The 56,589-nt window shown below is 35.1% G+C and carries 63 protein-coding genes and 1 pseudogene (1 of these 64 only partly in view); 28 read left to right on the top strand and 36 right to left on the bottom strand.

The window, feature by feature from the left end; translation table 11 throughout:
* On the bottom strand, positions 1–68 hold the beginning of the coding sequence (locus ABX784_RS01210; protein ID WP_372651615.1) for a hypothetical protein. 139 nt of this gene lie to the left of the window's left edge; the window shows 68 of its 207 coding nt (coding positions 1–68); its start codon is at positions 66–68; the stop codon falls past the left edge of the window.
* 238 nt (positions 69–306) lie between these two features.
* On the opposite strand from ABX784_RS01210, the gene ABX784_RS01205 reads away from it, so the two are divergent.
* Both ABX784_RS01205 and ABX784_RS01200 read left to right on the top strand, forming a co-directional pair.
* Entirely contained in the window at positions 307–618 is a 312-nt protein-coding gene (locus ABX784_RS01205; protein ID WP_372651613.1) for a hypothetical protein, read from the top strand.
* Positions 619–1,005, top strand: a complete 387-nt coding sequence (locus ABX784_RS01200) for a YkgJ family cysteine cluster protein (RefSeq protein WP_372651611.1) — start codon at positions 619–621, stop codon at positions 1,003–1,005.
* Here the strand turns inward: ABX784_RS01200 and ABX784_RS01195 are convergent.
* The 3 genes from ABX784_RS01195 to ABX784_RS01185 are packed head-to-tail and all read right to left on the bottom strand — an operon-like array spanning position 1,002 to position 4,362.
* Entirely contained in the window at positions 1,002–2,723 is a 1,722-nt protein-coding gene (locus ABX784_RS01195; RefSeq protein WP_372651609.1) for a DEAD/DEAH box helicase, read from the bottom strand. The genes ABX784_RS01200 and ABX784_RS01195 overlap by 4 nt on opposite strands.
* A 39-nt stretch (positions 2,724–2,762) precedes the next feature.
* Positions 2,763–3,050: a peptidylprolyl isomerase gene (locus ABX784_RS01190; protein ID WP_372651607.1), complete on the bottom strand. Its 288-nt coding sequence runs from the start codon at positions 3,048–3,050 to the stop codon at positions 2,763–2,765.
* Positions 3,043–4,362: a sensor histidine kinase gene (locus ABX784_RS01185; protein WP_372651605.1), complete on the bottom strand. Its 1,320-nt coding sequence runs from the start codon at positions 4,360–4,362 to the stop codon at positions 3,043–3,045. The genes ABX784_RS01190 and ABX784_RS01185 overlap by 8 nt, the downstream gene beginning before the upstream one ends.
* Positions 4,363–4,692: 330 nt before the next feature.
* Here ABX784_RS01185 and ABX784_RS01180 point away from each other — a divergent pair, with 330 nt between their 5' ends.
* Positions 4,693–6,672, top strand: a complete 1,980-nt coding sequence (locus ABX784_RS01180; protein ID WP_372651603.1) for a DEAD/DEAH box helicase — start codon at positions 4,693–4,695, stop codon at positions 6,670–6,672.
* 48 nt (positions 6,673–6,720) lie between these two features.
* Here the strand turns inward: ABX784_RS01180 and ABX784_RS01175 are convergent, their stop codons facing one another.
* A complete protein-coding gene (locus ABX784_RS01175) occupies positions 6,721–7,062 on the bottom strand; it encodes a translation initiation factor (RefSeq protein WP_372651601.1) in 342 nt (113 codons plus the stop codon).
* Between the two features lie 96 nt (positions 7,063–7,158).
* Here ABX784_RS01175 and ABX784_RS01170 point away from each other — a divergent pair, with 96 nt between their 5' ends.
* Together ABX784_RS01170 and ABX784_RS01165 are read left to right on the top strand one after the other, a co-directional pair.
* On the top strand, positions 7,159–7,671 hold the full coding sequence (locus tag ABX784_RS01170) for an FxsA family protein (protein ID WP_372651599.1): 513 nt from the start codon (positions 7,159–7,161) through the stop codon (positions 7,669–7,671).
* 208 nt (positions 7,672–7,879) lie between these two features.
* A complete protein-coding gene (locus ABX784_RS01165) occupies positions 7,880–8,719 on the top strand; it encodes a hypothetical protein (RefSeq protein WP_372651597.1) in 840 nt (279 codons plus the stop codon).
* A 46-nt stretch (positions 8,720–8,765) separates the two neighbouring features.
* Here the strand turns inward: ABX784_RS01165 and ABX784_RS01160 are convergent, their stop codons facing one another.
* On the bottom strand, positions 8,766–9,614 hold the full coding sequence (locus ABX784_RS01160; protein ID WP_372651595.1) for a proline iminopeptidase-family hydrolase: 849 nt from the start codon (positions 9,612–9,614) through the stop codon (positions 8,766–8,768).
* Between the two features lie 91 nt (positions 9,615–9,705).
* Between ABX784_RS01160 and ilvA the strand changes: the two genes are divergently transcribed.
* Positions 9,706–10,914 (top strand): threonine ammonia-lyase, encoded by a 1,209-nt coding sequence (gene ilvA / locus ABX784_RS01155; protein WP_372651593.1) that lies wholly within the window; start codon positions 9,706–9,708, stop codon positions 10,912–10,914.
* A 139-nt stretch (positions 10,915–11,053) separates the two neighbouring features.
* Positions 11,054–12,574 (top strand): phospholipase D family protein, encoded by a 1,521-nt coding sequence (locus ABX784_RS01150; RefSeq protein ID WP_372651591.1) that lies wholly within the window; start codon positions 11,054–11,056, stop codon positions 12,572–12,574.
* Here ABX784_RS01150 and ABX784_RS01145 read toward each other — a convergent pair.
* A complete protein-coding gene (locus tag ABX784_RS01145) occupies positions 12,571–13,557 on the bottom strand; it encodes a YihY/virulence factor BrkB family protein (RefSeq protein WP_372651589.1) in 987 nt (328 codons plus the stop codon). The two genes, ABX784_RS01150 and ABX784_RS01145, sit on opposite strands and share 4 nt — an antisense overlap.
* A gap of 164 nt (positions 13,558–13,721) precedes the next feature.
* Between ABX784_RS01145 and ABX784_RS01140 the strand changes: the two genes are divergently transcribed.
* Positions 13,722–14,495 carry an exodeoxyribonuclease III gene (locus tag ABX784_RS01140; protein ID WP_372651587.1) on the top strand — a complete coding sequence of 258 codons (774 nt, stop codon included), beginning with the start codon at positions 13,722–13,724 and terminating at the stop codon, positions 14,493–14,495.
* Positions 14,496–14,547: 52 nt separating this feature from the next.
* Here the strand turns inward: ABX784_RS01140 and ABX784_RS01135 are convergent, their stop codons facing one another.
* The 3 genes from ABX784_RS01135 to ABX784_RS01125 form a co-directional block, all read right to left on the bottom strand.
* Entirely contained in the window at positions 14,548–15,225 is a 678-nt protein-coding gene (locus tag ABX784_RS01135; RefSeq protein ID WP_372651585.1) for a hypothetical protein, read from the bottom strand.
* Positions 15,226–15,251: 26 nt separating this feature from the next.
* Positions 15,252–15,947: a hypothetical protein gene (locus tag ABX784_RS01130; RefSeq protein ID WP_372651583.1), complete on the bottom strand. Its 696-nt coding sequence runs from the start codon at positions 15,945–15,947 to the stop codon at positions 15,252–15,254.
* A 111-nt stretch (positions 15,948–16,058) separates the two neighbouring features.
* The gene (locus tag ABX784_RS01125) at positions 16,059–16,751 is read right to left on the bottom strand and encodes a hypothetical protein (RefSeq protein ID WP_372651581.1); all 693 of its coding nucleotides are present in this window, start codon (positions 16,749–16,751) and stop codon (positions 16,059–16,061) included.
* 114 nt (positions 16,752–16,865) lie between these two features.
* Between ABX784_RS01125 and ABX784_RS01120 the strand changes: the two genes are divergently transcribed.
* Both ABX784_RS01120 and ABX784_RS01115 read left to right on the top strand, forming a co-directional pair.
* The gene (locus ABX784_RS01120) at positions 16,866–18,446 is read left to right on the top strand and encodes an ABC-F family ATP-binding cassette domain-containing protein (protein WP_372651579.1); all 1,581 of its coding nucleotides are present in this window, start codon (positions 16,866–16,868) and stop codon (positions 18,444–18,446) included.
* 91 nt (positions 18,447–18,537) lie between these two features.
* On the top strand, positions 18,538–19,542 hold the full coding sequence (locus ABX784_RS01115) for a M14 family zinc carboxypeptidase (RefSeq protein WP_372651577.1): 1,005 nt from the start codon (positions 18,538–18,540) through the stop codon (positions 19,540–19,542).
* On the opposite strand, the gene ABX784_RS01110 is transcribed toward ABX784_RS01115, so the two are convergent.
* Positions 19,526–19,918 (bottom strand): HIT family protein, encoded by a 393-nt coding sequence (locus tag ABX784_RS01110; protein ID WP_372651575.1) that lies wholly within the window; start codon positions 19,916–19,918, stop codon positions 19,526–19,528. The genes ABX784_RS01115 and ABX784_RS01110 overlap by 17 nt on opposite strands.
* A 66-nt stretch (positions 19,919–19,984) precedes the next feature.
* Between ABX784_RS01110 and ABX784_RS01105 the strand changes: the two genes are divergently transcribed.
* Positions 19,985–20,407 (top strand): MAPEG family protein, encoded by a 423-nt coding sequence (locus ABX784_RS01105; protein WP_372651570.1) that lies wholly within the window; start codon positions 19,985–19,987, stop codon positions 20,405–20,407.
* Here the strand turns inward: ABX784_RS01105 and ABX784_RS01100 are convergent.
* The 4 genes from ABX784_RS01100 to ABX784_RS01085 are packed head-to-tail and all read right to left on the bottom strand — an operon-like array spanning position 20,400 to position 23,897.
* A complete protein-coding gene (locus ABX784_RS01100) occupies positions 20,400–21,224 on the bottom strand; it encodes a DUF5718 family protein (RefSeq protein ID WP_372651568.1) in 825 nt (274 codons plus the stop codon). The genes ABX784_RS01105 and ABX784_RS01100 overlap by 8 nt on opposite strands.
* A 9-nt stretch (positions 21,225–21,233) precedes the next feature.
* Positions 21,234–21,518: a metal-sensitive transcriptional regulator gene (locus ABX784_RS01095; RefSeq protein ID WP_372651562.1), complete on the bottom strand. Its 285-nt coding sequence runs from the start codon at positions 21,516–21,518 to the stop codon at positions 21,234–21,236.
* Positions 21,515–23,677, bottom strand: a complete 2,163-nt coding sequence (locus ABX784_RS01090; RefSeq protein WP_372651560.1) for a heavy metal translocating P-type ATPase — start codon at positions 23,675–23,677, stop codon at positions 21,515–21,517. Before ABX784_RS01090 ends, ABX784_RS01095 begins: the two co-directional genes overlap by 4 nt.
* A gap of 1 nt (position 23,678) precedes the next feature.
* Positions 23,679–23,897 carry a heavy-metal-associated domain-containing protein gene (locus ABX784_RS01085; protein ID WP_372651558.1) on the bottom strand — a complete coding sequence of 73 codons (219 nt, stop codon included), beginning with the start codon at positions 23,895–23,897 and terminating at the stop codon, positions 23,679–23,681.
* A 133-nt stretch (positions 23,898–24,030) separates the two neighbouring features.
* On the opposite strand from ABX784_RS01085, the gene ABX784_RS01080 reads away from it, so the two are divergent.
* Both ABX784_RS01080 and ABX784_RS01075 read left to right on the top strand, forming a co-directional pair.
* Entirely contained in the window at positions 24,031–24,996 is a 966-nt protein-coding gene (locus ABX784_RS01080) for a fatty acid desaturase (RefSeq protein ID WP_372651556.1), read from the top strand.
* A gap of 90 nt (positions 24,997–25,086) precedes the next feature.
* Positions 25,087–26,070: an HD-GYP domain-containing protein gene (locus ABX784_RS01075; RefSeq protein WP_372651554.1), complete on the top strand. Its 984-nt coding sequence runs from the start codon at positions 25,087–25,089 to the stop codon at positions 26,068–26,070.
* A gap of 34 nt (positions 26,071–26,104) precedes the next feature.
* On the opposite strand, the gene ABX784_RS01070 is transcribed toward ABX784_RS01075, so the two are convergent.
* The 3 genes from ABX784_RS01070 to ABX784_RS01060 form a co-directional block, all read right to left on the bottom strand.
* Positions 26,105–27,415, bottom strand: coding sequence for a DEAD/DEAH box helicase (locus tag ABX784_RS01070; RefSeq protein ID WP_372651552.1), 1,311 nt, complete (start codon positions 27,413–27,415; stop codon positions 26,105–26,107).
* 78 nt (positions 27,416–27,493) lie between these two features.
* Positions 27,494–27,688, bottom strand: a complete 195-nt coding sequence (locus ABX784_RS01065) for a cold-shock protein (RefSeq protein ID WP_290736709.1) — start codon at positions 27,686–27,688, stop codon at positions 27,494–27,496.
* 185 nt (positions 27,689–27,873) lie between these two features.
* The gene (locus tag ABX784_RS01060; RefSeq protein WP_372651550.1) at positions 27,874–28,467 is read right to left on the bottom strand and encodes a hypothetical protein; all 594 of its coding nucleotides are present in this window, start codon (positions 28,465–28,467) and stop codon (positions 27,874–27,876) included.
* A gap of 58 nt (positions 28,468–28,525) precedes the next feature.
* On the opposite strand from ABX784_RS01060, the gene ABX784_RS01055 reads away from it, so the two are divergent.
* On the top strand, positions 28,526–29,107 hold the full coding sequence (locus ABX784_RS01055) for a 3'-5' exonuclease (protein WP_372651548.1): 582 nt from the start codon (positions 28,526–28,528) through the stop codon (positions 29,105–29,107).
* Here the strand turns inward: ABX784_RS01055 and ABX784_RS01050 are convergent.
* Complete coding sequence (locus ABX784_RS01050; RefSeq protein WP_372651546.1) at positions 29,104–29,565, bottom strand: hypothetical protein; 462 nt, start codon at positions 29,563–29,565, stop codon at positions 29,104–29,106. The genes ABX784_RS01055 and ABX784_RS01050 overlap by 4 nt on opposite strands.
* Positions 29,566–29,589: 24 nt before the next feature.
* On the bottom strand, positions 29,590–30,507 hold the full coding sequence (gene ylqF / locus ABX784_RS01045) for a ribosome biogenesis GTPase YlqF (protein ID WP_372651544.1): 918 nt from the start codon (positions 30,505–30,507) through the stop codon (positions 29,590–29,592).
* 137 nt (positions 30,508–30,644) lie between these two features.
* Between ylqF and ABX784_RS01040 the strand changes: the two genes are divergently transcribed.
* Positions 30,645–31,724, top strand: a complete 1,080-nt coding sequence (locus ABX784_RS01040; protein WP_372651542.1) for a methyltransferase — start codon at positions 30,645–30,647, stop codon at positions 31,722–31,724.
* Here the strand turns inward: ABX784_RS01040 and ABX784_RS01035 are convergent.
* Positions 31,710–32,243 carry a GNAT family N-acetyltransferase gene (locus ABX784_RS01035; RefSeq protein ID WP_372651540.1) on the bottom strand — a complete coding sequence of 178 codons (534 nt, stop codon included), beginning with the start codon at positions 32,241–32,243 and terminating at the stop codon, positions 31,710–31,712. The two genes, ABX784_RS01040 and ABX784_RS01035, sit on opposite strands and share 15 nt — an antisense overlap.
* A gap of 87 nt (positions 32,244–32,330) precedes the next feature.
* Between ABX784_RS01035 and ABX784_RS01030 the strand changes: the two genes are divergently transcribed.
* Positions 32,331–32,726, top strand: a complete 396-nt coding sequence (locus ABX784_RS01030; RefSeq protein ID WP_372651538.1) for a thiol-disulfide oxidoreductase DCC family protein — start codon at positions 32,331–32,333, stop codon at positions 32,724–32,726.
* Between the two features lies 1 nt (position 32,727).
* On the opposite strand, the gene ABX784_RS01025 is transcribed toward ABX784_RS01030, so the two are convergent.
* On the bottom strand, positions 32,728–33,177 hold the full coding sequence (locus ABX784_RS01025; RefSeq protein ID WP_372651536.1) for a hypothetical protein: 450 nt from the start codon (positions 33,175–33,177) through the stop codon (positions 32,728–32,730).
* A gap of 54 nt (positions 33,178–33,231) precedes the next feature.
* Entirely contained in the window at positions 33,232–34,800 is a 1,569-nt protein-coding gene (locus ABX784_RS01020; protein ID WP_372651534.1) for a YdiU family protein, read from the bottom strand.
* A gap of 159 nt (positions 34,801–34,959) precedes the next feature.
* On the opposite strand from ABX784_RS01020, the gene ABX784_RS01015 reads away from it, so the two are divergent.
* Complete coding sequence (locus tag ABX784_RS01015) at positions 34,960–36,408, top strand: M17 family metallopeptidase (RefSeq protein WP_372651532.1); 1,449 nt, start codon at positions 34,960–34,962, stop codon at positions 36,406–36,408.
* Between the two features lie 57 nt (positions 36,409–36,465).
* On the opposite strand, the gene ABX784_RS01010 is transcribed toward ABX784_RS01015, so the two are convergent.
* Entirely contained in the window at positions 36,466–36,987 is a 522-nt protein-coding gene (locus ABX784_RS01010) for a hypothetical protein (protein WP_372651530.1), read from the bottom strand.
* 1 nt (position 36,988) lies between these two features.
* Complete coding sequence (gene metG, locus ABX784_RS01005) at positions 36,989–38,698, bottom strand: methionine--tRNA ligase (protein ID WP_372651528.1); 1,710 nt, start codon at positions 38,696–38,698, stop codon at positions 36,989–36,991.
* Positions 38,699–38,790: 92 nt separating this feature from the next.
* Between metG and ABX784_RS01000 the strand changes: the two genes are divergently transcribed.
* Both ABX784_RS01000 and ABX784_RS00995 read left to right on the top strand, forming a co-directional pair.
* Positions 38,791–39,591 carry an RNA methyltransferase gene (locus tag ABX784_RS01000; protein ID WP_372651526.1) on the top strand — a complete coding sequence of 267 codons (801 nt, stop codon included), beginning with the start codon at positions 38,791–38,793 and terminating at the stop codon, positions 39,589–39,591.
* A 2-nt stretch (positions 39,592–39,593) separates the two neighbouring features.
* Positions 39,594–40,172 carry a YiiX/YebB-like N1pC/P60 family cysteine hydrolase gene (locus tag ABX784_RS00995; protein WP_372651524.1) on the top strand — a complete coding sequence of 193 codons (579 nt, stop codon included), beginning with the start codon at positions 39,594–39,596 and terminating at the stop codon, positions 40,170–40,172.
* Here ABX784_RS00995 and ABX784_RS00990 read toward each other — a convergent pair whose 3' ends face one another.
* The 5 genes from ABX784_RS00990 to ABX784_RS00970 all read right to left on the bottom strand — a co-directional run bounded on the left by ABX784_RS00990 (position 40,173) and on the right by ABX784_RS00970 (position 45,727).
* Complete coding sequence (locus tag ABX784_RS00990; protein ID WP_372651522.1) at positions 40,173–40,595, bottom strand: GatB/YqeY domain-containing protein; 423 nt, start codon at positions 40,593–40,595, stop codon at positions 40,173–40,175. It lies immediately after the preceding gene.
* A gap of 59 nt (positions 40,596–40,654) precedes the next feature.
* Positions 40,655–41,575: a hypothetical protein gene (locus tag ABX784_RS00985; protein ID WP_372651520.1), complete on the bottom strand. Its 921-nt coding sequence runs from the start codon at positions 41,573–41,575 to the stop codon at positions 40,655–40,657.
* 115 nt (positions 41,576–41,690) lie between these two features.
* A complete protein-coding gene (locus tag ABX784_RS00980) occupies positions 41,691–42,809 on the bottom strand; it encodes a M14-type cytosolic carboxypeptidase (protein ID WP_372651628.1) in 1,119 nt (372 codons plus the stop codon).
* Between the two features lie 72 nt (positions 42,810–42,881).
* Complete coding sequence (locus ABX784_RS00975) at positions 42,882–45,110, bottom strand: NADP-dependent isocitrate dehydrogenase (RefSeq protein WP_372651517.1); 2,229 nt, start codon at positions 45,108–45,110, stop codon at positions 42,882–42,884.
* A 146-nt stretch (positions 45,111–45,256) separates the two neighbouring features.
* A complete protein-coding gene (locus ABX784_RS00970; RefSeq protein WP_372651515.1) occupies positions 45,257–45,727 on the bottom strand; it encodes a hypothetical protein in 471 nt (156 codons plus the stop codon).
* A gap of 183 nt (positions 45,728–45,910) precedes the next feature.
* Between ABX784_RS00970 and ABX784_RS00965 the strand changes: the two genes are divergently transcribed.
* From ABX784_RS00965 to ABX784_RS00955, 3 genes are read left to right on the top strand one after another with little or no spacing between them, the layout of a single operon-like run.
* Positions 45,911–46,444, top strand: a complete 534-nt coding sequence (locus tag ABX784_RS00965; protein WP_372651513.1) for an RNA polymerase sigma factor — start codon at positions 45,911–45,913, stop codon at positions 46,442–46,444.
* Positions 46,437–46,970, top strand: a complete 534-nt coding sequence (locus ABX784_RS00960; protein ID WP_372651511.1) for a hypothetical protein — start codon at positions 46,437–46,439, stop codon at positions 46,968–46,970. Before ABX784_RS00965 ends, ABX784_RS00960 begins: the two co-directional genes overlap by 8 nt.
* Before the next feature lie 16 nt (positions 46,971–46,986).
* Positions 46,987–47,766 (top strand): dienelactone hydrolase family protein, encoded by a 780-nt coding sequence (locus ABX784_RS00955; protein ID WP_372651509.1) that lies wholly within the window; start codon positions 46,987–46,989, stop codon positions 47,764–47,766.
* Here the strand turns inward: ABX784_RS00955 and ABX784_RS00950 are convergent.
* Complete coding sequence (locus ABX784_RS00950; RefSeq protein ID WP_372651507.1) at positions 47,756–48,424, bottom strand: hypothetical protein; 669 nt, start codon at positions 48,422–48,424, stop codon at positions 47,756–47,758. The genes ABX784_RS00955 and ABX784_RS00950 overlap by 11 nt on opposite strands.
* A gap of 182 nt (positions 48,425–48,606) precedes the next feature.
* On the opposite strand from ABX784_RS00950, the gene ABX784_RS00945 reads away from it, so the two are divergent.
* From ABX784_RS00945 to ABX784_RS00925, 5 genes are all read left to right on the top strand, one after another.
* A complete protein-coding gene (locus ABX784_RS00945) occupies positions 48,607–49,233 on the top strand; it encodes a carbonic anhydrase (RefSeq protein ID WP_372651503.1) in 627 nt (208 codons plus the stop codon).
* Positions 49,234–49,339: 106 nt separating this feature from the next.
* Entirely contained in the window at positions 49,340–50,398 is a 1,059-nt protein-coding gene (locus ABX784_RS00940; RefSeq protein ID WP_372651501.1) for a hypothetical protein, read from the top strand.
* The gene (locus tag ABX784_RS00935; protein ID WP_372651499.1) at positions 50,388–51,284 is read left to right on the top strand and encodes a metal ABC transporter substrate-binding protein; all 897 of its coding nucleotides are present in this window, start codon (positions 50,388–50,390) and stop codon (positions 51,282–51,284) included. Before ABX784_RS00940 ends, ABX784_RS00935 begins: the two co-directional genes overlap by 11 nt.
* Positions 51,281–51,841, top strand: coding sequence for an ATP-binding cassette domain-containing protein (locus ABX784_RS00930; protein ID WP_372651497.1), 561 nt, complete (start codon positions 51,281–51,283; stop codon positions 51,839–51,841). The genes ABX784_RS00935 and ABX784_RS00930 overlap by 4 nt, the downstream gene beginning before the upstream one ends.
* A complete protein-coding gene (locus ABX784_RS00925) occupies positions 51,835–52,638 on the top strand; it encodes a metal ABC transporter permease (RefSeq protein WP_372651495.1) in 804 nt (267 codons plus the stop codon). Before ABX784_RS00930 ends, ABX784_RS00925 begins: the two co-directional genes overlap by 7 nt.
* Here ABX784_RS00925 and ABX784_RS00920 read toward each other — a convergent pair.
* The 3 genes from ABX784_RS00920 to ABX784_RS00910 all read right to left on the bottom strand — a co-directional run bounded on the left by ABX784_RS00920 (position 52,627) and on the right by ABX784_RS00910 (position 54,835).
* Entirely contained in the window at positions 52,627–53,127 is a 501-nt protein-coding gene (locus ABX784_RS00920) for a DUF2391 family protein (protein WP_372651493.1), read from the bottom strand. The two genes, ABX784_RS00925 and ABX784_RS00920, sit on opposite strands and share 12 nt — an antisense overlap.
* Before the next feature lie 95 nt (positions 53,128–53,222).
* Complete coding sequence (locus tag ABX784_RS00915) at positions 53,223–53,507, bottom strand: RNA recognition motif domain-containing protein (RefSeq protein ID WP_372651490.1); 285 nt, start codon at positions 53,505–53,507, stop codon at positions 53,223–53,225.
* A gap of 173 nt (positions 53,508–53,680) precedes the next feature.
* Positions 53,681–54,835: a cation:proton antiporter gene (locus ABX784_RS00910; RefSeq protein ID WP_372651488.1), complete on the bottom strand. Its 1,155-nt coding sequence runs from the start codon at positions 54,833–54,835 to the stop codon at positions 53,681–53,683.
* 210 nt (positions 54,836–55,045) lie between these two features.
* Between ABX784_RS00910 and ABX784_RS00905 the strand changes: the two genes are divergently transcribed.
* The gene (locus ABX784_RS00905; RefSeq protein WP_372651486.1) at positions 55,046–55,333 is read left to right on the top strand and encodes a PqqD family protein; all 288 of its coding nucleotides are present in this window, start codon (positions 55,046–55,048) and stop codon (positions 55,331–55,333) included.
* Between the two features lie 5 nt (positions 55,334–55,338).
* Here the strand turns inward: ABX784_RS00905 and ABX784_RS00900 are convergent, their stop codons facing one another.
* Both ABX784_RS00900 and ABX784_RS00895 read right to left on the bottom strand, forming a co-directional pair.
* Entirely contained in the window at positions 55,339–56,298 is a 960-nt protein-coding gene (locus ABX784_RS00900) for a LysR family transcriptional regulator (RefSeq protein WP_372651484.1), read from the bottom strand.
* Positions 56,299–56,400: 102 nt separating this feature from the next.
* Positions 56,401–56,589: pseudogene (locus tag ABX784_RS00895) on the bottom strand (mechanosensitive ion channel family protein); the annotation flags it as partial.

The raw sequence follows: 56,589 nt of genomic DNA, 5'->3' as shown, positions 1-56,589 counted from the left end.
AAAGCATCCCTAACGCCTGGAGTTATTTTCTTTTTATATGGGCCTTCTTTATAGAAAATTATCTTCAAAGCGACGATGAAAGTAATAAACAGCCAATATAAATTCTTCCATTCATATGGTGAATAGAGATAAACCAGTAATAATGGGACCGTTGTTAAACAAATTAAAATGAAAAACAACTTATATTGTAATTTAAAATAAAGGAGTATTTTATTCATGGTTCTCGTATCTCTTCTTCAGTTCTTTGACCTCTATAGATGGATATACTATATTACGCGAAAATCCATCTAACTTCTAGGAGTAACTATGAAAATGCTTGCATCTCTATTCATCCTTGTCTCACTTAACGCTCAAGCTAGCTGCTTTGACGCTGCAGCAGACTACCTAATTGAGTACGGAAACAGAAGTGACAGAAGACTCGATATGAGTAGTCCTAGAGTATTAACTGCCGGAGCAGCTCTAACGACTGAACGTGGTGAGTTCTTAAACGCTTACCCAATTGAAACTGTACTTTATTACAATACAGGAAGTTACCACTCAGGTTGGTTTTCTGAAGTAGTAGTATTAGATCCTTCAAACTGTAAGGTTCTTAATGCATATACACTTGCTGACGAATAAGTGAGATTTGTCGATATAAATTCACCTTCAACTTGGACAAATTTTCGAGAAGATCTTTGCAGTCAGTGCACAGCTAAGTGCTGTCAAATGTCTTGTGATGTGACTCTCGAAGACTTGGTTAGACTTGAACTTGTGGACTCATTTGAAGCCGAAGTAGAAAAACCAAAAAATATTGCTAAGAGATTGAAGAAAGAAGGCTATATCGAACACTTCAATATTAGAAATACAATCTTTACTCTGCAAAGAATGGCAAACAGAGATTGTATTTTCTTAGATTCAAAGACTAGAAAATGTACTGTTTATGATAAGCGACCTTCGAGTTGTAAGACATACCCAGAACAATACAGTCAGAGAAAAAACTTTTGTCCTTACGAGAGAAAGCGTTAAAAAACTTTCTCTCGAATTTTCCAAAAATGCTTTACCTTTCTTGCAATTACAAACTTTGGCATTCTAAATAATGGTGAAATCATAACAACTTGTTCAGGAGAAATAATTTCAAATTTCTGTCCTGAATTTTTAAGGTGAGGCCTAACAAAGTTATGAAAGAATGCCCCTCTTTGATCTTCCCTGGCCAGATAAAAGTATTCATTCAATGACTCTCCATCATAGTCGTAATACTTAACAGTAAGTCTCTCTCTTCCTTTTTTATCTTGATCCACTTCAAAGTTCATACTATCGCATCTTAAGACATGAGCATCTTTAAGCTGCATGGCCTCTCTGAGTTTAGCGTCCGGATCAATTAAAACCTCTCGACAACCGCTGCACTCTCTTGCAGAGATATCATTTTCTAGTCCACAGCTTTCACATATTTTAAATCTAAAGAGAAAGCCACAAGGGGAAAGTTCAAATGTTTCAGGATCTTCATAAGCTCCCTGACACTTTCTACCAAAGTGTTCCAGCACGTGCCCCTCTTCAGTAGTTTTTCCCCAAAAGGTGTTTTGATGTCCACAATCAGGACAAGGTATTAATACAGCTTCACTATCAGATTCACTCTTCTCATTACCGACTTCTGGAGAGAATAAGTCATGTCCTTGCCCAGTATAATCTAATATTAAACAATCTTCTTTCCCTTCAAATAAACGTAATCCTCTTCCTATAATTTGTTGGTATAGACTTATTGATTCTGTTGGCCTTAAAAGAGCGATTAGATCTACGTGTGGGGCATCAAAGCCAGTTGTGAGCACAGAGACATTTACTAGAAACTTAATTTTTTCTTTTTTAAAGTCTGATATTATTTGATCTCTTTCAAAGTCAACAGTTTCGCCTGTTACAATTTCTGAAATATCTCTTGGAAGATGACCTAGAATCTCTCTAGCGTGGCGGACAGAAGAAGTGAAAATCATAACTCCTCTTCTCTCATTTGCCTGTTCAATAATATGTCCAATAATTCCTGGAGTTACTCTTTTTTGATCACTTAGTAGATCTTCAATTGCGCCAATTGAAAATACTCCTCCTCTACTGGCGACAAGACTAGAGAAATCATAGCAAGCAACAGGAGAATCTATCACAATTGGAGGTGTTAAATACTTATTCTTAATCATAAAGCTAAGTGGTAGTTCAAAAATACACTTTTTGAAAAACCTATCTTCATCAGCCTTTATAGAGCCTTTGTAGTGAAAGTTATAAATCCAACCTAGACCCAACCGATAGGGAGTTGCTGTTAATCCTAAGATACAAATTTCGGGATTATTTTCTTTGAGTAAATTAATAACATGGTGGTATTGAGTCTCTCCTTCTAGAGAGACACGATGACATTCGTCAATAACGAGTAATGAAAAGTCTTTAAAGAAGCTCTTATCAGCTCTAGCGACAGACTGAATTGACCCAAAGATAACTTTTTCAGAACTATCTTTCCTATTGAGTCCCGCAGAGAATATCCCTGCTTTCAAATCATAGCTTTCAAACTTATCATGATTTTGTTCAACTAGTTCTTTAACATGAGCAAGGCAGAGTACTCTCCCCTTTGCAATCCTTGCGAGTTCAGCAATGACAAGACTTTTCCCAGCACCTGTTGGAAGTACAATAACAGCAGGGTCTTTTCTTTTCTTAAAATGATCAACTGTCGCATTAACAGCTTCTTCCTGGTAGGGCCTTAACTTATACATTTAGCCATTCTACTAATAAACGTCGTAATTTGAAAAGGATTAGAGTGGAAGCCTCTGAATTATATGAAAACCATATTCAGATTGAATTGGTTCACTTATTTGATTAATTTCTAAATGATAGATTGCTCTTTCAACTTCTGGTGTAACTTGTCCTGAGACAAATAGTCCTAAGTCGCCACCCTTTGCTGAGGTATTACACTCAGATAAATCTTTGGCAAGCTCAGCGAAGTCTTCCCCCGTAGCAAGTTTCTCTAATACATACTCTGCATCATCGATGTCTTCTAATAAAATATGTCTCGCTCTATATCTAGCAAGTGATTTATGCAAAATAATCTCCGTTTGTAATAGGAAGAATGAGAGTAAAAATAGTTCCCCCCTCTTCACAAGATACAATATCTATTTCACCTTTATGCCTTTCTATAACATTTTTTACAAGCTTCAAACCTAGCCCGGTCCCTCTTTCCCCTTCAGAACCAACCAAAGAAGAACTATTGATCCCCCTCTTTATGTTCTCTACAAGCTCATCGCTCATCCCAGGGCCTTCGTCATGAAATTCTATGCGGTAGCTATTCTCTTCAACTTTTCCTTTAACAATAATTTTTGAATTAAAAGGATTGTACTTAATTGCGTTTGAAATAATATTTCTAAAACAAGTTGTAAGCATTCTTGATTCGTGAAAATAAGGAATGGCTTCAATATCTTTAACAATATCTACTTTCTTTTCTTTCGCCTGCTCTTGAACAAAGTCTATTGCATTCTCCACAGTATTTTTAATACAGCAAACTTCTCTAGTATCTTTACCTTCTTTTAAATCAGAAAGTGCCCACTCAACAATGTCACTCAGCATACGATCTAATTTTGAAATTGATTTGATAATTATATTTTGAGAATTGATGGCCTCATCAATATTATCTTCTTCAATACACATTATACTAATTTCTGCTCTTGAGAGAATTATTGCCAGAGGGCTACGTATATCATGTCCAATCGTCGCCATTAACTTGTCTTTAGTTTTGTTTAAAACATCTAACTCTTTCTTAGAGAGGTACTCTGTCCTCTCCCATTTATCATGCTTAGCTTTAAATGTGCATAAGAGAACTTCAATAGCAAAGAGCATAAAAATCATATAGCGATGAACTTGAACTCCGTAAGTCAAAGAAGCATCCTGAAGAAAAGTAAAAGTTAACAAGAGAGCAATGGCACAGATATTAGTAGAGAGAACTCGACCTGGTAAAACCATATAAAATCCAATAACCATCATCATAATACCTGGAAGTAATGTTAAACTACTTCCTTTTGTCCAGTAAGTTAGGAGCACTATAATGGCCGTGGAGAGGTACTTCATAGCATCTAACCAATATTCAATATATCGCGGCCTACTTTCTGCTTTTCTAAATAAGAAATAAAAAACGACAGAGATAGTAGCTAAAAGTACTCTTAAAACCATTAGCTTTTGATAACTACCTATATGAAAAACTCTCTGTAAGTCGCCAAAGAGACCTGCTAGTAAGAAAAAGAAACAACAAAGAAAATAGGTTAAAAAAGTATATTTTTTATTTTCGTTCCATCTACTTTCTAAGAACTCACTTTCAACTTGCTCAGATTGTAGAAAACCCCATAAATTAAAATCATTTCTCATATACTCTCGAATTTAGGAAAAGGTTAATATTTAATGATATCAAACTTTGGAAGTATTTAAGAATTTGGTAGAGATAAGTTTAGTTTCTTAAACAATTCTTAAATAATTATAGCTAACAAGTAATTATTTAGTAAGGTATGCCCCGCAACATTTTTGAAAAATCGTAGAAATTCTTTCAAAAAATCATTTTAAGCGTTACGCAAAGAGACATAAAACAAAAAGAATCAATAACTTAGGTATGTTCTTCTCTCCCTACAGATATGAATTAAATTGGTAAGTTCGTGTTTTTTTTAGTAGAACACTATAGTAATTACAAGGAAAGTCTAATACATGAAAACAACTAGAGAATTTGTTGAATACAATCTTCAACCAGAACTAATCACGGCCCTTAACGCTCACGGCTTTAAACAAGCGAGCGAAATCCAAGACCTTACAATCAAATCAATTTTAGAGAAAAAAGATATCTTTGCTTTAGCAGAGACAGGTAGTGGTAAAACAGGTGCATTCGCAATACCTATTTTAGAGATCTTACTTGAGGAAAAAGCACTAGATAACCCTAGTCAACAGATAGTTATACTAAGTCCTACAAGAGAGCTCGCTCAGCAAACGAATAAGTTCTTCCAGCAGGTTGGTAAGGAATTAGGAGTTAAATCTGCCTGTATTATTGGTGGAGAAAAGATAGAAAAGCAAATTGAGGAACTTAAAGATGGAGTTCACGTACTAGTTGCGACTCCGGGAAGACTTAAAGACTTAACACAACAAAAACAAATCGACCTAGGAAACTGCCTGGCTGTAGTATTCGACGAAGCCGATAGACTTTTTGATATGGGATTTAAAAAAGATATAGAATTTGTTCTTAATGGAATTCCAAAATCAAGACAATTAATTATGGTTTCTGCGACTACAAATATGGACGTTTTAAATACTGCGTTTAAATTTGGTTCTCAACCAGAAGAAATTAAACTAAACGAAGAGTCCATGCTCGTTGACAATATTGATCATAAAATAGCAATGATTGATAAGAATGAAAAAATGCCTTTATTAGTAAGGCAATTACGTACAGTGGAAGATGCTTATGTAATCGTATTCTGTAACACTCAATTTCAAACACACCTTGTTGCAGAATGGTTAATGAAAATGAAATTTAAGGCCAAGCCTATTTCAGGACGTATGCCTCAGAATAAAAGAACAAAGCTAATGGAAGACTTTAGGTCTAAAGAAACTACAATTCTTGTTTGTACAGACGTTGCAGCAAGAGGACTAGATATCAAAGATGTAAATTTAGTTATTAACTTTGACCTTCCTAACGAAGCAGCAAGCTACGTTCATAGAATTGGACGTACAGGTAGAGCTGGAAAGAAGGGATTAGCAATAAGTTTTTGCTCATTTGAAGACTGTGAAAACTTAGACCCAATTTCTGAATTTATTGGAGACAGTATTCCAAAAATGGATCTTACAGATGAAGACTTCGCAACAGACATCTGCAGCAAACCTTACTTAGATGGAAAAACTCTTCAAGTTGTTGAGAAGCCATCAAGAGATAGGGACAAGAAGAAGCCTGCTAGAAACGCAAAAGAAAATACTAAGACGACAAACGCAAAAGAAGTTAAGCCAAGAACAAGTACTGTTCCATTTATCGGAAAAATCTTTAAGAACGATAGAAGGTTCTTTATACACAGTGCTACATCTAAGAAAGAGTCAGTTAAAGCTGCTCTTAAATACTTTGATGTTAGAGATGACCATTTACTAAACACAGAAGTTAAAGAACAGGGAAGAAAGATGTTCTTCTTCTTTGGTCCAAGAAAAGTAACTTACAAACACTCTCTAAAGCCAATCTTTAAGAAAGTTTTAACTCCATTCTTAATTGGAATATTGAGAAAAGCTCAACTTGATCTTTACGTTAAAGCATCATTCAAAGATAACCATCTAAAAGTAACTTTTACTGGGAATGACTTAGGGCTTCTACTTAGAAATAAAGCAGAGCTATTAATTTCATTTGAAACAATCATTAAGCAATTCTTACTAAGAAAAGTTCATATGAAAAATGAAATTAAACTTACTCTAAGGTGCTTCAATGAAGACAACTACAAAGATAGTAAGTCTAAAGTTCAAAATAATGAGAAAGCAATCATCTCTCATGTTGATGAAATGAAAAAGAAAGTTCTAGAGTCAAAGAAGGCACTTCTTTTAAAATCTATGAACCCTGCTGAAAGAAGAATTGTTCACCAATATATTAGTGAAGATCCTAAATTTAAGTCGAATTCAAAAGGTGAAGGAAGATTTAAAAAAGTAGAACTAAGTTTAAATTAATTTTTTAAATTTTATATAAGAAAGGCCACCCGTGAGGTGGCTTTTTTTTTACCCTTTAACTTGGAATCCTTTCTTTTCAAGGTAGCTTCTAAGCTTCTCTCTATGGTCCCCTTGAATTTCAAAAGTCTCGTCTTTATAACTTCCACCAGTGGCACAGTAATTCTTAAGTTCCTTCATAAGCCTCTTAAAATATGGAGGATTATTTGGATACTCATAGAATACTGTTACAGACTTTCCACCTCTCCCCTTTTTTTCTATTCTCATCTTTAGAACTGTTGTCGCAGGGTCAATCTCTGGAAGCTTCTCTTTCTTCTTACCTTTAACTTTATCTAATTGATTCTTGCCTGAACCATCACTTACATAGACTAATTCATAATCATCTTTATTCATTTAGATCCTCAAAATTAGGTTAATTTACAGTAATTTTACAATAGAATGATAGGGTTCTTCACTATTTTTTGCTATAAATTATAGTAAGGAGTAAATATGTTTCCAATTCTAGTTCTCTTATTCACTGTTATTCCAGCGATAGAGATTTACTTACTATTTTCTATAGGTGCACAAATCGGTGGTTTAAACACTCTCGCAGTTGTTATTCTAACTGGTGTGGTTGGAGCAAGCCTTGCCAAGTCCCAAGGCCTGGCGATCCTAGGAAGCATACAGAATGACCTAAATAGAGGGGCACTTCCAACAACTCAACTCATGCATGGACTTCTCGTTTTTGGAGGAGGACTCCTATTGCTAACACCTGGTTTTCTAACTGACATCATAGGTCTATCTATGGTCTTTCCTGGAACTAGACACATTCTCATAATCTTCCTAAAGGACTACTTTGAGAAGGCCATAAAGAGTGGAAATATCAAATTTGCCAGCTTTGGATCTGGTGGTGGCTTTAGCTATTCATCAACAGAATCTCAGCCTGAACACACTTCCTTTCAAGAAAGATCTAACAAAGAAGTAGAACCTGGTGTGTTTGAAGCAGAGTTCAAAGAGAAGTAGGGCCAGCTTGCAACTGGTCTCAAAATGCTTATAACATCCTCTTACATCCACCCCATAGTGACACCAAAACATTAGAAAGTTCTTCCAGAAAACTTGGCATCAACATTGCTTAGATTAAAGTATCGTTAAAAATACTAAGGAATAGTGTGAGTAAACCAGTAATAGAAAACTATTATTGAGACTATTCTGTTGAGGGAGAGAGAAGAAAATGAAGAAGACTTTATGCCTACTAGCAACAACAGTTACGTTAACATCGCCACAAGTTTTAGCTATTACACAAAAATTAAAAGTTGATTTATCAAGCCAACACTCTCAAGGTCAGGAGACTTACCATATAAAGAGGATGGTTAAAGGAAAGTTTGGAAGAAGTATCCTTGATGGATTTAAGTTAGAAAAAGTAGTTATCTCGGCAAAGTCTAAACAAGGTAATGCTGATGCTAACTTAGCGATAGGATTCTCAGAGAGCTATCCTGAAAATATACCAGGAACTCCAGAGCAATTTAAAAGTGATTATGATGGATTTCATACTATATCTTTACATACTTCATCACATCGCCAAGCAGACAACACTCCTTGGAAATTACAAGTTAAAGGAAATGTAAAACTAGATTCACTCAAGGCAGTAACTAAACTTACTCCTTCATATAAGTACTCAAATGTTAGTGCACTATCTTTTAAAATGGTTAAAAGCTTCAAAGTTGATAAAGTCATTGGAGATACTAAAAAAATAAATGTAGGAAAGAACTTTAAAGCAATTCAATTAACAGCTAAAGGAAGTGTAAAAGTTAAAAGCGTAAAAGTTAAATTTACAGATGGCCAAGTAGTATTTCTTGATGAGCTAGAAGGAAAGTTAAAAGGTCCAGCTTCATTTAAATTTAATAAAGAACTTGCGAAAGAAGTTCAATTTATAGAAGTCTCTGCTGTTTCAACAAATCTCTTTGGTAGTAGAGGTCAATTACAGATTTCTACAGCAAATAAGAAGTCAGCACAAACGCAACCAACAAGACCAACACGTCCTACCCGCCCAACTAGGCCTGTTAGAAGATAAGACACCCATAACCTCCAAAAAAGAGAGACCCGTATGGGTCTCTTTTTTATTTTAGAAAGTCTCTCATCACCTTAAGCATATCTTTTGGTTTTTCACTTAAAATGGAATGGGACGCTCCCTTTATCACCTTAAGTTTTGAATCCTTAATTTTTTCAACATATCTACTTGCTGTGACAGGAGTTGCTTCATCATATTGACCACATATAAAGAGAGTTGGAACTTTGATCTTTTTAAGATCTTTTACTCTATTGTACTTACTTAAAGTACCTGTAGCCATAAACTCACTTGGCCCCCACATATACTCATAAACTTTTTCTCCATGAGTATTTGTATTCTTCTTCTTTGCATTTTCTAATAACTTCTGCTTATTTCTAAAAACGTGTCTTGAGTAATACTCAATAATTGCTTCTTTATAGACCTTAGAATCAGTCGCCCCTATTTCATGGCAATAGTTAATTATTTTTCTATATTTAGCAGGTAATTTTTCAATAAGAACATTGGCATCTTCTTGCCAGTCTCTAGCACTAAACATTGGAGACTGAAAGATTAGGCCTTTCACTTTCTTTCCTTTACGTAAGTAATACTCAAGAGCAAGGGTTGTCCCCCAAGATCCACCCATAAGATAGAACTCGTCTAACTTCCAATGTTTAACTAGAATATCTAATTCTTCTACGAAAGTTTCAATCGTACACTGCTTTTCAGTGATAGCAGAACTTCTTCCTCCACCAATCTGATCGTAAAGAAAAACTTGTCTTTCATCTGAAAGCTCAAAAAGTGGAGTCATCTTCTTAGACATTCCACCAGGACCACCGTGAAGACAAACAATTGGAGTTGCCCCCTTCTTTCCTTTCTTTTCATAGTACGTCATACCAAATTTATGCTTTAATTTTGCCATGTATATTATCCTAATGTGTTGTTTTTAAGTAAGTATAACCTATTTGCACTCCTAAAAAAATAGACTAATATAAGCTTTTAGTGAGGAAATTATGATAACGATAAAAGATATTGAAAAAGCTCAAGAGAAGATTGGTCACCAGGTAATTAAAACTCCCTGTACTTACTCTACAACTTTAAGTGAGCACACAAATTGCCAAGTCTTTTTAAAGTTAGAAAATCTTCAACTTACTGGTGCCTATAAAGTAAGAGGCGCCTTAAATCGTTTAGCAAATTTAACAGATGAAGAGAAAGCTAAAGGTGTTATTGCTTCTTCTGCAGGTAACCATGCTCAAGGAGTTGCTCTTGCAGCTAAGAAGCTTGGAATCGATGCTACTATAGTAATGCCTGAAACTACCCCTTTATCAAAGATACAAGGAACCAAGAAATTTGGAGCCAAAGTAATTCTTCATGGAAACTTCTATGATGATGCCTACCAAAAAGCGCAAGAGATACAAAAAGATAAAGGTTACACTTTCATTCACCCATTCAATGATGAAGACATAATTGCAGGACAGGGAACTATTGGACTTGAAATTCATGATGCACTACCGGACCTAGATGTACTTATTGCTCCAATAGGTGGTGGAGGGTTAATCTCAGGAGTTTCAGTTGCTCTCAAAGAGTTAAATCCTAACATAAGGATTATTGGAGTAGAGGCCGAACAAATGACGGCCATGAAATCATCTCTAGAAGCGAAGAAAATTGTAGAAGTGGCAAAGGCGAAAACTATAGCTGATGGAATCGCTGTTACAACAGTGAAAGAGAATACTTTTGAAATTGTTTCGAAATTTGTTGATGAAGTCGTCACAGTGAGTGAACCAGAAATGGCACAATCTATAATGATGCTTCTTGAAGTAGAAAAAATTCTAGTAGAGGGAGCTGGCGCTGCGGCCTTTGCAGCACTATCACATGGAAAGATTTCAAATATTGAAGGTAAGAAAGTTGGAGTTATAATATCGGGTGGTAATATTGATGTGAACTTCCTTTCAAGAGTTATTGAAAGAGGTCTATCTGAAGACGGAAGACTTATCACTCTGAAAATTATGGTTCCTGACACTCCTGGAATTATTTCAGATCTATCTAAAATTGTTTCTGACCACGGTGCAAATATTGTTGATATTCATCATAATAGAACATTTTCCAATGCAAACTTAGGTCAAACAGCTGTCCACTTTGCACTTGAAACAAAAGGTCACAAACATATTGATGAAATCATTTCATCAATTAAAGAGCTCGGACTTATCGTAAACAAAGACTAGAAGCACTCCAACTAACTGATATCATTACACAAAGAGGGTGTAAAAAGATATTACACCTCTTGAAGAAATTTCAAAAGCCCCAATAAATTCTAAGAAATACTATAAACTTTCTTCATAACTCTAATCAGGAAATCTATTTATGAAGACGGCACTACTCGCTCTCTCTTTAGCGATCTTTACTCAAGCGTCCCATGGGGCATATCTTGAGGCACCTTTCTTTAAGGTCCAAGACAATGCACAAGAGTCAGTTAAAAATGAGATGATTATTCTAAATAGTGGAATAGCTGCCTTACAAATGCGACTTGATATGATTAAGCGTGCAAAGAAATCCATTGAGGTTGAGTACTTTATTTATAACCAAGATCAAGCAGGTAGAATTCTTACCCATGCTTTAATAGAAGCTGCAAAAAGAGGCGTAAAAATTAGGATACTTGTTGATAAATCCATGCCTATATTTGCATTAGATAATCATATATCAGAAGCATTAGAGAAGTATAACGTAGACTTAAGATTTTATAATGATGCTAGCCTACTTGAGATTTCAACAACTCAATTTAGATCTCATAGAAAACTATTTGTTGTTGACGATAAAGAGGCCATAACTGGTGGTAGAAATATTGGAGATGACTACTTTGATTTATCAGAGCACTTCAATTTCTTAGATAGAGATATCTACGTAAAAGGAAGTATTGTAAAAACAATGAGAGAATCATTTGATGCATACTTCAAACATAAAATTACGGAAAGGCCTAAAGAGCCTACCCTTCCTTCTAAGAAACTTCTTAAACTCTACAAAAAAGGAAGACGTAGCGCAGTTATTAGAAATTATGAAAGTGAACTTAAATCTTTTAAGAAAGCAAAAGAGAATGCCAATATTTTCTTAACTGAAACACCTAAAGATATCGAGATCAAAAATAAGGTCGAAGAAATTTCTAGACCGATATTAAATAGTAAGAAAACATATGATTGCCCAGAGACTACTTTCGCTTCAGACTTGCCAGGGGCTAGATTCTCTCAAAGAATGAAAGAAAACTATGGAGAGAAGTACCGTGTTCTACGAAGCGTACTTAATACCAAAATTGAAAATATAACAGATGATTTAGTTATTTCATCACCCTACTTTATTAATAACAAGCTCACTCGAAACTTAATGTATGACCTTCTCGATAAGGGAATTGATATAAAGATTTATACTAATAGTTTAGGATCTACTGACGCTGTGTATGTTGCTGCAAATTTCTATACTGATGTATTTAAGTGGCAAGCTGCTGGAGTAACACCATATATTCATAATGGAAAATGGGTTCCTGAGCATAAAACAATCTCAGAAGGTGTTAAGCACGCCAAATGGGGAACACATTCTAAAACTCAGGTTTACGATCAAGATGAAGTCATGATTGGAACTTATAATGTAGACAATAGATCTAACTACTATAATTCTGAGATGGCCCTTTTTTGTAAGGGTAATCAAGAACTTACAAATGAAGTTCTAGACAATATATCTCAAAGATCTAAAGCAGGATTTAAAATCGTTGGGGATCACCAAGCAGTAGATGGTAATGAGCTAGAAGTAGATGTATATGGTAATCCTACGAAGTTGAGTAAACTTATGATGAACTTAATTGCGATTCCATCAATACTACTTAGAGATTTACTTTAAGAGACAGTCTTAAAGAGCTCTTCTTCATCAGGAATAGCAGGAGGTCCATCTGGACCTTCATTAGCTACTTCCTTTGTCTCTACAATAGAGAAAACATTCTCCTTTTCTATATTAGATAGACTTGCCCCGTAAAAAAATGAACATACTAAGTAATATATCCAAACTACGGCCATAACCATACTTGAAAAATTCCCATAATTATGAGCAAGATCTTGCTTTGATGTTTGAACATAAATCCAGTGACCTGATTTTCCTAAAATAAATAGAGCAACAAATGAGCAAGCACCTAAAAGAGCATTAGCTAAAGATATTTTCTTACCTGAGCTAAATTTATAAAAAGCTGTAAAGAATATGACCGACGAAATAATTGGTAATATTTGAAAATTAAAAATTGTGCGAGCAATACTAGGGAGTTCACTACTACCTGAAAAGAAAACTGCTTTGAATAAAACCTCATTAGAGCTTATAAAAAGAAAACCAAAGAAACCTGCCATAAAAGTTCCTATTAGAAAAGATTTCGCATCCTCTACAAGATACCCCCCACTCGCTCTTGAACCAGCAATTGTTCTAATTCCATACATTAACGCAGAGATTAGACCAACTAAAGAGTACCCAAGAAATAATATATTAAAGATATTTGATGACTTCGTTGTATGAAGTTGTTGATCAACAATTGCTGAAATACTTTTTAAGATCCATGGAGCTAAGCTTGGAATATTCTCATTAACTGTATTTAAGACAATACTCTTGGCTCCTGCAACATCGCCTGTTAGAAAACCAATTAAAGAGATAAATAACAGCATCGCTGGACAAAAGCTAAGTAGAGCAAAGAATGTCGTTGCTCCCGCCAAAATTTCACACTTTCTTTTCTTAAAAAGAAAAAGGCCATGTAACATTTTTGCGACGACTTTAGTGGTTAGTCTATAGCTATACGATTCATAATTTCTACTAAACTGAATTATTTGATGTTTGGCTTTTTTCATTACGAGATTATGCACTACTTTACTCTATAGGCATTAGTATCTCTTAAAACTCAATAGATACGGACACTTGGAAACATTCAATTTCTTAGCCAACATTTGAAATATTACTCCAAAAGTAGTCACTTCTTTGATAAATTAGCCCCCTCACATAAAAAGGAAATCATATGAAGATATACTCATGGAACGTAGCAGGAATTAGAGCTTGCGAAAAGAAGGGCCTATACGAATGGTATTTAAATGAACTTGCAGATGTTTATTGCTACCAAGAAACTAAAGCACTTCCAGAGCAGCTCAGCGAGCAGCTAGTCCACCCAAAAGAGCACACTGCTCTCTATGCTCCAGCAGTTAAGAAAGGATACTCTGGCGTATCAACATGGGTTAAAAGTGGGATAAACCATAAGCACACTATAGGACTTGGAATTGAAGAATTCGACTGTGAAGGTAGAACTATAATTACTGAGTTTGATAATATTATTCTCTTTAACTGCTACTTTCCAAATGGTCAAAGAGATCACGCAAGAGTTCCTTATAAGATGAGTTACTGTGAGGCAATTGAAGAGAAAGCTCTTTCTCTCCACAAGAAAACAAAGAAAGAAATAGTTATTACTGGTGATTACAATACTGCTCACCACCCGATAGATTTAGCAAACCCAAAAACAAATAAGAAGTCTACAGGTTTTTTAGAAATTGAAAGAGATTGGATGGATCACTTCCAAGAAGTTGGTTTCGTTGATCTATTCAGACACTTCACTCCAGAAGAGAATGGACATTACACTTGGTGGACTTATAGATCTAATTGTAGAGAAAGAAATATTGGCTGGAGAATCGATTACTTCTGGTCTACGAATAGTCTTCTAAACAAAGTTGAAAACTGTCAACATCACACAGATATTCTAGGTAGTGACCACTGCCCTATCTCATTAGAAATAAATATATAATTAATCAATGAAGCATCTTCGCTCAGAAGGTGCTTTTATATATAATTTAGCCTTACTTATTTGGTACAGAAGTACTTTTAGAAAAAGCCAGTCTAAATTCTTCTTCAAGCTTACCTTTTAAGTGTGACTTCTTCTTACTAATGAAGTGATAAAGATTAGTCGTAAACTCATTAGAGTTAAGAGGAACAAAAAATTTATTTGAATAACTTTTGATAGTAAATTCTGAAGCAATAATTATATCAGCTCTTCTAAGTTTTAGTAACTTTACTCCTGTTCCCAATTTTTTAAAATAAGAAGAAATTTTTAAATTATGCAGCTTTGAATATTCTAAACACCCTAGGCATGCAGAAGAAGTTACGACAAAGGGATTCTTTAAATCCTGAACTCGTTTTAAATCTTCTTTTAAAACAAAGGCCTTAAACTTAAAGTCTTTGTATATTGGAAAGTTAACTTTTATTGCATTGGTGTTTTTCGTTTCGAACTCTTCAATCTTGATACCTAAAGAATCAACTTTTGAATTATTAAAAAGGTACACAGAGCGAGATTCGGGATAGATTTTTATAAGAGGCTCTACACCAACGTTCCTATATATTTCTTTTACTTTATCTATATAGGAGTAAGCAATGTTATTCACTCTTTCACTAAAGACGATTGACACTACTTCTTTAGATAATGAAGTAGATACAAACAAAGTGAGATTTAAAGTTACAATCAGTAGTAATTTATTCATATATATAAACCTGTCTCTTCGCATATTTACTTCTTGTAGCGAAGTTTATTAACATCAAAAACTCCGCGTCTCTTTGATTTTAATATTTCACTAGTAAGCTTTTCTTTCAAGTGAATCTTTTCTTTGCTTATAAAGTGATAAATCTTAGGTGTAAATTTTAAGTTACTTAAAGTAACAAACTTATCAGAATTCACTATCTTCTTCATCAATATAGAAGCAGAAATGATAGTGTCTGCCCTTCCCATTTGTAACATCTTCAAGCCTGACTCTAAGTTTGTCACATAGGCGCTTATTTCAATACCATGTATTCGTGCAAACTCTTTACAGCCAAGACAGTTAATCGTTGCCAGCACAAATGGGCTCTTCAACTTTTTCACAGACTTCTTTCTATCTTTTAAAGTATATTGCATAAATGGTAAGGACTCTAGAATAGGCACATTTATTTTTACTGCAGAGGGGTTCTGTGATTCATAAATTCCGACCTCTTCCCCCAGTGCATCTATTTTACCTAATTCAAACAAGTAGGTAACTCGTTGGTCAGGATAAATAGATACTACCGGCTCGGTTCCAATATTCTTATAAATCTGTACAATTTCATCTATGTAGAAGTGAGCAGTTGCGTGGACTAAGTCTGTAAAAGCAATTCTCACTTTCTCTTTCGAGAAAGAGTTAGTAGGAAAGAGAAAGGCCAAAATAAATAATATAGATATGAATTTACTCATATCTAATAATAATTGTTATTTATTACAAGAACAAATAAATAATTTATATTTTAAAACAAGTAGTCATAGTACTGAAATTATTTAAGGTCTACCTACTCATAGAGAGGAGAATCAATTTTCTTTTACCAGTTTTTTAGGAATAAAAGCTCCGCTAGCTACAGACTTCCTAAACTCTGCTTCAATCTTTGACTTAAGGTGAGCAATCCTCTTATGAATATAGTGATAGTATGTTGTCGTCAAAACTCTATTATCAAAAGCAACAACATCTTCCAGATGATCTTTTCCAATTACTGCATCTGGCAATAAAGCGAGATCGGCCCTATTTCTAAGAAGAACATTAAAACAAGACTTTAGGTCTCTTTGATAATTGGTAATGCTCAATTTATATTTCTCTATATACTCACTACAGCCCAGGCAGCCATGCGAAGTGATAGTGTAAGGACGAGCTAATTTCTTTATTCTTGGAAGTTCCGACTTAAGAGCATAGAGCCTAAAGTGAACATTTTCATAAATAGGGACATTTATTCGAATAAGGTCGGCATGGGTTGCTTTATAATTTGATGTTTTGATTGCAATAGCGTCTACATTAGACTTTTTGAGAAACTGATCTGCTCTGGTATTAGGGATCGTTACAATAGAAGCATTTACACCAACTCTCCTATATATTGCCTTCAACTCACTAATGTAAGTAACTGCAATATCGATCTCTTCCCTACTCGCACCAATATCAATATTAACTTGTGCTTTCAGCGTACAATTAAGACAGAAGTACAATAAAGCAAATACTTTTAATTTAAATTCCATAAAAAACTATAGCATATTTTTAAATATTGTAGGTATAAAGATTTAGATAAGTATGTGACTACTGCAAAGCAATATGATAAGTAGATATGAAATTATAAAATAGGAAAGTTTGAGATGATTAGCGCTAATAATGTTAGTTTAGCCTTTGGTGGCAGAAAGTTATTTGATGAAGTAAATATTAAGTTTATTCCTGGAAATTGTTACGGATTAATTGGCGCAAATGGCGCTGGTAAGTCTACTTTCTTAAAAATATTATCAGGTGATATTGAGGCCCAAACAGGCGTAGTTGAAACAAAGCCAGGTGATAGACTTTCAGTTCTAAAGCAGGATCACTTTGCTTATGATGAATACCCAGTTCTTAAAACAGTACTTATGGGTAACCAAAAGCTATATGCAATTATGACAGAAAAAGATGAAATCTACATGAAAGAAGATTTCTCAGATGCTGACGGAATTAAGGCCGCTGAGCTTGAAGCAGAATTTGCGGAACTTAATGGCTGGGAAGCAGAATCGGAAGCAGCAACTCTTCTCTCAGGTCTAGGTATTGGAACAGACTACCACGACAAAATGATGAAGGACTTAACAGGTTCTGAGAAAGTTAAGGTACTACTTGCTCAAGCTCTAATTGGTGATCCAGATATTCTTCTTTTAGATGAGCCTACCAACCACCTTGATATTAAAGCGATTCAATGGCTTGAAAACTTTTTAATGGATTTTCAAAATACAGTTATTGTTGTTTCTCACGATAGATACTTTTTAAATAAAGTATGTACTCATATTGCTGATATCGATTTCAGCAAGATTACTGTTTATACAGGTAACTACGACTTTTGGAGAAAAGCTTCTGAACTAGCTCTTCAACTAAGAAGTGATCAAAGAAGAAAGTCAGAAGATAAAGCTTCAGAGCTTAAGAACTTCATTCAAAGATTCTCTGCAAATGCATCTAAGTCAAAGCAAGCAACTTCAAGACAAAAGCAACTTGAGAAGCTTAAAATTGAAGACCTACCAATCTCAACTAGAAAGTACCCATATGTACACTTTCAACCAAAGAGAGAAGCTGGAAAAGAGCTACTTAGAGTTGATGGAATAAGTAAGACAATTGAAGGGGTTAAGCTTCTAGATAATATTTCTTTTACTATTAATAAAGGAGACAAGATTGTTTTCCTTGGAAATGATGTTGCTAAAACTACTTTATTCCAAATTTTAATGGGAGAAATAGAGCCTGATTCAGGAAGCTTTGAATGGGGAGTTACAACTTCAAGAGCATACTTCCCTAATGATAACTCAAGCTACTTTATGGATGGAAAATACTCTATTACTGATTGGCTAAGACAATACTCAGAAGAAAAAGATGAATCATTCATTAGAGGATTCTTAGGAAAAATGCTCTTCTCAGGAGAAGAGGCCCTTAAGAAAACAAATGTTCTCTCGGGTGGGGAAAAGGTTCGTTGCATGCTCTCTAAGATGATGCTCTCTGGAGCCAATGTACTTATCTTAGATGGTCCAACTAACCACCTTGACCTTGAAAGTATTACTGCTGTGAATGAAGGGCTTATTAAGTTCCAAGGAACAACTCTCTTCACATCTCATGACCATGAGTTTATTCAAACTGTTGCCAATAGAATTATCGATATTGATGGAAAAATCGTTGAAGATAAATATATTAGCTACGATGATTACTTAAGCTTGTCTTAAAATATTTAAAAGCTCCCTTCTTGGGAGCTTTATATTCTCATATCCTCTTACATCCTTTGAGCAATTTTATAAAATGCCTCATAATCAATTCATGAAAAAAATTCTACTTAGTTTGTTAATTGTATTTAATTCCAATGCCGTATGCGTACATGAATATGATATTCAAGGCCATACCCTACTTTCTCAACTTCACACTTTAAATGAGAAAACGACTTTTTATCAAAAAGAAAATGGCACATTTGAAGAGGTAAGTTATTTAAAGAATATACACCCCCATAAGAGCTACCGAATCCAAGAAACACAACCTCATATAAAGAAAGATTATGACGATAGATATATTAAATACTATCAGTACCAAAGGGTTATAGAGTTTTTAAGTGAAATAGGCCCAAGTCTAGAGCAATTAGATTACAAGACAGAAGTTATTGGAAAGAGTTTAGAAAATAGAAACCTCTATTCTATCTTCCCAAAGACTCTTGATCGTTCTAAGCAAGTGATCTTGATGTTTGCACGTCACCATGGAGACGAAGGCACCGCAAATTGGATTGTTGAAGGGTTTTTAAAGAAGGCACTTGCCAGTAAGAAATTTAACGATAAATTTCAAATAGTACTCTACCCTATGATAAATCCTGACGGAGCACAGGCAAAGAGAAGATATAATAAAAAAGGTAGAGACCTAAATAGAAGCTGGGGGTCAACACCATCAAAGTCCTATGATGAAATCAAGACCATTCAAAATCACTTAAATAAAGTCTTACTTTCTAAAACAAAGCCAATTATAGCGCTAGATATGCATGGATCTTTTACTGAAGATTTTATCTATAGAGTTTCAAAGAGTTTTGCAGGAAAAGATTTTTTTAACTTACAGCAAGAATTTATTTCTAGTTTGTCAGAAAGAGATCAATGGCAGGCAGGACAGTACAATGTATCTAATGGTCACAAAAAAATGTCTAGAATACTTTTAGTGAGAGACTTTAATATCAACTCTCTGACTCATGAATCAATTCGAGACATTCCCCTAACTAGAAATAGAACTCTACAACACCTAGAAGATCAAGGTAGAGCAATAGTTGATACGCTTATAGCGCTTTACTAATTCTACTAGTCCAAAAGTCTACTTTAGTGTGCTCAAATTCATTTGAGCATTCTGTTCCCCAAATTGGACCAGGCCATGCTCTATCAGTCTTTTTACGTCCTATGACGTGAATATGAAGCTGAGGAACAATATTTCCTAAACTACCAATATTAACTTTATCGTATCCCATTTCTTTTAAAAGCTTTGTGAGTAAGCTAATTTCTTTAGTTAGCTCAACTTGTTGCTCTTCAGATAGATCTGACCACTCAATCATGTTTTCAATTAATGGAATAAGGACAAACCAGTCAACATCACCATCTTTTAAGAGGCGAAGCTCGCTCAGCTTAAGCGTCATAAGAAATTCTGAGTCCTTAGAAATTCTTTCATTAATTTTCATTCTTTGACCTACTAATTATAAAATGCTTTTATTATGTGATTATTATACACAATCCAAAGGGAAAATATGCTTAATCAACAATTAATTTTTGTACCTTGCCTTATACTTATTATAACTACTTTCCTAGTCCTTATTACTATGTTCAGCAGGAGAATAAAGTATATTAAAAGTGGCAAGATAAAGCCTTCCCATTTTAAAACACATGACACGGATCAAAAAGAGTCTGCGAAAACAGTTCAAGCTCAAAGAAACTTTGCAAATCTTCAAGAGGCCCCACCAATTTTCTACATTCTCTGTCTTATAACCTACGTAACAGGGAACGTGAATGAGTTGATGATAGGACTTTCGTGGGCATTTCTTATTTTTAGATTAGTGCATACTCTCATTCACATTACATCAAATAAGCTACCTGCAAGAATGTTCTCTTTTGCTCTTTCATGGCTAGTAGTAATTGTAATGAGTGCAATACTCATTATAAAAGTCATATAACTTTTTGAACTAGAAACGAGAGAGATTCTCCAGAGAAATCTCTCTTTTCAACCTTTAGCTTAATCTCTTCAAAAGAATGCTTTCTCTTATCATAGAGAACGACAACACTAGTATCTCCGACTGATAAGAAGTTACTCTCCCCATACTCTGTATAACGAGTTGCTCCTATTCCAATAAAAAAGTGCTGAGGCATTCCACACTCAGAAATATAAGATCCAATATTTTCAGCTGGCCCAACATCGACTTGATTATTGAATTTATCAATACACCAATTTAATAATTTCTCATGAAAATATGAATAACTTAGAACATCACTATCTTCACCATAGACATTAACAACATCATTTTTAATGTGAAAACTGGCTATTTTATAATGATCTAGAATTCCTCCAAGAGAGAATGTATCAATATCTATAACTGACTCAGAAATACCTTTTGAGCATTCCCCCCAATTCTTCTTTTCACTAATTTTTTTTGCCCCAGGACGTCTTATAGAGCAATCATTATAGGCCGCAAACTTAGTTGGAGTTAGTGTCTTTATCTTTCCATCTTGATAGACGACATCACAAAAAATACCAACTTCTGGCTCAATCTGAACATCGTATTCAGTTTGTGGCATTTTTATAAATTCAGAAGATATTGGATATATTGATAGAAATGAATCTTCTTTTTTACTTAGGTAGAAAGGAAAGATCGCTTTTGGTTGAATCTCTTCAGTAACTGCAATATTTTTAAAATCACTTGCTTCATTTGCCTGCTCTAAATGTCCTGCAAAGTTACCAGCGACACCAAACCCTAATATTGTTTTTAAATTCATAATTTACTCTTATAGTTTTGAGGTTTTCTTTAATAATAACATTATTTCTTCAATTTTTTCATCACTCTTAGTTTTATCACCAGTAGAGATAGCGTCCTTAACACAAGTATTTAGATGATTCTCAAGTATCTCTAACTCCAATGACTTTATAGCACTTCGAATGGCCTTAGTTTGAGTAAGGATATCAATACAGTACTTCTCACTATCAATCATTGTTGAAATGGCCTTAATTTGCCCTTCTACCCGGCTAACTCGATTCTTTAGTTTCTTATGTCCCTCTTCATTCATTTTCATACTAAAGTCCTTATTCGAAGACTGTTTAATACTACAGAAATAGAACTAAGCCCCATAGCAACACTTGCTAAAACAGGAGGCATCATAGGCCCATCAAAGATAACTAAGACTCCTGCCGCCACAGGTATAAGGAGAGAGTTATATATTAATGACAAGAAGAGATTTTGCTTAATGACATTCATAGTTCCTTCTGCAAGATCTAAGAAAGAAATAACTTTTTCAATATCACCGTTTACAATTGTTACATCAGAAGTTGATATTGCAATATCTGTCCCTGTCCCCATAGCAATCGAGAGATCAGCTTTTGCCAGTGCTGGCGCATCATTTATACCATCTCCCACCATTGCCACTCGTAAATTACTCTTTTGGATTTCTTCAATGATCTTAGCTTTCTCAATTGGTAAAGTATTTGCTCTAATATGATCAAGTCCTAGCTCTTCTCTAACAGCATTGCCGACGACTTCATTATCACCAGTGATCAGCCATGTCTCAATTCCTCTCGCCCTAAGGTTTTGAATCATGCTTTTACCATTAGATTTAATTTTATCCCCTACAATTAATTTTCCAATATATATTCCATTCTTTGCAATATAGATATAACTACCAACGAAAGCAGAACCGTGATCAATGAGATCAACATTAAATTTATCTAATATCTTCTTATTACCAATTACATAACTAGAACCTGAGATATCTGCTTCAATCCCCATTCCTTTGTGTATCTCAAAGAAGTCGGGCTCACTTAATTCTAAACCATTTTCAATTGAATAGTTAATAACAGCTTTAGCAAGAGGATGCTCGGACAGTCTCTCAATAGAGGCGACATCTGCTAAAACAGAGTCGTAGTCATTTCCATTGAGTAATGAATAATTTATAACTTGAGGCTTACCTTCAGTAAGAGTTCCTGTTTTATCAAATACAATCGCATCAATATTACATGCTTTCTCTAGGACCTCTCCTCCCCCAATGAGCTGTCCTTTTAAAGATGCTCTTCCTGTTGCAACGACAACAGCAGTAGGAGTTGCTAACCCTAAAGCACATGGGCAAGCAATAACAAGTACAGCAATAAAGTTAGAGACAGCATTCCCCCATAGGTTCTCTTTTCCAAAGACTAACCAAAAAGTGAGAGTTAAGAGAGCAAATATGAGAACGGCCGGTGTGAAGTATGAGCTTATTCGATCAGCGTATCTCTGTATTTCAGGTTTATTATTCTGGGCACTCTCTACAAAAGCGACAATATGCGAGAGAAATGTATCACTTCCTACTTTTGTAGCATTAAACTCAATAAAGCTATCTCCATTAATAGTACCTCCGAAGACTTTATCCCCAGCATTCTTTATGACAGGAAGAGGTTCACCTGAAAGCATTGACTCATCGACAGCGCTACTTCCTTTCATAACTTTTCCATCTACTGGGAACTTTCCACCAGGAAGAACACGAATGACATCTCCAAGAGAGACTTCGCTAATATCAACTTCTTTATATTCCTCACCCTTTAAAACAAGAGCTTTCTTAGCACTTAACTGAAGTAGAGAGTTTAGAGCATCCTTAGATTTTTTCTTAGCTTTTTCCTCAAAGTAATTTCCAAGAAATACAAATGAGATAATAAACCCTACTGCTTCAAAGTATACTTTTTGAGTTAATCCCCATGAAATAGACTGGTCGTTAAAGAATGTAATAAATGTTGAGTATAGAAATGCAGAGCTAGTTCCTAGACCTATTAGAGTATTCATATTAGATCTTCCAGTTCTAAAGAATACTAATAGGGCACTTTGAAACTTTCGACCAATGAAAATCCATATTGGAAATGCCAATATAAATTGTAAGATATAGTTAATTTTAATAGAAAAGACACTCTTCAAAGGTCCCATCTCGAGAGAAAATAAAAAGATAGATAAAATAAATGAAATCCAAAATAACTTAATACCTTTATCACTCTCACTATTTTCACTATCTTCAGGAGACACTTCATAGCCTAATTCTTTAATTTTATCAGTGACAGATCTTTGAATGTCCTCGTTTAAAATGTGAAAGCTAGCACCTTCTGTTGCCAAGTTTACCGATACCTTTGTTACTCCATAGAGCTTAGAGACTTCGTTTTCAATTGAAGAAACACAACTCGCGCAACTCATTCCTTTAATTTTTACATTTAGTTTCACTTTATACTCTTAACGACTTAGGTATTGTGAATCCCAATTCTTCAATTGAGTTCTTAATTTCGACTGTAGACGTTTCTTCACTACACTCTAGTACTACTGACTTCTCATTTAGATCTATATCAACTTTAGAAATATTCTCTTGAGCGAGAAGAGACTTTTCAATCTTTCCCTTACATGCTCCACACTTCATTCCTTCAACTAAAAAACCTAACTTCTTCATTGTAACCTCCATATACCCCCAAGGGTATATTTAAAAAATATGAATGTCCATAAATTCCTTACAAATACAATAAATCTTACATAGACAAAACACTAGATTGACTCGCCCTAGCATAAATACTAGATTCGGCGCTATGACAAAGCCAAATGACTATATTCTCGTTAATGATGTAAACTGCCATGTTAAACGTAGAGCAGAGATTCTAGAAAAATACCCTAGAGTTAAAGAGCTTTATGGCACTAATCCATTCTCGGCCCTTTATATAGTTCTTATTATTGTGCTTCAGTACATTATCGCTTACATAGTCCCTTCTCAGCCATGGTGGGTAATACTTATTCTGAGCTACACAATTGGCGCTGTGGCCAATCATGCACTGTATGTGATGATTCATGAATGCTGTCACAACACAGTCTTTAAAAAGACATTTTACAATAAAGTTATGGGGATTATTTGTGACCTTCCACTAGTCCTTCCTTCGGCCATGGGTTTTAGAAAGTATCATATGATCCATCATAAACATCTTGGTGAGTATTCTTATGACCCAGATATCACAAGCCGAACAGAAGCAAATATAGTTGGAAATAACTCATTTTTAAAAGCAATGTGGTTGATGCTCTTTTCTCTTTCACAAGCTCTTCGCCCACTAAAAGTAAAGTACTATAAACCATTAGATAGATGGACAGCGATTAATACGGTTGTCATCCTTATCGTAAATTTTCTTATTTATAAATATCTAGGCCCAGCTGCACTTGCCTATTTGGCACTCTCAACTCTCTTTGCACTTGGGCTTCACCCTCTTGGTGGAAGATGGATTCAAGAGCATTATATAACAAAAGAGGGACAAGAGACTTACTCCTACTATGGAGTTTTAAATAAGTTAACTTTCAATATGGGATTTCATAACGAGCATCATGACTTCATGCATATTCCATGGAGTAGACTACCAAAACTAAAGAAACTAGCTCCTGAGTATTACGACACACTAAAGTCTTATAATTCATGGACTAAGGTATTATTAAACTTCATTTTCAATCCAGAAATGGATTCATATAAGAGAATTATTCATCCCGATCGCCACCCTAAGCACCTAATAAAATAGAGAATAACCCTCAGCTATAGATAAATATATTCTCTTGAGCTATAATATTCTTAGAGCTACTCATTAGTAATTCTAGGAAGAGAGGAATATTTGAATAATAGTTCAGAGCCTACTCACGCACCAGTCCCCTTATCAAAAATAATTCCCAATCAGGAATTGTGCGCAGATATATACCTCTTAATTAATGAAAAATATTTAAAGTATAAAAATGCTGGAGAACAAATAGGCAAACAGAGATACGATGAATTTTTAAACAAAGACTTAAAAGAAGTTTATATACTCATTGGTGATATCCCAAGTTTTATAGAGTGGATGAAGACTTCAAAAGAAGACTCCATCAATGAGCTAGTCGCCGAAGTTGGTGAAGAAAATAGAGAATTAGTTGAGACAAGAGAAGAGATTAAAGAAACAGTCTATGAAGTTTTTGCAGACAGAGAAATAAACTCAGCAGTAGTTGAACACCTTCAAAATGTTACAGAGAATTTTATTAATAAGGCCAAGCAAATGAAGGAGAGCTCATCAATACTTGCTAAGCTTGTTAAGCATAACCGCTCACTTGCTGATCACAGTGTAAATGTAGCAAACCTCTCTATCTATTTAGCAATGAGCCTCGGTCATGGTCATCAACTTGTCCTAGAGAATATATACCTAGGAGCACTACTTCACGATTATGGTAAAGCAAAAATCCCTTCGAAGGTTCTAGATAACCCTAGTGGAAGCCTTTATCAGCAAGCAATTGAATTTCATCCTATCAAAGGAGCAAAGTCAGCTAGATCAATTCCATCTATAAAAGACCCTGTTGCAGTAATTATTGAACAGCACCATGAGCAATATAATGGCAAAGGCTTTCCTAAAGGCCTAGCAGGAAAAGATATCTATGAGTTGTCTCAAATTGTAGCTCTTGCAAATCACTACGATAATACATGTGATGAAAATGCAAACATGAGTGAAAGTCAAAAAGTACGAGCGGCGATAAAGAAAATTGAATATGACCGAGGAAAGATGTTCAATCCTGATATTTTAGATAGAGCTGTAGACGCTCTTAAGCTAGCTTTTGGAAATTATAAAAGATAATTGAGAGTCTCTAAGTAAGACTCTCCTATTTAAACTAAGACTTGGCCGGAGCTTTTTTCTTACCTGCAAACCTTCTCTTATTAGGTGTACTAGGCTTAACAACCTTCTTCTTAGAATTGTTTTGCTTAGGCTTTCCTTTAGATTTCTTTTTTAAATTAGGATTTTGTAATTTCTTAGCCGGATTATTAACTGGGGCAACTCTAGGAGGAGCTCCAAAGAAAGGATGATCTTTAACTTCTTGAATTTTATAACCAACAAGCTTTTCAACAGCTTTAAAGTATTTCATCTCACTTGGGTCACAAAACATCATTGCACTTCCCTCTCGACCTGCTCTTGCAGTTCTACCTATACGGTGAACATAACTTTCAGCATCTAAAGGAACGTCATAGTTTATAACGTGACTAACACTATCAACATCAATTCCCCTTGCTGCAATATCTGTTGCAACGAGAACTTTAATCTCTCTATCTCTAAAGGCCTTAAGAGCTTTTTCTCTTGCACCTTGTGATCTATTGCTATGAATAGAGGCACATTGAAAACCTGCACGATCTAAATGCTTAGCAACTCTATCTGCTCCGTACTTAGTTTTAGTAAAAACTAAAACACTTTCTGACTCATGACTTTTAAGTATATCTATTAACAGTAAAGGTTTATTAGATCTATCTAAGTGATAGGCCCTCTGCTCAATGACTTCAACAGGAGTAGAAGCAGGTGTAACCTCAACAGTAATAGGATCTCTAAGAATTGTTCCAGCAAGATTTGAAATATCTTTTGGCATAGTTGCAGAGAAAAACAATGATTGCCTCTTCTTAGGTAACTTAGCTATAACTCTTTCAATATCTCGAATGAAACCCATATCTAACATTCTATCAGCTTCATCTAAAACAAAGATTTCAAGTTGATCTAACTTTACATGACCTTTTGTCATAAGGTCTAAGAGTCGACCTGGAGTCGCAATTAAAATATCAACACCAGTTGAAAGTCTTCTGACCTGACTAAGTGGACCAACGCCCCCAAATACAACAGTGGACTTTAACTTTGTTTTCTTTGAATAAACTTCAACATTATCATTTATCTGGTTAGCGAGTTCTCGCGTAGGAGTTAAAATAAGGGCACGAACCCTCTTACTCATAAGCTTGACGTCACTCTCGACTAAATTCTCAATAATAGGAATACTAAACGCAGCTGTTTTACCAGTTCCCGTTTGAGCGATCCCCAAAAGGTCTCTCTTCTTTAAGATAGGTGGAATTGCTTCTCTTTGAATATCCGTAGGAGTATCGTAGCCTTTTTCTTTCAATGTTTCTAAAAGAGATTGGCTTAAGTTGAGGTCTTTGAATTGAGTCATTATTTACCAGAGAAAAATTTGCAAAAAAAAAGGAGATCAAGTTGATCTCCCTTCTATTTAATCATTAAAAATAAAGTATTACTTGCGAGATACGTTTACTGCACAAGGTCCTTTAAGGCCTTCACCTACTTCAAATTCAACTGAGTCACCCTCATTAAGAGGACCACTTTGAATACCAGTGATGTGAACAAAAATGTCCTTTCCACCGTTATCTGGAGTAATGAATCCAAAACCTTTTTCTTGATCAAAAAACTTAACTTTACCTGTTTCCATAAAAAATATCCTTAAACGTATTCGCGTTGCTATGAAATATAGCAACTTTTCAATATTCATATTTATAGTATCATCCGGTATATAAAGCAATGATAAAAAAACAATATTTACCGTAAACTGAAAACGCAACGCAAAAAGTCATTCCAACAACATAAAAACTATTGACTATCTATTTTTTTTTATAATTATTCTAGTGAGTTAGAGCAAGCACCGATGATTACATCAACTGCTAGGCAAAGGTGTGACAAATTCCAAACAGTAGTGAAATTAATACAATTCTGCTCTGAAACTAAAGGCAAATGTATAAATCCGAGATGAGTTTTAATATTTTTTGTTGAATTAAGGCCTTTAAAAAAGAGTTCATTACAAATATAAGTGCCTGCAGAGTTAGAAATTTCAGCTTCTATTCCACGCTCTCCTAAATCCTTTAATATCTTCTTAATAGGAAGAGTTGAAAAGAGTGCATTCTCCTCATTCTCAATAATTCTCTGATCAATGATCTGTTTGCCTAAGTTATCTTCAATAGGAAAGTCATATAAATTTAAGGCCACTCTCTCTATAGAAATGCGACTTCTCTTAGAAGCCTGCCCAAGAAGGATGACATAGTCATACTCGACCTCTGTCATTTTCTTTTGCAGGTAAGAAAAGCACTTATTATTTTCAACGGGAAGTAGAAGTGTATCAATCTTAGGGTTTGCTTTAAGCTCTTGTAGAACAAGCTCAGTACAGTTAGTACTTATACTCCCAAAAGGTTCAAAACCAGTGACCAAGACTTTCATTCATCCCCCTTCTATTTAATGAATAGAACTATGCTCTCATACGTGTTAAATTAGTCCAATGAAATTTAAAAACAGTATAGAAAAAGATGAAATAAATAAATTAGAAATGCTCAAGTTCAAGGGGAATATCCATCTTGTAACAGATGAAGCTGAAGCCATTAGAATTGCAAAGGAGCTTTCTAAAGAGAAAATTCTAGGTTTTGACACAGAAACTAGACCGAGTTTTAAAAAGGGTGAGAACTACGATGTTGCCCTTCTACAACTATCTACAGATAACGATGCCTACTTATTTCGTCTCAATCAAATGACATTTCCAAAAGAGCTAGCAGAACTACTTGCTGATTCTAATATAGTGAAGGCCGGAGTAGCCGTTAGGGATGATATCAAATCGCTTCAAAAGCTTTCACCTTTCAAAGAAGAAAGTTTTTGTGAACTACAAGATTTTGCTAAGAAGCTAAACGTTAAGAACTTTGGACTCAGAGCTCTTTGCGCCATCTTCCTAAACTACCGACTTTCTAAAAGAGCAAAGATTACAAACTGGGAACAACCAACACTTACTGAGGCCCAAATCCACTACGCTGCTTGTGACGCGTGGGTTGGACTTCAAATATATAAGCAAATGATGAGTGTAGAGGCCTAAAAGTCTTTACCCATCAATGTCTTTCTTCCATCGGCCTTAGCATTTACTATTGCTCTATCACATTCTCTTCTAATTATATGAGAAAGAGCTTCACTAACATCACCAGATGTATTTAAATCAGCACTTGCTTTCACGTAGGCCTTAAGTTTTGAAACAACTACTAGAATATCTTCTGGAACTCCTTCGCTAGAGCTTACAGTCGTTGTAGAAGGCTTTGATCCAACGATTCTAACTTTAGGGGCACTCTCCCACTCGGCTTTTGAAGGTGAATGATATTCTTCAGCCCATGCACTTTTGTGGTTTAGAGTTGAGCTATGTAGACCCCAGCAATCAACAGAACAGAACTGTGCAGGAGCTCGCTTCTTGTCACATGAAGAGACTGAACATTTATAGTATTTAGTTGAAAAGTTGATTTCGTTTTTACAAACGATACATTTACGCCAAAAGTTTTGATCCATAATTTTCTCCATTTAATAGAGAAATTATAGCATAGGAGCGTTCTCGAAGGTAACTAGTCCTAATTCACCCTTTCTAAAGTCAGAAAGAACTGTTGCAAAAGTTCTATCGAAGTCAGCAACACCCTTCTTCTTGATAAATCCTCTAGTAAATGAAATCTGCTCTAGAACTTCACCAGTAGTTGAAGCAAGCTCATCTATAGAATAGCGCTCTGATAATATTTCTGGAAAATTCTTCAATAGATACTCGACCACAAAACAACAAACTTCTTCTTGCCCTAAAATAGAGTCTCTAATGGCATGAGTAGCACATAACCACATTCCCTCTTGCCGTGTATCGATTCGACGAGGCATAATTCCAGGAGTATCTAATAGCTCCATATCCGCATCAATTTTTATCCATTGCTGTTGTTGAGTTAGACCTGGCTTATCACCACACTTTGCTGATTTTTTTCCACGCAGGGAATTTATCAAAGTAGACTTACCAGTATTTGGAAGTCCTACCATCATCATTCTAAACTTCCTGATCTTATCCCCAGACCCACCAGATGCAATTCTATTAGCAATCACAATCTCTCGCGCTTTATCTGTAATAAGCTTTACTGCATTACGGTCAAGTGCATTGATGAAGATATAATTCTTCTCATTTTCTTCAAACCACTTCTTCCACTCTTCAAGTTTACTAGGATCTGATAAATTCACTTTATTTAAAACAACTAGTCGACACTTATTACCGACTAATTTCTTTAGGTCTTCATTTCCTGAAAGTAGAGGAATTCTAGCATCCCTAAGCTCAAGAATAATATCCACCATTTTTAACTTATCACCAACTTGCCTCATGGCCTTTGCCATGTGACCTGGAAACCAGTTAAATGCTTTAGTGTGATCTCTATATTCTGTTAATGTGACATCTTCAGAATAACTTCTCTTAACTTTCTTTGCCATTGTATCCTCTAATATTTACTTTCAAGTAGTTATCGGCCTAGAGTTCGATTATCAACTAATCCCCACTAAACTTTGAAATAAATACAAGTTAAATAGAGTAAATAGCTTAAATTATAGAGTTATGCTAGAAGTTCTTAATGAATACATTAAAGAACTTAAAGAGATACCCAACGATAAAGAATAACCCCCTTCAAGCATGGGATGCTTCCGATGAACTCGTCCTCTCAGAGGTCGACACACCAAAGTATTTAAATCTCCAAAAGGTTCTTATTCTAAATGATAGCTTTGGAGCACTTTCATATGGACTTCAAGCTAGAGACGTCACAACCTACTCAGACTCATTTGTTTCAACAAAGGCAATAGCTTCAAATATTGAGCAGAGAATATCTCTACGCTCTGATTTAAAAAGAATTGCAGGTAACTACGAATTAGTCATTCTTAAACTTCCTAAGAATCTTTCATTTATGGAAGATATACTTATAGAATTATCGAACTTCTTAGACAAAGATACTCCCATCATTTTCTCAGGAATGATTAAGCATATGTCCTCAGGTCATTTTGATTTAATCAATAAGTACATAGGTGAAACCTCAACTTCATTAGGAAAAAAGAAGGCCAGACTAATCTACGCGAGCTTCACTAAGGGTCCTGCAGTTAGTCCCTATCCCATTTCACTAAAGATTGACGAGTGGAGTACTCCGCTAGTAAATGAAAGTAACCTCTTCTCGAGAGAGAAACTTGATATTGGAACGAGATTCTTCCTTGAGAATATACCATCAGGAAATTTCACTAAAATTTTAGACCTAGGCTGTGCCAATGGGATCGTCGGTCTAAATGCCAAGAAGAAAAATCCAGATGCAAAGATAGTATTTGTAGATGATTCTTATATGGCTATCAAAAGTTCAAAAGAAAACTATAATAACTCATTTGAAGATAGCGCTGATTACTTTTGGACTAACTGCTACGAACAGAGTGACCTTCCCCAAATTGATCTAGTCCTTTGTAACCCTCCATTTCACCAAGGAACGACTATTGGAGACTTCATTGCTTGGCAAATGTTTAATGATGCTAAGAAGAAGCTTCAGCGAGGAGGAAAAATGATAGTTATTGGCAATGGACACTTACGCTATGACTTAAAGCTAAAAAAGATCTTTGGAAATTGCACTGTCATTAACCAGAATAAGAAGTTCATGATTCTAGAGTCATTTAGACAATAAGCTAGTAAGAACATGATCTTGCCACTTACCATCTATCTTTAAATAGCTCTTTGCTATTCCGTGCTCTTCAAACCCTAGCCTCTCTAATAGCTTGCGGCTTTTAGTATTGGATGGAATCACATTAGCTTCAATACGATGTATCTTGAATTCATTGAAAATGACTTGTATTAGAGCATCTAAGGCCTCAGACATATAACCCTTGCCTTCATACTCATGATCTAATTTATAGCCTAGCCTGCAGTTTTGAAAAGATCCTCTTTCAACATTAGTAAAATTACATCTTCCAATGAGCTCTCCACTCTTAGTGAATAAACAAGCCTTTAAGGATTGTTGCTTACTATATTCAAGCTTATATTTTGAGATTCTTTCAGACCAAAACTCAGTGTCCATAAAGTTATTTGGCTGCTTTGGAGACCAAGGAGAGAGGTGGTCATGATTTCTTTTGTAAAAATGGATTATAGAGCTAGCATCACTAATCTCTGCTAATCTTATATTTAGACGTTTTGTTTCTATTTTCATATTCTCTCCTATGCTATTATAAGAGAGGAATAGAAATATCCCTAGTAAAGTAATGTTAGGATTAGGTTGGCCAGGAATAGATTTACAATGAGTTACAACATAAAAGAAATGAATATTGTTTTCTATGATGGAGACTGTGGTCTTTGCAACAGCTTTGTTAAACTTATTCTTAAATATGAAAAATCTAGTATCTTATATTTTTGCCCACTAGACTCTGATATAGCAAAAGAGAATATCAAAAATTTATCTACCGACACAGTTATCTATCTTCAAAATGGAAAAGAGCACTATAGATCAGAAGCCGCACTACTTATTCTAAAAGAGATGAAATGGCCCCTATCGATGACCTACTACCTTAGAGTCATTCCACTCTTTATAAGAGACTGTGTATATAAGTTAATAGCAAATAATAGACATAGGTTCTTTAAAGGAAATACTGAATGTCTCTTTCTTGACAATGAAACGAAGAAAAGATTTCTATAATTTAAAATCTACAGTTTAGAACAACTCGCATTCCTGACCAGATAAGAGATGGTCTCCATAGAGACTTATAGATTACTTTCTTAACAGCAAATCGGTCTCTACGGCTCAACTCACAGTAACCAGTATTTACATAACAAGGCACATGCGCCCTAAATTGTTCACGCTTAAACTCTTTACAACTTACTGCTTCAGACTTATCTAAGTTATCAATAAGACACTCTCTAACATCGTTTAGCCACTTTCTACCTTTCTTAGAGAACCGATAATCTTGCTCTGAGAACTTTAGACAGTACTTTTTTCCAAACCCAAGAAGATAGCCCTTTTTCCCACAGTGCCTCTGCTCTTCAACACATGAATAGTACTCACAGTCGTTATCCATCGTCTCACAGGACTCAGCAAAGGCCCAAGAAGAGCTGAAAATTAGAATAATTAAAAAAAGGAATTTGTTCATTCACTAGTCTTATCACAGCTCATCAAAAATACACTGACTTTTGAACTATTTACTCTATGAACTACAGCTTAACATTGAACATCCCGCCTTCTGCGCAGCCCACTTAGGTCTTTTAACAAAGAACTTATCTCCAATCTTTGAATAAGGATCTTTAAGAGCCAAAAAGAGTTCATCAAAGAGAGAAGAGTCTCCTTTCTCTAACTTCTCACTAGCTTCGTGAAGAAGGTAGTTTCGTAAAATAAAGCGAGGATTTGCCTTTCTCATCAACTCGATGGACTCGTCATCACTTAACGAGTCACTAGAGAGTAATTCTTTGTACACCTTAATCATATTATAAAACTGTCTCTCTTGTGATTCAGTAAGATCGATATAGAAACAGTCTTTAAAATGTTTAATTGTTGAGTCCTTACTCTCCCCACTTCGATCAATATCAATTAGGAATTGATAAAAGAGCGTCATATCGACTTCTAACTCATAGAGACAATTCTCCACAGCAATTAAGAACTCTCTTCTGTCCTCAGTATCTAAGTGACTCAGACCAAACTTAGATGACATCATCTTGAAATAATCGTGTTGGTAATAGGATTTAAAATTTTCAACTTCATCTTCTAGAAGCTTTTGATCATTCATCAAAGGCATAAGACTTTCCGAGAATCTTTGAAGATTCCAAAATGCAATTGAAGGCTGGCTTGCAAAAGCATATCTTCTACCTGGCAAGTCTGTTGTATTAGGAGTAAAGGTTGGATCAAAGTTATCAAGAAAAGAAAATGGGCCATAGTCTATAGTTAAACCTAGAGCTGACATATTATCAGTATTCATTACACCATGTACAAAGCCTACTCTCATCCACTCTGCAATCATTCCAGAAGTTCTCTTTGAGACATTTCTGAAAAAATCAACGACCCTATTATCTCCAGAACTAGTAATATCAGGATAAAACTTTTCTACTGTCCAATCCAATAACTTTCTTAGATTATCCTCTTCACCTCTAGCAAAAAGAATTTGAAAGTTTCCAAAACGAAGAAAGCTTGGAGCAACCCTTGCTACAATTGCTCCGTTTTCATAATCAGCATTACCATCATAGAACATATCTCTTAGTACTTTATCTCCTGTATCTACAAGTGATAAAGCTCGAGTAGTAGGAACTCCCAAATAGTACATTGCCTCACTCATAAGGTACTCACGAACAGACGATCTAAGAACAGCTCTTCCATCACCACGCCTTGAATAAGCAGTTCTACCTGATCCTTTTAACTGAACTTCAAATATATGATTATCTTTTTCAATTTCTCCAAGAGTGATCGCCCGCCCATCACCTAACTGATTTGCCCAATGTCCAAATTGATAACCACCATAACAAGCAGCATAGGGAATCATAGAGTTTACCACTCTATTGCCTGATAAAATCTCAACACTCTTACTATCTAATCTACTGTCAAGACCAAGAATCTCTCCTAACTCCACAGAGTAAGAAACAAGCTTTGGTGCAGAAACAGGACTTGGCATGGCCCTAGTATAGAGAACTCCGGGTGTTTGCTTAGGATCTCTACTGACTTTATCAATTCCATTAAAAATATTAACAAAATTATTCTTAAATTCTTTTGAATGTAATTGATTTCCCATAGTCTCCTACTCTTTTCTGTGTTGCTATACACTATTATGTCATAAGTACCATTGTCGAAATATTATTTCTCTAAATGCTTAGAAAATATGAACTCAGCTTAACACTTTCTTAAATATTTAGTATAAAGGATATAAATAAATCAAATTACTGGAGTCATTATGCAATTCAAAGTTAACTCAAGTCTAAATGGAAAAAGTACGGCAAAAGGATTAAATGCCTCTAAAACCGACATCTACATATTTAGTAATGAAAGTGAAAAAAGTGTTCACTCTCTAATTTCTGAACAATTACCAACTTGGCAAAAGTCTACACTAAAGAATGCGAGTAGAACTTCTCTTTCAGGAAAGTCAGGACCAATTTACTTAGAGAAAATAATAACAAAAACATCAAACTCTCATAGTGGGCTTCTAGAGATGAGTCCATACGCAGCCTCGAGAGAACAAATAGGGTCACTTTTTACTACTATTCTTGCTGATAGATCCAAAGAGATTAACTTACACTTTAGCGGTGTTAGCGATGAAGAAGTACTGGGATCAATTGTAGGTCTTGAATTAGCCCTTTACCGCTATGACAAAAAAGAGCTTACAGGTTCTTTTAAATTTACTAGAGATGGAAAGAAGCTGGCAGCAGGCATGATCACTAAAGCAAAGTCTATTGCTCTTGCAGTAAATCAGGCCAGACACTTAGTAAACCTTCCACCAAATGAATTGAATCCTGTTAGCTATGCTAATAGCGTAAAAGACCTTTTTAAAACTAGTAAAACTATTAAGGTAAAAGTTCTTGATGAGAAAAAACTTCAAAAAGAAAATTGCAACCTACTTCTTTCAGTTGGTATGTCTTCAAATAACAAGCCTAGAATAGTTCATCTTCAATATAGACCAAAAGGTGCTCCTAAGAAATCTGTAGCATTAGTTGGTAAAGGGATTACATTCGACTCTGGTGGACTTGATATGAAGGGAGCTGCTGGGATGAGATATATGAAAAAAGATATGGGTGGATCTGCATGTCTTGTTGGTTTTTCAAGATGGCTTGAAACTTCAGGAATTAAGAAAAATGTAGATATCTACCTTTCTCTAGCAGAGAACGCAATCAGTGAACATGCGTCTAGACCAAGTGATATCTTTAAAGCAAGAAATGGACTAACAGTAGAAATACATAATACTGATGCTGAAGGAAGACTTGCTCTTGCTGACGCTATCGACTTAGCACTTGATCTTAAGCCAGAGACTATTATTGATGTTGCAACTTTAACAGGTGCAGGAAAAGTGGCCCTTGGGCAAGATATTGCGAGTTTATTCTCTAATGATGATGAACTTGCTAACAGACTACAGACTTCATCTTCACAAATGGGAGATCTTATCTGGAGGATGCCTCTTTATAACCCTTACTTTGTAGGACTAAGTTCTGATTATGCCGATATGGTGAACTCAGCGAGTGGTCACGGTGGAGCTATTACTGCAGCTTTATTCCTAGAGAAGTTTGTAGGTAAAACAAAGTGGGCACATTTAGATATCTTCTCTTGGACTAATGGTTCAAAACCAAGTCTTGTTCAAAAAGGTGGAAGTGGTCAAGGTGTTGAAACTTTAATTGGATATTTTTCAAAATAGAAAATAAAAAGGCCTTCAGAAATGAAGGCCTTATTACTTATTTATTTAAAGTACTGTTTAGAAGTTTCTTTTAAAATAACTTCTAGGTAACTCTAATAGTTCTAGATTAGATATTTTATCTCCAACCTTATCTAAAGTAACTGCAATAAGAGTTCCCTTATTATGTCCGATAACAAAGACTTCATATTCTTTTTCATCTACAACAACTAGGTGTTCACCAAACTTTCTCCAGTCATCATCACTTGCATTTTGATCAGTAAAAAGCTCTGTGCCAAGAGGTGTTCTAAATCTATATGAACATACAAGGTTTGCTGATAAAATCATCGCCTCATGTTCAGAAAGGCCTTTAATTCTAGATTTACTTCTAAAGTAATCAATAGTGTAACTCAAAAGAAAGCTATCTTTCTCAGTTAACTTATAAAGAAAGTCTTCATGTCCTTCTAGTCTATCCTTACGATTCAACTTAACTGGTGATACAAAAACAAATCCACTTGGATGAATAATTTTTGCTGTTTCACTAGGCTTAGATGATATTTGCCATGCCCAATCAGTGCTTGGAAATTTTGGAGATCCGGCCATACTACTTCTTCGCCTCAAGTTCAGCTAGTTCTTCTTCGATTAGCTCTTTATCAATTTTTGGAACGAGTGCGACGACTTCTTCTGTAAGGTGATGACCATTTTTGAATACATCATCAATAACAGAGATATCTCCGCTGTAGATTCTCATTTGCTGCTCTTCACTTAAGATATCTTTATAGTGGTTTAAAATACTTGCAGAGAGCTCAGGAAGAAATGGCTTCATAATCACACCAAGGCACATTGCATAGATAGAAGAATATGCAAGAGTTTGGCCTGCAAGATCCTTATCTTCTTTAATCTGCGCCCAAGGAGCATTGTCAGAGAAGAAGTTATTAGCACTTTGACCAATGAACATAACCTTCTCAATCCCCTTTTTAACAGAGTATCCATCAATCAGCTCATTGAGCTCTTTTATATCTGCTGATAATTTTGTAGCAGCTTCTGAACCAGTGAATCCCTTGTAGTATTCAGCAGGCATTCCCTCGTTCCAATTCTTTTGAGTGAACTTAAGGCATCTATTTAAGAAGTTACCAATATTATTTGCTAGCTCATTATTTACTTTCGCTTGTAGCTGCTCCCAACTAAAGCTTGAGTCCGTTTGCTCAGGAAGAATTGAAAGTAGGTAATATCTCAGAGCATTTTGCCCAAACTTAGAAACGGCCTTAGCCGCATCTACGTAGTGTCCAGTTGATTTAGAGAATTGCTTACCTTCTAGGTTTAAAAATTGATTAGCAGGAACTTGATCCGCAGGCTTACATATTCCAGAAGCCATACTCATTGTTGGAAAAATAACAGTATGAAAAATAATATTATCCTTACCAATGAAGTGAGTGAGCTCTACATCATCACTATTCCACCAATCTTTAAGGTAATCCTCTTTAGAGCCAGTATCTTCTAAGAACCTCTTTGTATTTGATACATATCCAATAGGAGCATCAAACCAAACATATAGCTTTTTTCCTTCAGTATTTGGAAGTGGAACATCAATACCCCAATCAATATCTCTAGTGATTGCTCTATCGTGAAGATTCTCTTTCGTTAAGCTATCAACGTAAGGATAAACAGTCTTTCTCCACGTATCACTCTTTGTTCCTAACCATTTTCTATATTCAGTATGATACTTAGACAGACAAATATAATATTGAGTCACTGTAACTTCAGAAATATTATTACTTCCACAAATTTTACATTCTGTTTTAGTAAGTTTTACTGGGTCTATAAATTCACCACAATTAGGACACTCATCCCCTCTTGCATGCTCATAATCACACTTGTAACAAGTTCCCTCTACAAATCTGTCAGGTAGATGATTGTTACAATCATTACAATAAAGTTGTTGAGAGTCTTTGGGCTCTATATAACCTTTTTCATGAAGATTTTTAAACCACTTGATCACTTCTTCTCTGTGGTAATCAGCAGAAGTCTGTCCAAAGAAATCGAAGTCTACTCCAAAGTCTTTAAATAACTCTCCATGCTCTTTATGCCACTGATTCACATATTCTTGGTAGTCTTGACCAACTTTTTTAGCATTAAGCATAATGGCAACACCATGCTCATCAGATCCACTTATAAATAAGGTCTTATGACCCTGTAGTTTTCTGTGTCTATTGTAAACATCTGAAGCTAAATAAGCTCCGGCCATGTGTCCAAAATGTATAGGTCCATTGGCATAAGGTAGTGCCGCAGTGATAAGAAATTTCTTCTTTTGCATTAAGTAGCTCCAAATATAAATAATCAGAAGAAAATTTAGCAAAATTGAGGGAATATTGCTATAACTTCTGCCATTAACACAGTGAGAAAATCATGGCAGTAAAAATACCTAATAAGTCATTTCTATCATTCACCTACAAGCAGTGCGTAAATACTCTGTGGAGGGCCTTCAGACAGGTTGAAGATCACTGGGACAGAGAGTCTATACGAGTTGACGCATTAAATATTCTAAAAGGTAATCTCAATACTTTAACTTCACATGAAGATAAATTATTGTCTACTCTGGCTCAGGAGCTACTAGAGATATACCCAGAAGACCCAGAGTCACTTCAAATTCTTCTTATGAAGCTTGAAAGACTAGATCAGAAAGATTTAAAAGATAGCGACTTTATTATTTCTACGATTGATGACTTTGCAAAAGTTAACGAAAATCCAAGCCCTATCCACCTCGTATTAGATAATCTAAGAAGCTCATTCAATGTTGGTAGTTTATTTAGAACGGCCGAAGCGATAGGAATTAAAGAAATACACTTATGTGGCTACACCCCTACTCCAGAGAATTCTAAAACTGCAAAGTCTGCCCTAGGTACAGATAAGTGGATTAATTGGAAGTACTGGGAGTCTTCTCTAGAGTGTATTGATTCACTCAAAGAGCAAGGTGTTGAAATCTTGGCATTTGAGACTGAACAAAATGCAAACTCACTTTCAAAAATACAAAAAATAGGCCAATGTGCCGTTGTTCTTGGTAACGAGAAATATGGTTTAAACCAGAGTGTACTTAGACGTGCAGACCAGATCTTAAAAATTGATCTAGGTGGAAAGAAGAACTCACTCAATGTTGGAACATGTGGTGCAATCGCCATGTATCATTTATCAGAAGTTATAGCGGAGTAATCGTGAAATTTATCTCATCAGTAATATTATTATTTCTTTCAATTCAGTCTCAGGCCTTTAATGATTTTCAAGTAGGAGATGTCATTCTTCTAGACCTTGATTGTAGAAGCTGCGAAATTATTGAAGATGAAAGCAAAGGAAGATTTTCTCATTCAGGTGTTATTATTTCTGATGGGAAAGAGTTATTTGCGGCACAGTCCCTAGGGTTTGTTCATCACATGCCAGTAAAAAAGTTTTTAAAATACACTGATAAGTATGTTGTAGTTCGCCCTACAGTAAATACAGAAAGCTTCAAGAAGTATCACTGGGATGTATATAAGAGTGAATACTATATGACTCCATTTGACAGTGACTATAGATGGGATGATCAGACACTTTATTGCTCAGAGTTTTTATTCAAATTTATGGATAGATTTATGAAATTTAAAGATTTAACATCCGCGCCAATGGACTTCACAAGAAATTGGGATTATTGGGCGAGTCACTTTAGAAATGGCCCTCCACAAGACTTAGAGGGCATATCACCTAATGACTTCTATAGAACTAGTGACTTTAAAGTCATCTATGATTCACAGAAGTAATTACTTTAAGGAAGCCTGAACCATTTGAGAAAGCTCTTTTCCATTAAAACGTCCTTTCGTTTTAGATGAAACTGCTCCCATTAGGCTTCCCATATTTGGGTTATCCTGAGTACTCTTTGCCTCATCAATCATCGCTTGAACTTCTTCTTTAGTAAGTTGCTTTGGAAGAAACTCACTTAAAACTTTTACTTCAGCTTCAAGATCATTGCGTTGATCACTCCCCTCAGGGTACATGCTCATAGAGTCTTTCATTTTCTTTGCATATGAAATAACAATATCCATTTCTGCTACAGGTTTCTTAGCAGTTTCATTTTCAATAAATAATTTCTTTAAGTATCTTAGCGCGTTTAGACGAACCTTATCTTTTGCTTTCATCGCCGCGATAATTTGTGCACTTACTACATCTTTGATTGATTCACTCATTATTTATATTCCTTTAGAACTGTTTATTTTTTTATTTATACTAGCATACTCTTATTTTTTTATAAGCTCATAATTGACTTAAGTCTTTTAATAAGAGAATTGTTCATCTTCTTTGCGCTTAATCTGTATTCTTTTCGCTCTAATCTCTCAAGAATTTCTTCTTCAATTACATTGAAAATAGATTGTAAATAATCTACTTTCTGCTCTTTTGTCTTAGGCCAGAGGTTAGCTCCAACAAAGTGTCGAGCAAGAACCAAAGAGGCATGCTCTTCAGTATAAATTCTATCGCTTATATCAACTCTTCTCTCAGAAAAACTTCTAGCAAGGACTAAGTTATATGACTGATCAGACATTGCATCAAAGTAGAGTGCGTTAAGCATTGTTTCTTTATTATTTGAGTAATAAACCGCGATAACATCTGCAAAGAACTCACTATAATCAGTTAAGAGTTTACGTACTTTATTATAATCATTCTTCTTATCTCTGAGCTCGTTAATTCTTTGAAGAGTTTCTTCGTCAAGGTCTGACTTAAACTTGCTCTCAAATTCTAATTGTGAAAATTCTTTATCTACAGCGTAGATATCTTTATAAAAATTATTTCGACTTAAAAGCTTTGTGAAGACAGCGTGTCCATACTCGTGAGCTAGAATATACTCTGTTTGAGTAGGATCCCCATAATTCACACTTCCATACTTTCCAGGAAAGGTCATTTGAAGTGGTATATAGACAGTCTCTCCGTAATCAAATGAAGCATTTGATGACTTAGGAGAAATAAGTAGTCTAACTGGTGGAGCATCATTAAAAAGCTCAGAGATATCTTCAACTGTAGATTGAAAGTAATGTATCTTTTGGCAACTAATAGCGTTCTCTTTAGTGACATAGGCCTTAGAAAGAGAAAACTGATCATCGCCACAATCAGCAGCAGTTAGTGAAGCGAGAGAACTTGTAATAAAACTTAGATAAATTAAAAAATATTTCATAGGAGCAGTATAGACACTGTCCCTATGAATAAGGCGCGACTTGTAAAGATTATAGGTCGTTATAGAAATTTAGACACTTTAGCAAAGGTGATAAAGTGTCTATATATTCAGCTACTTAAAGGCTATTTAAGACTGCATAAATTGGATTTAAGATATCTCGACCAAGGTTTTGAGATCTCCTTGGAGACCAACCATAGATTGAGCAAGGAAGGTCAGCATTGTCTTTAAAAGGCATCTCTAAAGTATAGGCCAAGCAGTTGAACCTATCTCCAATTGCATTTGTGGCAACAGTCATATTCCCCTCACCTTTAGCATCAATGTCATATCCAAATTTTGTTTGAAAGTCAGGACACGCATTTAAGTAAGCATCTTTAAAAGTATTTTCAAGCTCTTCTATTTCTTTAGTATAAGAAAGGTTACCTTCACTCCCAGCAACAAAGTTATAGGGTAAGTTTTCATCACCGTGAATATCTAAGAACATATCAACGCCAACTTCGTCCATCTTAGCTCTTACAAAGAAAACTTCTGGTGATTTTTCAACGCTTGGAGTTTGCCATTCTCTATTTAGATTAACTCCCGCTGCATTTGTTCTAAGATGACCTCTAGAAGATCCATCAGGATTCATATTGGGAACAACATAGAATGTTGCTTTTTCTAAAAGTTTTGTCGAAAGACTATCAGCACTATCAAATAATCTCTCTAGGAATCCTTCAACAAACCACTCTGCCATTGATTCACCAGGGTGCTGTCTTGCAGTCATCCAAACTTTCTTTGGCCCATTTCCTATCTTTAATAAACTAATATCTCTTCCATCAAGAGTTTCACCTAATGACTCTAACTCACACCTAGAATCTAATTGTGATAGTGATAGAAGATCTAAATGTCTCTCGTGAGAGTAAGGTGCAAAGTAAGCAAAATACACTGTATTAAAATCATTTTGAAAATCAATAGTTAAAACTTCACCATCAAAGCTTGTCTCATCAACTCTAAACCAATCTTCACGGTCATAGCTTGCACAGGCCTTATAACCTTCCCAACCAGGGGTATAAGCACTTTTTCCAGCATTTGTAATTTGAAGCTTTAACTTAGTATCTTTTGGAGCTTGAACTCTAAAGTGAAACCACTGAAAAAATTCAGATTCATTATCATGCTTAATTTCAAGTCGAATATCTTCAGCGTTAGAGCAGTCAACGACTCTAATATTACCACTATCAAAGTTATCAGAAATTTTAATCATATATCCCTCTACGAAAAAAGGCCTTCTACTAGTTATCTAGCAAAAGGCCCTTTAGTTTATTTATTTAAATTAAATTGAAGAAAGAATTGTATTCAATGTCTCACTTGGTCTCATTGCCATAGCAACTTTAGTTGCGTCAGCATGGTAGTAACCACCCATATCAATTTTCACACCTTGAGCATCGTTTAATTCTTTAACAATAACTGCTTCATGCTCAGTAAACTTAGCTGAAATAGGAGTAAAGTGCTTCTTTAGCTCTTCATTTTCATCTTGGTTTGCAAGAGCTTCTGCCCAGTACATAGCAAGGTAGAAATGACTTCCTCTATTGTCTAATTCACCAACTTTTCTTGAAGGAGACTTATCGTTTCTAAGAAATTTACTATTAGCTGCATCAAGTGCTGTTGCTAATACTTTTGCTTTTTCATTCTTGTTTTTCTCTGCAAGATCTTCAATTGAAACACCAAGAGCTAAGAACTCACCTAAAGAATCCCAACGTAGATGATTTTCTTCTACAAATTGTTGAACGTGCTTTGGAGCTGATCCACCTGCACCTGTTTCAAATAATCCTCCACCAGCAAGTAGAGGAACAATTGAAAGCATTTTAGCACTTGTCCCTAATTCAAGAATTGGGAAAAGGTCAGTTAAATAATCTCTTAAAACATTTCCAGTTACAGAGATTGTATCTTCACCTTTTTTAACTCTATCAAGAGTAAACTTAATTGCATCTTCTGGAGATAAAATCTTAATTTCAAGTCCAGTAGTATCGTGATCTTTTAAGTAAGTATTAACTTTCTTAATTAGACTAGCATCGTGAGCTCTTTTCTCATCAAGCCAGAATACTGCTGGCTGCCCAGTTGCTTTAGCTCTATTAACACCAAGCTTAACCCAGTCTTTAACTGCAACATCTTTTGTCTGGCACATTCTAAAAATATCACCAGCTTCAACTTCTTGTTCCATTAATGTATTTCCAGCAGCATCAACAACCTGAACTTTTCCATTACCAACAATTTCAAAAGTCTTATCGTGTGATCCATACTCTTCAGCTTTCTTGGCCATAAGACCTACGTTAGAAACATTCCCCATTGTCTTTGGATCAAATGCTCCATTCTCTCTACAGAAGTTAACTGTTTCAGCATAGATTCCAGCATAACAGCGATCAGGAATAACAAACTTAGTGTCTGCGGCCTTACCGTCTGGTCCCCACATTTGTCCTGAAGTTCTAATCGCAGCAGGCATAGAAGCATCAATAATTACATCACTAGAGACGTGAAGGTTTGTGATCCCTTTATCAGAATCAACCATTGCCATTCTTGGACCATTATCTAGTGCAGTCTTAAGAGCAACTTCAATCTCAGCTTTCTTATCTGCAGGAAGGTTTCCAAGTTTATTATATAGATCACCAAGACCTAGGTTTGGATTAACTCCAATTGATTTAAATTCTGTTTCATACTTTGTGAAAACATCATTAAAGAAAACACTTACAACATGTCCAAAAATAATTGGATCTGATACTTTCATCATTGTTGCTTTTAAGTGTACTGAAAATAAAACGCCTTTTTCTTTAGCGTCTTTTACTTGCTCAGCTAGAAAAGATCTAAGAGCATTCTTATTCATTACTGAACAATCAATAACTTCACCAGCTAGAAGAGCTGTCTTTTCTTTTAGTACTGTTACTTCATCATTTAATGATACAAATTGAATCTTAACATCTGTTGCTGAATCAAGAGTGTGAGACTTCTCAGAACCAAAGAAGTCTTTTTCAGACATATTAGAAACATGAGACTTTGAATCTTTTGACCAAGCTCCCATTCTATGAGGATTATTTTGAGCATACTCTTTAACTGGTCCAGCAACTCTTCTATCAGAGTTTCCTTCTCTGAGAACAGGGTTCACTGCTGAGCCAAGAACTTTTGCATATTTAAGAATAGTATCCTTATCGGCTTGAGAGTCTGCACTCTCAGGGTAACTTGGAATATCGAAACCTTGAGACTGAAGCTCAGCAATACATGCCTTTAATTGAGGAATAGAAGCTGAGATATTTGGAAGTTTTACAATATTTGCTTCTGGTGTTTTAGCAAGTTCACCAAGCTCAGTTAGAGCATCAGAGATCTTTTGGTCATCTTTTAAGTTTTCTGGAAAGTTTGCAAGAACTCTACCCGCAAGAGAAATATCTCTAGTTTCAACTTCAATACCAGCTGTAGCCGTAAATGCTTTTACGATAGGAAGAAGTGATTCAGTCGCTAGAGCTGGAGCTTCATCAGTTTTTGTATAAATAATCTTTGATGTTTTGTTTGACATTAGATCTCCTAAAAAATGGTCTTATTTTACGAGAGCTAGAATAGCTTAAAGCCGCCTCTTGGTAAAGTTGAACCCTTTTAAAAGAGTAGAACAACACTAAGCGGCGACCAGGATTTCTGCTTTATGACATGAGTCATATATAGAAACTATTTTAGTTTTCCACCGCAGTGAGGCATCCCCGGAGCATATGGGTTATGAACTCTGGACATTTTTTCAGTATTTTGAACCCACTTCTTCTTAACCATCGGGCATCTATATCCACTGTACTTCTCACCTAGGTCATACTTATTTATCACATAAATAAGTGCCATTGAGGCCTGGTGATAGCTTACATTATTGGCCTCTCTATCCGCGTCACCTTTAATTGACTTAAGCATTTTAGAAGAGTTTTCAAGAAGCTTCTTAATTTCTTTATTTGAAAGTTTAGAGATGGCCTCACTTGTCTTAACAGCGTTGGCCTCAACTTCTTTAGGGTTATATTTAAAGAATGAGGCGTGAAGTGCTTCATTGGCCTCTAATACAAGAAGCATCTCTGCTTTAGATTTTTCATCAACAGCTTCTTTAGAAAAAGAAGAACCTGCAATTAATAGTGAGAATAATAAAATGAGTACTCGCATATAAAACTCCTTAAGCGAAAATGCCTATCTCAATAAAACAGACCTAATTTACTTGTATATCTACGATTATGACTTAGAATTTGTGACATATCTCTAATTTCTTTAATAATATACCCTATTTTTTAATAAGTTGAACAAAGTGTCACAAATAATTATTCAGAGTCGTAATAAGGTTTAAGAGGAATGATCCTAGCAGGAAATGCTCAAAAGATGAATGATGAGCAATTAATGATTAAATATCAAGATGGGGACCATCAGGCTTTTGAGGTGCTGTATTTAAGACATGAGTCTAAAGTTTACGCTTACTTAAGAAAGAGACTTCCAGATCAAGATCAAGTGGAAGAAGTGTTTCAAAACACTTTCTTAAAGGTTCATAAGTCTAGACACCACTTCAATCCAAAGTTTCTCTTTATTCAATGGCTCTATACTGTGGCGAGGTCAGAATTATTAGACTTTTGTAAGAAGAAGAAAGTCGTCCATATTGAGTATATTGACCAGGGTGAAGCGAAAGAAGAAATAGATAGTGATTTAGACTTAGATAACTATAAAAACCTCTCAGATAAAGAGAAGGAACTTCTAAGCTTAAAGTTTATATCTGATAACGATTATGAAGAGATCTCCAATGCATTAAATATCTCACAAAGTAATGCACGAAAGATTTTTTCAAGAGCTATCAAAAAAATCAAAGGCACTCTCTCTGGAGAAGGTAATGACTAAAAAGAATAAATTCAAAGATGACTATAACGACTTCATTAGCTCTAAAGAAGTTGCACCTAGAAATATAAGTCACTCTATTATAGATAGAGTTAAAGCTGACTTAAACCCTAGTAAGCAACTTGTCTTTATAAAGCTTCTCTCCCTGCAGTTATTTACGGGCCTAATTACGATGTTCTTTTGCCCACAGTTTAAAATGAGTTTAACTAATAATCATGAGCTCTTTCACTACTTTCATCATAATTTTGGGGAGCATATCTGCATGATGATTTGTGGGGCAATATTTCTTGGATCAGGTGCAATAGTCGCTTCATATATATTAGACTTAGAAGAACTGAGAGTTATAAAGAATTCTAAAGGTCTCTACACTTTGGCCATTTCAGGACTTTCTTTAGTCGTATTTCTTATATTTGGCGCAAAGCTCTACTTAGACCTTACTTTACTATGGGTGCTTGGCGCTTCTCTTGCGGCAACTGTAATGCTAGCATTTAACTACTTTTTAAGAAGAAGATTTTTACAACTAGCATAACAACAAAGAGGCTCATATGATTAAGTTCTTAGCACTATCTGCATTTTTATTTGCAGGAAGTATCAATGCAAAAATTCTATCAAAAGATGTAAGATATAAAGTTGGTGAAACTTTTTATAAGAGTACTATTGTCTACTCAGATAAAGTTCAAAAGAGCGCTCCTTTAATTGTTATGGTTCCTAATTGGAAGGGCATGACAGAAGAATCTTTAAAAAAAGCGAAATTGGTTGCTGGAGATAAGTATATTGTCATGATGGCCGATATGTATGGTGAAGATGTTCGTCCAAAAAATAATAATGAGGCCAAGAAAGCTTCTAGTGCAATGAAGTCAAATATTCCTAAACTTAGAAGAGTCATGAATAAGTCAGTTGATATTTTAAAAGAAGAAGGAAAGAAACTAAATGGTGATGACAATAAAATTGCTGCTATTGGTTTCTGCTTTGGTGGAAGCGCAGTACTTGAATCAGCAAGATCAGGAAAGGATTTAAAAGCAGTAGTAACTTTTCATGGAAACCTACTTACCCCTAACTTAGAAGATGCTAAAAATATTAAAGGGAAGATCTTAGTTCTTCATGGTGCGATAGACCCAGTAGTGCCAAAGAAAGAACTAGAGTCTTTCGAGAAAGAGATGAATAATGCAAATGTAGACTGGCAACTTGTAAGCTTTAGTGGTGCAGTTCATTCATTCACAAATCCTACAGCAAATAGAGAGGGAGCATCAAAGTATCACCCTCTTGTAACGAAGAGATCATTTATAATGATGGATAACTTCTTCGATGAAGTATTTAAGAATTAATATATTTATTTAAATCAGTCTTGAATCCTTCAAAGTTCTTTGGAGGATTCTTAATCCATTTATCTATTAAGTCAGGGTATAAAAAGCGTACCTCTTCTAAGAAATCAAACTCTTTAGGCCCGAGGTACTCTGCCTTCTTTACAGCTATATCTTCTTTATCTAATAACTTATATTGCCATAGACGATAGGACTTCATACTTAGTCCATGTCCCTTTTTCACAAGTTTCAAATCTGTTTGCCTTTCATACTTACGTCTTGATTTTGAATTTAAAACTTTAAACCCAATAGGAATGATAGTTCTTAGCGTTGTTCCCTGGTAATAATCTTCAGTGTGAACTAACTCATGGGCCAGAACTCCATTTAAGGCCTCATCCGTAATATTGTGATCAAAGACAATTGGGTTTACACCAATTCTGTACTTATTTATTCCAAATAAGAAACGCCCGACAGTGAAGTTTGATTCAAAGAAGTACTTAGGATTATTAATAGAGTGAATAGAGATTCTTACTCTCTTATTTGATAGCACTGAATGAGTTGTTGCTCTTAGATGACTTATGATTCTATTGACTCTACTCTTTTCTAAATCACTCAACTTTCTTGCGCTTACGCTGCTTATAAAAAGTGATAAAATGAGAATAGTATTACATAGGTATTTCATCTCTATGGTCTATCAAAAAGTAGAATCTTCTGCATAATTTTTGAAGATTATTCATATCGAGTTTTCTTTAAAGAGACGACCTTTCGCTAAAATTCAAATAGTTACAGCTCATTCTATAGTTTTTTTATTAGATAACTTGGTGTAGTCTCAAATATCAATTTAGCAACATAGGTTTAAAAAAGATGGATATTAAACAAATTTTTAAAAATAATGAATTGTGGATTAAAGATAAGCTATCTATGGACAAAGATTTCTTTAAGAATCTTTCTAAAGATCAAAGACCTGAAATTCTCTATATTGGTTGTTCAGATAGTAGAGTAACAGCTGAAGAATTAATGGGAGTGAGTCCAGGTGAAGCATTTGTACATAGAAATGTTGCAAATATGGTTAGTAATATTGACCTAAATGTCCAGACGGTACTTAACTACGCTGTTAATCAACTTGAAGTAAAGCATGTTGTGGTTTGCGGTCACTACGGTTGTGGTGGAATAAAAGCGGCAATGGAAAGTAAGGATCTTGGAATTCTAAATCCGTGGCTTAGGAATATAAGAGACGTCTATAGAATTCACAAGAGCACATTAGATAAAATTGACTCTGAAGAAGAAAGATATAAGAAGCTTGTTGAGCTAAATGTTCAAGAGCAATGTATAAATCTTATTAAGACGGCCTGTGTGCAACAAGCATCAAAATCTAGAGATATTAAAGTACATGGTTGGGTTTTTGATATGTCGACTGGTGAGCTGATTGACTTAAAGATTAATTTTGAAGAAATTCTCAAAGGGATCATGGAAATCTATCACTTAGATTAATAAACCCTTCAAATTTTATTGATAAATGTAACTTAAGCGTATTAAATATTGCAATTGAGTTGCATTTATACTATCTCTATTATGATCACTATAATGGAGAAAACATATGTTAAAACTTATTACATTAATCCTGCTAACTACATCAAGCTTCGCAGCTGACAATGGTGGAATCAATATCTCAGGTGCTGCAGATATGACTTACGAGCAGGGCCTTAACCAGTCTAGCTCAGCCAAAGAGAACTTTGAGATGAGATCAGCAGAGCTCACTCTTTACTCTGCAATTGATCACAACTTCAATGGGGTTATAAGTCTCGCCTCTCACAATCATGAGGGAGAGAATAACTTTGAGCTTCATGAGCTATATGTTGAAAACACAACTTTTATTCCAAGATCTACTATTAAGGTTGGAAAGTTCTTCTTAGGAGTAGGAAGAATTAATCGTTTCCATAGACACGATTGGCACTTCACTAACACTCCACTCGTAAATAATAGCTTCTTTGCAGAAGAAGCGGCTTTTGACTCAGGTGCTGAGTACAATTACTTACTTCCAACTGAAACAATTCTAAACCTAACTCTTGGTGTGACAATTGGAGATGACTTCAGTCATGAGCACGATCATGAAGAGGAAGAAGAAGGACACGATGAAGAAAATGAGAAAGCAAAGTACCCTACTCACTACTTAAGACTTTCTCATTTCAAAGAATTTAGTACGACTAAGGGAATGGAGACAGGATTTAACATTCTTAGAAAGAAGAATGCACATGGTGAAGAGCAAACACTACTTGGGCTTGATTATCTATTAAAGAATAGAGTTGGTAAGAGAAATGAATTCATTCTTCAGTCTGAAGTTTGGTATAGAGACTCTGAAGAAGAAGGTGTTAAAACAGAAGAGCTTGGAGCTTATGTATTTAATGAATATTCAATCCTAGATGCCTCTGCTCTTGGGTATAGATTAGACTTCTTAAAGAATCTAACAAGTACTACTGAGCAAGTAGACTATGCAATCACAGGACAATATACTTTTAACTCTAGTGAGTTCTCAAAGCTAAGAGCGAGTATCTCTCATGGGTTCACAAGAAGCTTTGGAAACACTGTAAATAAAGATACAAAAGCTATCCTGCAACTTGTATTTATTTTAGGGAGTCATCCAGCACATGTATTCTAAACTAAAAGTACTATTTATATTCCTTCTTGCAAGTTCAACACTTGCAAGAGTTAATCTTATAACAACAACAACTGACATTGCTTGGGTTGCCAACCAACTTGGAGGAGAGCATGTCAATGTTAAGTCTCTTCTAAATGGACCAGAAGATCCTCACTATGTTGAAGCACTACCAAGCTTTATCCACAAAACGGCTTCGGCCGACATCTTTTGTGTTATAGGCCTTGAGCTAGAAAGTGCTTGGTCTACGAAAGTCTTAAAGAGATCGGGAAATAGAAAAGTTCAGCCAGGATCTAAAGGATATTGTGATGCGAGTAAGAACGTAGAGGTTCTAGGCAAGCTAGAGACTGCCTTAGATAGATCTCACGGAGATGTTCACTCTGCTGGTAACCCACATTACCATCTAGCTCCTAGTTACCTCGTAATGGCCTCTAAAGAGATACTTAGAGCATTAGTTGATAATGATATTAAAAATAAAGATATTTATGAGTCTAACTTTAATTCTTTAAGTCGTAACTTAATTAACTTAAAGCAGGAGAACCTTTTAAAATTATCTCAAATAAAAAATCTCAAGTTTATGGAGTACCATAAAGAGTTTACTTACTTTTTATCTGACTACAAATTAAACAACACTGGAAGTGTCGAAGACATTTCAGGAGTTCCTCCGTCGGCAGCAAGAATTGTAAATGTCATAAATATGATTAAAGAGAATAAGATAAGTGCAATACTTGCAACTCAGAATGCTCCTAAGAAAATTCTTGGAAAGTTAGTAGAGGCAACAGGAGTAAAGGTAATCTACTCACCACTTAGCTTAGAAGATTATCAGTCAAAAGATGCTTATAAGAATCTGCAGAATAATCTCATTAATCAACTAGTGGAACTTAAGTGATTTACCTCTCGGCAAAAAATTTACAAGTAGGCTACAACTCTCCTATTGGAATGCCTATAGACCTTGAGCTGAGTAAAGGCGAGATCTTACAAATAAAAGGTGCTAATGGTACCGGAAAGAGTACCGTTTTAAAAACCTTAATAAATGAGATTTCTCCATTAAGTGGACAGATTAATTGGAAATTAAAAGGTCGAGAAATATCATACCTTCCTCAGGGTGGGGAGAATGTTAATAATTTTAACTTCACTCTTGAGGAAATTCTAAAAATCTATGAAGTACCAGAATCTATCAAGTCATACTTGCGTGATAACTTAAGAGAAAGGCTTTGGATAAATGCCTCTGGTGGAGAGAAACAGTTAACTTTAATTTTATCGAGAATAACTGAATTTACTAAAGTTCTTATCCTTGATGAGCCTTTAAACCACTTAGACCAGAATGCTCGCGTGTTAATTGAAGACTTAATTAAGAAGCTAATGAGTGATGACTCTTCGATTTCTGTTATCATTGTCTCTCATCTAGAAGTCCAGTTAAATAAAAGAGAGTTTATACTATGTTAGAGATGATTCTATTTTATAAACTCAGCTTTATCACTTCGACAGTATCTGGAGGAGTCCTTTCAGTAATTGGAAAGCACTTTATCTGGAGAAATAAATTCCTTGAGCTTTTCACTCTTTGTCAGTTTGCAATTATTGGAAACCTCTTAGGTAATCTCATTCTTCCAGACCTAGAGCTCCCACTTATTCCGCTAGTAACAAGTGTTGTATTCTTTATTTTTGGGAAGTTTCTATTTGATTTCTTTAAGGTCAATGCAAAAGAGCGATCGACTCGAATGATTTGTATCTACTTAGTTCTGGCTTCATCTCAGTATTTAATCATCTCTCTCTTTCCCAACTTAGAAACTCATTTAAGTAATGGTCTTTTTGGAAGTATGGTTACTGCTACTCATCTTGAGAACTGGATTATAATATCTATATTTTTAATCATATCAGTCGGGCTATTTTTCCTAAACTCTTCAATAACTAAGAACTCACTAGAAATCAGTTTTTTTCAAAGAAGAAAAAAGCATATTAAAGATGAGTACTTCTTATTAATTCCAGTTGTAATTGGAGTCTTTGGACTTGGACTCATTTACACACTAAGCTTTCTCTCTCTTGGAGCAGTAATCTTAGGCACGTCATTTAAAAATCAAAAGACAAATAATATAGCTCTAGCAGTAATCAATATAATTGCCTCTATAGGCGGGCTACTTCTCTCACTCTATTTTGAAAACTTAAGTACAACGCCTTTGCAGGTAGTATTACTTGCACTTATTTGCCTTATAACAAAAGTTTTCAATGAGAAACTACTTAAGTGAATCGGTAATCACGGCCCCAAAAATGGATGGAAATCCAATGATAATGACTCTCTTTATAGCGATATAGGGAGTAGTCATAATAGGAAACTTATCAATTAAGAAAAGAACTAAGATCACACTCAGTATTGATATTGTATAAATAGCAATAATTCTCTTAACAAACTCTATGAAGTTCCCTCTAAGCTTATCTCTATAGAAGTTATAATAAACAAAGAGAAGAACAGTAACAATCGAAGAGATTGCCAAGTACATTACATTTTGATTCTTTAGACTAATACTCAATGTCCATACTTCTTCAGTAAAGCAAAGAGGAGATGATACAAGAAGAGCACCTACAAAGATTTGTGTTATATCTCTTGGTCTAAGTTCAACCATCAGAGGATTTACGACGTGGCTAATTGGCTTTCCAGACGAGTCAAAGAAAGTAACCACTTCTTTTAAGTATCCACCAACTTGCTTAATTTCAGATTTGAAAAGGTCTTTTGTCATATAATAAATGTAGAGGAATAGTTTTACTTGTGCAAATTTGGCAAAAAAAAAGCAGTACTAAAAGTACTGCTCAATCTTATAGATGAAGGGTGGGACTAGTAACGTCCACCACCGAAACCACCAGTTCTTGGCTCTTTTGGCTTCGCTTCATTTACTCTTAATGGACGACCGTCTAGGTCATTTCCATCAAATTTTTGTATTGCTTCTTGAGCTTCGTCGTCAGTTGACATCTCAACAAATGCAAAACCTTTACTTCTTCCAGTATCTCTATCTGTGATTAGCTTCGCTGAATCTACAGTTCCACACGATGAAAAAGTGTCAAGAAGTGTGTCTTCTGTTGCTGAAAAAGGAAGGTTTCCTACATACAATTTTCTACCCATTATAATTCTCCGATCTGAAATGGTCTTTGCCACATGCTATGAAGAAGTTAGACAGAAAACTGGATAAATCTCTTAGCTGTTGCTTTAAATATTAAGTCTTAATTAGCACACTCAATAACCCAAAGCAACAAGCATTTAAGTATTTGAAAATATTAATTTTTCCTAAGTCACTATTATTGTTCAACACTCGTCGTTTTATCTCTTTTTAGCGAAAAGAAGATCGACGGAAGTAGACTAGATATAAGCGTATAGAAAATTAAAGCATAGATCAGATTAGTCTCTACTTCTCCCTTTGCCCTCAAAGCACCTGCAGCAACAAGTCCGAAAATAAGCGTCGGCATTAGAGATAATGAGATCTGATATGGCTTATTAATAAACTCTTTAAGCACATATTTTAAGCTTGAACTCGTTAGAATAATTCTCAGTGGAACAAAAATCACGATGAAGATAACTCCAAGAGTAAATGAATCTAGGGTAACTTCCCCAACTGAAATCTTGAGTCCTGCTTGAAAGAAATAGAACGGAAGAAAAACATTGAAGAAACCAGCGAGGGCACTGAAGAGCATCTTCTCATCATCTTTAAAGATCTTATGTTTAAACCTAGAACCTATTAGTCCCACGATAAATGCTCCAACTAAGTAATAAGTTCCAAGCTCTTTAGAAACAACTCCTGCCGTTAGGGATAAGACAACAAGAAAAGGTATCTCTGAGTTTGGTGCATATGGAGAAATAAATCTAAAATATAATTTAAAGATAAATGGAAGAAATGCAAAAAGACCCGCAAAGAACGCTAAAGAAATAAGCATAGATTTAATATCATGTCCCTGAAGAGCTATAAAAAGTAAAACGACTGAGAGTAGTTCCTTACTAATTGCTTTAGACTTTACCCAGTACTCTTGGTCTTCACCCATTTTAAATGAGTGTAAAGAGTTCATTATAAAGCCAGCTGAGGGAGTAAAGATCCCTAGTGCCAAGATCGTTGCACTTGGATAAGAAAGCTCAAAGAACTGACTTAGTCCAAAGACCATAATTAATATAACTGCTAGAGACTTTAGAATATACTTCGATAAGTATTTCCCATCGCTTTTCAGCTCTTCAAAGTCTACCTCTAGCCCTGCGAATAGGAATAAGGAAGTGATACCTATTTGAGATAGAAATCTAAAGAGTCTATCGTCTTTTATACTCGGGTCGATTGTTGTAAAAAGAATCCCAATCAAAAGAGCAGTAATCCCTGAAGGTAGTCTAAACCTTAAGAGAAGCTTTGGGAGAATAAGTACAAGTGTGAAAATAGCTAGGTATTCTAAATCATTGGAAATCGATAGGTTCATTAATTGCCCTTAAATAAGTTTCTACAAAATTTTATCCTAAAAATAATAATTTAAGTACACTTCTATTAATTTCGATAAAACTTCTATCGCGCGCCATGCGACATTGATAACACAATATTCCATTCGGCTTAGACGAAACCAGTAACATACTTCGTGAGACTATTTGGGCTTAGTGCTAACATTAATTAAACCTAGAAAAGGAGACGTATAATGCTCGCACAGATAGATAAGCTCTACCCTACTAAATTAGGAAAACTAGCAAAAGATAAAGATGAAAATTTCATGTTATTAAATACCGACGGTAAGGCCTATTCAACAAATGCTGGAATCTTACTTATTTGGGAATTATGCTCTGGAAACTCATCAATTACAGACCTATGTAAAGAGATCAAAGCAAACTCTAAAAGTAATACGAAAGACCTTACAGAGAAGGTTTCACAAATATTAGATAAACTCGCAAAGGCAAAATTAGTCGAACTAAAAAAGCTCGACCATTAAGCATCTTACTTCAATAAGTCATCAGAGACTTCTGACACTTCAATCTGTAAATCGACATCTTCATAACGCTCAGGAACATAAGAAAGCTTAGTCTGAATCAAATCTTTCAGCTTTCTAATAGAGATTAGGCCTTCATCACTTTTCTTCCAGATAGCGTATAGTGAAACTTTAATTGGCTCATCTAGTTGAAAAGTCTTCAGTCCAGGATATTCCTCAAGCGGGTTCTTAGGAATGAACATCACACAACGACCACGATCACACAGTTTATTTACAAAGTCAGAATGGTCACTAAAGATCTTCTCTTTAGGGATAATCCCCTTCTTACGAAGATATTGATAGATCGTTCTATTCAAACTCTTGTCCCAGCTGTTTTCTGCAAAGGGAATATTAACTAAGATATCTTTCTTACTTTTAAACTTGTTATAAAGATCTTCCGAGCAGCAAAATACAACTTCAAATGACCCAATCTCTTGATAGTCTAAACTCTTACGCTTTGGTTTTCTAAGAGATATTCCCCAATCAATATTTCCTTGAACTAGGTTTTCAATTAGTACGTCCTGCTCAGACTGTCTTATAGTATTAACAGTTCCATAAGGGGTATACATATCCCAATATTGAGAAGCAAATTCACATGCAAGATCATAAGAAATAGTTTCTTCAATACCTACATTAACAGGGTATCCACCAACAACATCTTCAGAGAAATGCTCTAGTATCTTACTTCCCTCTTCAAATATCACTCTTGTCTTATCAAATAACTGGGCACCATCATTTGTTAAAGATAACCCTTTTGGACTTCTTACAAATAACTTCTTATTGAACTTTTCCTCTAATTTTTTTAACTGTTCACTTAATGTAGACGAAGCTGTTCCAATACTCTTGGCACCCTTCTTAAGTGACTGCGCCTTAGCAACTTCGTAGAAGCAGTATAGGTGGTTCCAATTTATATCTTTTAGCTTATGCATAGAGTCCTCAGTTAGTTAAATACGAATATGTTTCATTCTAACTGAGGAAAATACGAATAGCAATTACCAAAGAAAAAATTCGGTAAAAACGAATACAAAGATCTAACTACCTTTAGTTAGGTTAGTTTTCCAGTGATTTTGGTGAAAGCTTACTTTTTCTTGTTGTAGCTTCTTAAGGAGTGATGTCCTCATATCATTACGAAGCTCCCATGCATCACTAGGGTTATCTGCCCAGGCCGCCAGCCAACACTTAATAGAGTCTTTCTCTAGCTCCATTACCCAAAACGCAGG

Origin of the sequence: Halobacteriovorax sp. (genome assembly GCF_041587335.1) — a bacterium.
In the GTDB taxonomy this organism is placed as follows: domain Bacteria; phylum Bdellovibrionota; class Bacteriovoracia; order Bacteriovoracales; family Bacteriovoracaceae; genus Halobacteriovorax.
Note: the sequence above shows the minus strand (reverse complement) of the source record. Positions and strands in the feature narration are given on the sequence as shown.

Coding starts and splice junctions, on each gene's coding strand:
- ABX784_RS01055 (WP_372651548.1), top strand. CDS start 28,526: ATGAAATTTAAAAACAGTATAGAAAAAGATGAAATAAATAAATTAGAA.
- ABX784_RS01000 (WP_372651526.1), top strand. CDS start 38,791: ATGGCAGTAAAAATACCTAATAAGTCATTTCTATCATTCACCTACAAG.
- ABX784_RS01175 (WP_372651601.1), bottom strand. CDS start 7,062: ATGAATAAAGATGATTATGAATTAGTCTATGTAAGTGATGGTTCAGGC.
- ABX784_RS00970 (WP_372651515.1), bottom strand. CDS start 45,727: ATGCGAGTACTCATTTTATTATTCTCACTATTAATTGCAGGTTCTTCT.
- ABX784_RS01160 (WP_372651595.1), bottom strand. CDS start 9,614: ATGGCAAAATTAAAGCATAAATTTGGTATGACGTACTATGAAAAGAAA.
- ABX784_RS01020 (WP_372651534.1), bottom strand. CDS start 34,800: ATGGGAAATCAATTACATTCAAAAGAATTTAAGAATAATTTTGTTAAT.
- ABX784_RS01195 (WP_372651609.1), bottom strand. CDS start 2,723: ATGTATAAGTTAAGGCCCTACCAGGAAGAAGCTGTTAATGCGACAGTT.
- ABX784_RS00965 (WP_372651513.1), top strand. CDS start 45,911: ATGATCCTAGCAGGAAATGCTCAAAAGATGAATGATGAGCAATTAATG.
- ilvA (WP_372651593.1), top strand. CDS start 9,706: ATGATAACGATAAAAGATATTGAAAAAGCTCAAGAGAAGATTGGTCAC.
- ABX784_RS00960 (WP_372651511.1), top strand. CDS start 46,437: ATGACTAAAAAGAATAAATTCAAAGATGACTATAACGACTTCATTAGC.
- ABX784_RS01135 (WP_372651585.1), bottom strand. CDS start 15,225: ATGAATAAATTACTACTGATTGTAACTTTAAATCTCACTTTGTTTGTA.
- ABX784_RS00920 (WP_372651493.1), bottom strand. CDS start 53,127: ATGACAAAAGACCTTTTCAAATCTGAAATTAAGCAAGTTGGTGGATAC.
- ABX784_RS01130 (WP_372651583.1), bottom strand. CDS start 15,947: ATGAGTAAATTCATATCTATATTATTTATTTTGGCCTTTCTCTTTCCT.
- metG (WP_372651528.1), bottom strand. CDS start 38,698: ATGCAAAAGAAGAAATTTCTTATCACTGCGGCACTACCTTATGCCAAT.
- ABX784_RS01150 (WP_372651591.1), top strand. CDS start 11,054: ATGAAGACGGCACTACTCGCTCTCTCTTTAGCGATCTTTACTCAAGCG.
- ABX784_RS00955 (WP_372651509.1), top strand. CDS start 46,987: ATGATTAAGTTCTTAGCACTATCTGCATTTTTATTTGCAGGAAGTATC.
- ABX784_RS01185 (WP_372651605.1), bottom strand. CDS start 4,362: ATGAGAAATGATTTTAATTTATGGGGTTTTCTACAATCTGAGCAAGTT.
- ABX784_RS00910 (WP_372651488.1), bottom strand. CDS start 54,835: ATGAACCTATCGATTTCCAATGATTTAGAATACCTAGCTATTTTCACA.
- ABX784_RS01015 (WP_372651532.1), top strand. CDS start 34,960: ATGCAATTCAAAGTTAACTCAAGTCTAAATGGAAAAAGTACGGCAAAA.
- ABX784_RS01110 (WP_372651575.1), bottom strand. CDS start 19,918: ATGAAAATTAATGAAAGAATTTCTAAGGACTCAGAATTTCTTATGACG.
- ABX784_RS01080 (WP_372651556.1), top strand. CDS start 24,031: ATGACAAAGCCAAATGACTATATTCTCGTTAATGATGTAAACTGCCAT.
- ABX784_RS00985 (WP_372651520.1), bottom strand. CDS start 41,575: ATGAAATATTTTTTAATTTATCTAAGTTTTATTACAAGTTCTCTCGCT.
- ABX784_RS01125 (WP_372651581.1), bottom strand. CDS start 16,751: ATGGAATTTAAATTAAAAGTATTTGCTTTATTGTACTTCTGTCTTAAT.
- ABX784_RS01065 (WP_290736709.1), bottom strand. CDS start 27,688: ATGGAAACAGGTAAAGTTAAGTTTTTTGATCAAGAAAAAGGTTTTGGA.
- ABX784_RS00950 (WP_372651507.1), bottom strand. CDS start 48,424: ATGAAATACCTATGTAATACTATTCTCATTTTATCACTTTTTATAAGC.
- ABX784_RS00915 (WP_372651490.1), bottom strand. CDS start 53,507: ATGGGTAGAAAATTGTATGTAGGAAACCTTCCTTTTTCAGCAACAGAA.
- ABX784_RS01115 (WP_372651577.1), top strand. CDS start 18,538: ATGAAAAAAATTCTACTTAGTTTGTTAATTGTATTTAATTCCAATGCC.
- ABX784_RS01170 (WP_372651599.1), top strand. CDS start 7,159: ATGTTTCCAATTCTAGTTCTCTTATTCACTGTTATTCCAGCGATAGAG.
- ABX784_RS00935 (WP_372651499.1), top strand. CDS start 50,388: ATGTATTCTAAACTAAAAGTACTATTTATATTCCTTCTTGCAAGTTCA.
- ylqF (WP_372651544.1), bottom strand. CDS start 30,507: ATGGCAAAGAAAGTTAAGAGAAGTTATTCTGAAGATGTCACATTAACA.
- ABX784_RS01165 (WP_372651597.1), top strand. CDS start 7,880: ATGAAGAAGACTTTATGCCTACTAGCAACAACAGTTACGTTAACATCG.
- ABX784_RS01035 (WP_372651540.1), bottom strand. CDS start 32,243: ATGAAAATAGAAACAAAACGTCTAAATATAAGATTAGCAGAGATTAGT.
- ABX784_RS01030 (WP_372651538.1), top strand. CDS start 32,331: ATGAGTTACAACATAAAAGAAATGAATATTGTTTTCTATGATGGAGAC.
- ABX784_RS00990 (WP_372651522.1), bottom strand. CDS start 40,595: ATGAGTGAATCAATCAAAGATGTAGTAAGTGCACAAATTATCGCGGCG.
- ABX784_RS00900 (WP_372651484.1), bottom strand. CDS start 56,298: ATGCATAAGCTAAAAGATATAAATTGGAACCACCTATACTGCTTCTAC.
- ABX784_RS01145 (WP_372651589.1), bottom strand. CDS start 13,557: ATGAAAAAAGCCAAACATCAAATAATTCAGTTTAGTAGAAATTATGAA.
- ABX784_RS00975 (WP_372651517.1), bottom strand. CDS start 45,110: ATGTCAAACAAAACATCAAAGATTATTTATACAAAAACTGATGAAGCT.
- ABX784_RS01095 (WP_372651562.1), bottom strand. CDS start 21,518: ATGAAAATGAATGAAGAGGGACATAAGAAACTAAAGAATCGAGTTAGC.
- ABX784_RS00905 (WP_372651486.1), top strand. CDS start 55,046: ATGCTCGCACAGATAGATAAGCTCTACCCTACTAAATTAGGAAAACTA.
- ABX784_RS01100 (WP_372651568.1), bottom strand. CDS start 21,224: ATGAATTTAAAAACAATATTAGGGTTTGGTGTCGCTGGTAACTTTGCA.
- ABX784_RS01180 (WP_372651603.1), top strand. CDS start 4,693: ATGAAAACAACTAGAGAATTTGTTGAATACAATCTTCAACCAGAACTA.
- ABX784_RS00945 (WP_372651503.1), top strand. CDS start 48,607: ATGGATATTAAACAAATTTTTAAAAATAATGAATTGTGGATTAAAGAT.
- ABX784_RS01140 (WP_372651587.1), top strand. CDS start 13,722: ATGAAGATATACTCATGGAACGTAGCAGGAATTAGAGCTTGCGAAAAG.
- ABX784_RS01105 (WP_372651570.1), top strand. CDS start 19,985: ATGCTTAATCAACAATTAATTTTTGTACCTTGCCTTATACTTATTATA.
- ABX784_RS01040 (WP_372651542.1), top strand. CDS start 30,645: ATGAATACATTAAAGAACTTAAAGAGATACCCAACGATAAAGAATAAC.
- ABX784_RS01060 (WP_372651550.1), bottom strand. CDS start 28,467: ATGAAAGTCTTGGTCACTGGTTTTGAACCTTTTGGGAGTATAAGTACT.
- ABX784_RS01205 (WP_372651613.1), top strand. CDS start 307: ATGAAAATGCTTGCATCTCTATTCATCCTTGTCTCACTTAACGCTCAA.
- ABX784_RS01085 (WP_372651558.1), bottom strand. CDS start 23,897: ATGAAGAAGTTAGGTTTTTTAGTTGAAGGAATGAAGTGTGGAGCATGT.
- ABX784_RS01120 (WP_372651579.1), top strand. CDS start 16,866: ATGATTAGCGCTAATAATGTTAGTTTAGCCTTTGGTGGCAGAAAGTTA.
- ABX784_RS01025 (WP_372651536.1), bottom strand. CDS start 33,177: ATGAACAAATTCCTTTTTTTAATTATTCTAATTTTCAGCTCTTCTTGG.
- ABX784_RS00940 (WP_372651501.1), top strand. CDS start 49,340: ATGTTAAAACTTATTACATTAATCCTGCTAACTACATCAAGCTTCGCA.
- ABX784_RS01010 (WP_372651530.1), bottom strand. CDS start 36,987: ATGGCCGGATCTCCAAAATTTCCAAGCACTGATTGGGCATGGCAAATA.
- ABX784_RS00925 (WP_372651495.1), top strand. CDS start 51,835: ATGTTAGAGATGATTCTATTTTATAAACTCAGCTTTATCACTTCGACA.
- ABX784_RS01050 (WP_372651546.1), bottom strand. CDS start 29,565: ATGGATCAAAACTTTTGGCGTAAATGTATCGTTTGTAAAAACGAAATC.
- ABX784_RS01070 (WP_372651552.1), bottom strand. CDS start 27,415: ATGACTCAATTCAAAGACCTCAACTTAAGCCAATCTCTTTTAGAAACA.